This is a genomic window from Pseudomonas sp. LBUM1679 (assembly GCF_059695565.1).
On the sequence record NZ_CP166774.1, the window covers coordinates 57,436 to 111,905 of the forward strand.

At 59.4% G+C, this 54,470-nt stretch carries 58 protein-coding genes (2 of these 58 only partly in view); 21 read left to right on the forward strand and 37 right to left on the reverse strand.

Annotated elements, in window-relative coordinates; all coding sequences use genetic code 11:
- From ACA062_RS00260 to ACA062_RS00280, 5 genes are all read right to left on the reverse strand, one after another.
- On the reverse strand, positions 1-1,798 hold the 5' portion of the coding sequence (locus ACA062_RS00260) for a GGDEF domain-containing protein (RefSeq protein ID WP_497454724.1). The gene continues 248 nt to the left of window position 1, outside the view; the window shows 1,798 of its 2,046 coding nt (coding positions 1-1,798); its start codon is at positions 1,796-1,798; the stop codon falls past the left edge of the window.
- Positions 1,795-2,673: an endonuclease/exonuclease/phosphatase family protein gene (locus ACA062_RS00265; protein WP_497454725.1), complete on the reverse strand. Its 879-nt coding sequence runs from the start codon at positions 2,671-2,673 to the stop codon at positions 1,795-1,797. Before ACA062_RS00265 ends, ACA062_RS00260 begins: the two co-directional genes overlap by 4 nt.
- 14 nt (positions 2,674-2,687) lie before the next feature.
- Positions 2,688-3,329, reverse strand: coding sequence for a thiol:disulfide interchange protein DsbA/DsbL (locus tag ACA062_RS00270; protein WP_497454726.1), 642 nt, complete (start codon positions 3,327-3,329; stop codon positions 2,688-2,690).
- A 199-nt stretch (positions 3,330-3,528) separates the two neighbouring features.
- Positions 3,529-4,140, reverse strand: coding sequence for a c-type cytochrome (locus ACA062_RS00275; RefSeq protein ID WP_128874649.1), 612 nt, complete (start codon positions 4,138-4,140; stop codon positions 3,529-3,531).
- A 46-nt stretch (positions 4,141-4,186) separates the two neighbouring features.
- Positions 4,187-4,477, reverse strand: a complete 291-nt coding sequence (locus ACA062_RS00280; protein WP_128874650.1) for a c-type cytochrome — start codon at positions 4,475-4,477, stop codon at positions 4,187-4,189.
- 191 nt (positions 4,478-4,668) lie between these two features.
- On the opposite strand from ACA062_RS00280, the gene yihA reads away from it, so the two are divergent.
- Entirely contained in the window at positions 4,669-5,310 is a 642-nt protein-coding gene (gene yihA, locus ACA062_RS00285) for a ribosome biogenesis GTP-binding protein YihA/YsxC (protein WP_128874651.1), read from the forward strand.
- A 414-nt stretch (positions 5,311-5,724) separates the two neighbouring features.
- On the opposite strand, the gene polA is transcribed toward yihA, so the two are convergent.
- A complete protein-coding gene (gene polA, locus ACA062_RS00290; protein ID WP_497454727.1) occupies positions 5,725-8,493 on the reverse strand; it encodes a DNA polymerase I in 2,769 nt (922 codons plus the stop codon).
- A gap of 74 nt (positions 8,494-8,567) precedes the next feature.
- Between polA and ACA062_RS00295 the strand changes: the two genes are divergently transcribed.
- Both ACA062_RS00295 and ACA062_RS00300 read left to right on the forward strand, forming a co-directional pair.
- On the forward strand, positions 8,568-8,858 hold the full coding sequence (locus tag ACA062_RS00295; RefSeq protein ID WP_497454728.1) for a DUF2782 domain-containing protein: 291 nt from the start codon (positions 8,568-8,570) through the stop codon (positions 8,856-8,858).
- Between the two features lie 59 nt (positions 8,859-8,917).
- Entirely contained in the window at positions 8,918-9,868 is a 951-nt protein-coding gene (locus ACA062_RS00300; RefSeq protein ID WP_497454729.1) for a homoserine kinase, read from the forward strand.
- Positions 9,869-9,985: 117 nt separating this feature from the next.
- Here ACA062_RS00300 and znuA read toward each other — a convergent pair whose 3' ends face one another.
- Positions 9,986-10,906 carry a zinc ABC transporter substrate-binding protein ZnuA gene (znuA, locus tag ACA062_RS00305; RefSeq protein ID WP_497454730.1) on the reverse strand — a complete coding sequence of 307 codons (921 nt, stop codon included), beginning with the start codon at positions 10,904-10,906 and terminating at the stop codon, positions 9,986-9,988.
- Between the two features lie 66 nt (positions 10,907-10,972).
- On the opposite strand from znuA, the gene zur reads away from it, so the two are divergent.
- From zur to ACA062_RS00325, 4 genes are read left to right on the forward strand one after another with little or no spacing between them, the layout of a single operon-like run.
- Positions 10,973-11,455 (forward strand): zinc uptake transcriptional repressor Zur, encoded by a 483-nt coding sequence (gene zur / locus ACA062_RS00310; RefSeq protein WP_497454731.1) that lies wholly within the window; start codon positions 10,973-10,975, stop codon positions 11,453-11,455.
- A complete protein-coding gene (znuC, locus tag ACA062_RS00315) occupies positions 11,455-12,240 on the forward strand; it encodes a zinc ABC transporter ATP-binding protein ZnuC (RefSeq protein WP_497454732.1) in 786 nt (261 codons plus the stop codon). Before zur ends, znuC begins: the two co-directional genes overlap by 1 nt.
- Positions 12,233-13,021: a zinc ABC transporter permease subunit ZnuB gene (gene znuB / locus ACA062_RS00320; protein ID WP_497454733.1), complete on the forward strand. Its 789-nt coding sequence runs from the start codon at positions 12,233-12,235 to the stop codon at positions 13,019-13,021. The genes znuC and znuB overlap by 8 nt, the downstream gene beginning before the upstream one ends.
- A 37-nt stretch (positions 13,022-13,058) precedes the next feature.
- Positions 13,059-13,775, forward strand: a complete 717-nt coding sequence (locus ACA062_RS00325) for a PA5502 family lipoprotein (RefSeq protein WP_497454734.1) — start codon at positions 13,059-13,061, stop codon at positions 13,773-13,775.
- 132 nt (positions 13,776-13,907) lie between these two features.
- Here ACA062_RS00325 and katE read toward each other — a convergent pair whose 3' ends face one another.
- The gene (gene katE / locus ACA062_RS00330; RefSeq protein ID WP_497454735.1) at positions 13,908-16,049 is read right to left on the reverse strand and encodes a catalase HPII; all 2,142 of its coding nucleotides are present in this window, start codon (positions 16,047-16,049) and stop codon (positions 13,908-13,910) included.
- Positions 16,050-16,320: 271 nt separating this feature from the next.
- Here katE and ACA062_RS00335 point away from each other — a divergent pair, with 271 nt between their 5' ends.
- The 3 genes from ACA062_RS00335 (at position 16,321) to ACA062_RS00345 (ending at position 18,847) form a co-directional block, all read left to right on the forward strand.
- Entirely contained in the window at positions 16,321-17,328 is a 1,008-nt protein-coding gene (locus ACA062_RS00335; protein ID WP_497454736.1) for a methionine ABC transporter ATP-binding protein, read from the forward strand.
- Complete coding sequence (locus tag ACA062_RS00340; RefSeq protein ID WP_307334238.1) at positions 17,328-18,002, forward strand: methionine ABC transporter permease; 675 nt, start codon at positions 17,328-17,330, stop codon at positions 18,000-18,002. Before ACA062_RS00335 ends, ACA062_RS00340 begins: the two co-directional genes overlap by 1 nt.
- Before the next feature lie 71 nt (positions 18,003-18,073).
- Positions 18,074-18,847 carry a MetQ/NlpA family ABC transporter substrate-binding protein gene (locus ACA062_RS00345; protein WP_497454737.1) on the forward strand — a complete coding sequence of 258 codons (774 nt, stop codon included), beginning with the start codon at positions 18,074-18,076 and terminating at the stop codon, positions 18,845-18,847.
- 173 nt (positions 18,848-19,020) lie between these two features.
- Here ACA062_RS00345 and ACA062_RS00350 read toward each other — a convergent pair whose 3' ends face one another.
- The 5 genes from ACA062_RS00350 to ACA062_RS00370 are packed head-to-tail and all read right to left on the reverse strand — an operon-like array spanning position 19,021 to position 22,929.
- On the reverse strand, positions 19,021-19,656 hold the full coding sequence (locus tag ACA062_RS00350) for an SCO family protein (protein ID WP_497454738.1): 636 nt from the start codon (positions 19,654-19,656) through the stop codon (positions 19,021-19,023).
- The gene (cyoE, locus tag ACA062_RS00355) at positions 19,653-20,552 is read right to left on the reverse strand and encodes a heme o synthase (RefSeq protein ID WP_497454739.1); all 900 of its coding nucleotides are present in this window, start codon (positions 20,550-20,552) and stop codon (positions 19,653-19,655) included. Before cyoE ends, ACA062_RS00350 begins: the two co-directional genes overlap by 4 nt.
- A complete protein-coding gene (locus tag ACA062_RS00360) occupies positions 20,540-21,619 on the reverse strand; it encodes a COX15/CtaA family protein (RefSeq protein WP_497454740.1) in 1,080 nt (359 codons plus the stop codon). The genes cyoE and ACA062_RS00360 overlap by 13 nt, the downstream gene beginning before the upstream one ends.
- A gap of 10 nt (positions 21,620-21,629) precedes the next feature.
- Positions 21,630-22,223 (reverse strand): PA_0111/PP_0108 family redox-active disulfide protein, encoded by a 594-nt coding sequence (locus ACA062_RS00365; protein ID WP_497454741.1) that lies wholly within the window; start codon positions 22,221-22,223, stop codon positions 21,630-21,632.
- On the reverse strand, positions 22,189-22,929 hold the full coding sequence (locus tag ACA062_RS00370; RefSeq protein WP_497454742.1) for an SURF1 family protein: 741 nt from the start codon (positions 22,927-22,929) through the stop codon (positions 22,189-22,191). The genes ACA062_RS00365 and ACA062_RS00370 overlap by 35 nt, the downstream gene beginning before the upstream one ends.
- Positions 22,930-22,999: 70 nt before the next feature.
- Here ACA062_RS00370 and ACA062_RS00375 point away from each other — a divergent pair, with 70 nt between their 5' ends.
- Positions 23,000-23,203, forward strand: coding sequence for a twin transmembrane helix small protein (locus tag ACA062_RS00375; RefSeq protein ID WP_497454743.1), 204 nt, complete (start codon positions 23,000-23,002; stop codon positions 23,201-23,203).
- Positions 23,204-23,274: 71 nt separating this feature from the next.
- On the opposite strand, the gene ACA062_RS00380 is transcribed toward ACA062_RS00375, so the two are convergent.
- The 4 genes from ACA062_RS00380 to coxB all read right to left on the reverse strand — a co-directional run bounded on the left by ACA062_RS00380 (position 23,275) and on the right by coxB (position 27,656).
- Positions 23,275-24,162: a cytochrome c oxidase subunit 3 gene (locus ACA062_RS00380; RefSeq protein WP_497454744.1), complete on the reverse strand. Its 888-nt coding sequence runs from the start codon at positions 24,160-24,162 to the stop codon at positions 23,275-23,277.
- A gap of 25 nt (positions 24,163-24,187) precedes the next feature.
- Positions 24,188-24,739 (reverse strand): cytochrome c oxidase assembly protein, encoded by a 552-nt coding sequence (locus ACA062_RS00385; RefSeq protein ID WP_497454745.1) that lies wholly within the window; start codon positions 24,737-24,739, stop codon positions 24,188-24,190.
- Between the two features lie 117 nt (positions 24,740-24,856).
- Positions 24,857-26,446: a cytochrome c oxidase subunit I gene (gene ctaD / locus ACA062_RS00390; RefSeq protein WP_497454746.1), complete on the reverse strand. Its 1,590-nt coding sequence runs from the start codon at positions 26,444-26,446 to the stop codon at positions 24,857-24,859.
- An 82-nt stretch (positions 26,447-26,528) separates the two neighbouring features.
- Positions 26,529-27,656, reverse strand: coding sequence for a cytochrome c oxidase subunit II (coxB, locus tag ACA062_RS00395; protein WP_497454747.1), 1,128 nt, complete (start codon positions 27,654-27,656; stop codon positions 26,529-26,531).
- Positions 27,657-28,027: 371 nt separating this feature from the next.
- Here coxB and ACA062_RS00400 point away from each other — a divergent pair, with 371 nt between their 5' ends.
- Complete coding sequence (locus ACA062_RS00400) at positions 28,028-28,678, forward strand: hypothetical protein (protein ID WP_497454748.1); 651 nt, start codon at positions 28,028-28,030, stop codon at positions 28,676-28,678.
- Positions 28,679-28,800: 122 nt separating this feature from the next.
- On the opposite strand, the gene ACA062_RS00405 is transcribed toward ACA062_RS00400, so the two are convergent.
- The 3 genes from ACA062_RS00405 to ACA062_RS00415 all read right to left on the reverse strand — a co-directional run bounded on the left by ACA062_RS00405 (position 28,801) and on the right by ACA062_RS00415 (position 32,449).
- Positions 28,801-30,327, reverse strand: a complete 1,527-nt coding sequence (locus ACA062_RS00405) for a SulP family inorganic anion transporter (protein ID WP_497454749.1) — start codon at positions 30,325-30,327, stop codon at positions 28,801-28,803.
- A gap of 84 nt (positions 30,328-30,411) precedes the next feature.
- Positions 30,412-31,143, reverse strand: coding sequence for a carbonic anhydrase (locus tag ACA062_RS00410; protein ID WP_497454750.1), 732 nt, complete (start codon positions 31,141-31,143; stop codon positions 30,412-30,414).
- Between the two features lie 247 nt (positions 31,144-31,390).
- The gene (locus ACA062_RS00415; RefSeq protein ID WP_497454751.1) at positions 31,391-32,449 is read right to left on the reverse strand and encodes a PA0069 family radical SAM protein; all 1,059 of its coding nucleotides are present in this window, start codon (positions 32,447-32,449) and stop codon (positions 31,391-31,393) included.
- Positions 32,450-32,687: 238 nt separating this feature from the next.
- Here ACA062_RS00415 and ACA062_RS00420 point away from each other — a divergent pair, with 238 nt between their 5' ends.
- Positions 32,688-32,993 (forward strand): hypothetical protein, encoded by a 306-nt coding sequence (locus ACA062_RS00420; protein ID WP_497454752.1) that lies wholly within the window; start codon positions 32,688-32,690, stop codon positions 32,991-32,993.
- A 58-nt stretch (positions 32,994-33,051) separates the two neighbouring features.
- Here the strand turns inward: ACA062_RS00420 and ACA062_RS00425 are convergent, their stop codons facing one another.
- The 5 genes from ACA062_RS00425 to prlC all read right to left on the reverse strand — a co-directional run bounded on the left by ACA062_RS00425 (position 33,052) and on the right by prlC (position 39,467).
- Entirely contained in the window at positions 33,052-34,353 is a 1,302-nt protein-coding gene (locus ACA062_RS00425; protein ID WP_497454753.1) for a c-type cytochrome, read from the reverse strand.
- A gap of 12 nt (positions 34,354-34,365) precedes the next feature.
- The gene (locus ACA062_RS00430) at positions 34,366-36,150 is read right to left on the reverse strand and encodes a GMC family oxidoreductase (protein ID WP_497454754.1); all 1,785 of its coding nucleotides are present in this window, start codon (positions 36,148-36,150) and stop codon (positions 34,366-34,368) included.
- 2 nt (positions 36,151-36,152) lie between these two features.
- A complete protein-coding gene (locus ACA062_RS00435; protein WP_497454755.1) occupies positions 36,153-36,893 on the reverse strand; it encodes a gluconate 2-dehydrogenase subunit 3 family protein in 741 nt (246 codons plus the stop codon).
- Between the two features lie 238 nt (positions 36,894-37,131).
- The gene (locus ACA062_RS00440; protein WP_497454756.1) at positions 37,132-37,419 is read right to left on the reverse strand and encodes a YheV family putative zinc ribbon protein; all 288 of its coding nucleotides are present in this window, start codon (positions 37,417-37,419) and stop codon (positions 37,132-37,134) included.
- Positions 37,416-39,467, reverse strand: a complete 2,052-nt coding sequence (prlC, locus tag ACA062_RS00445; protein WP_497454757.1) for an oligopeptidase A — start codon at positions 39,465-39,467, stop codon at positions 37,416-37,418. Before prlC ends, ACA062_RS00440 begins: the two co-directional genes overlap by 4 nt.
- Positions 39,468-39,569: 102 nt before the next feature.
- On the opposite strand from prlC, the gene ACA062_RS00450 reads away from it, so the two are divergent.
- Both ACA062_RS00450 and ACA062_RS00455 read left to right on the forward strand, forming a co-directional pair.
- On the forward strand, positions 39,570-40,115 hold the full coding sequence (locus ACA062_RS00450) for a gamma carbonic anhydrase family protein (protein WP_497454758.1): 546 nt from the start codon (positions 39,570-39,572) through the stop codon (positions 40,113-40,115).
- A gap of 44 nt (positions 40,116-40,159) precedes the next feature.
- Positions 40,160-40,810, forward strand: a complete 651-nt coding sequence (locus tag ACA062_RS00455; RefSeq protein WP_497454759.1) for an HAD family hydrolase — start codon at positions 40,160-40,162, stop codon at positions 40,808-40,810.
- Between the two features lie 135 nt (positions 40,811-40,945).
- Here the strand turns inward: ACA062_RS00455 and ACA062_RS00460 are convergent, their stop codons facing one another.
- Complete coding sequence (locus ACA062_RS00460; RefSeq protein ID WP_497454760.1) at positions 40,946-42,022, reverse strand: aminopeptidase; 1,077 nt, start codon at positions 42,020-42,022, stop codon at positions 40,946-40,948.
- A gap of 59 nt (positions 42,023-42,081) precedes the next feature.
- On the opposite strand from ACA062_RS00460, the gene ACA062_RS00465 reads away from it, so the two are divergent.
- Positions 42,082-42,504 carry a PA0061/PA0062 family lipoprotein gene (locus ACA062_RS00465; protein ID WP_497454761.1) on the forward strand — a complete coding sequence of 141 codons (423 nt, stop codon included), beginning with the start codon at positions 42,082-42,084 and terminating at the stop codon, positions 42,502-42,504.
- A 40-nt stretch (positions 42,505-42,544) separates the two neighbouring features.
- Positions 42,545-42,970: a PA0061/PA0062 family lipoprotein gene (locus tag ACA062_RS00470; RefSeq protein ID WP_497454762.1), complete on the forward strand. Its 426-nt coding sequence runs from the start codon at positions 42,545-42,547 to the stop codon at positions 42,968-42,970.
- A 6-nt stretch (positions 42,971-42,976) separates the two neighbouring features.
- Here ACA062_RS00470 and ACA062_RS00475 read toward each other — a convergent pair whose 3' ends face one another.
- Both ACA062_RS00475 and ACA062_RS00480 read right to left on the reverse strand, forming a co-directional pair.
- The gene (locus ACA062_RS00475) at positions 42,977-43,210 is read right to left on the reverse strand and encodes a DUF1161 domain-containing protein (protein WP_497454763.1); all 234 of its coding nucleotides are present in this window, start codon (positions 43,208-43,210) and stop codon (positions 42,977-42,979) included.
- A gap of 188 nt (positions 43,211-43,398) precedes the next feature.
- On the reverse strand, positions 43,399-43,830 hold the full coding sequence (locus tag ACA062_RS00480; RefSeq protein ID WP_497454764.1) for an OsmC family protein: 432 nt from the start codon (positions 43,828-43,830) through the stop codon (positions 43,399-43,401).
- Between the two features lie 241 nt (positions 43,831-44,071).
- On the opposite strand from ACA062_RS00480, the gene ACA062_RS00485 reads away from it, so the two are divergent.
- Complete coding sequence (locus ACA062_RS00485) at positions 44,072-45,073, forward strand: LLM class flavin-dependent oxidoreductase (protein ID WP_497454765.1); 1,002 nt, start codon at positions 44,072-44,074, stop codon at positions 45,071-45,073.
- Between the two features lie 68 nt (positions 45,074-45,141).
- Here the strand turns inward: ACA062_RS00485 and ACA062_RS00490 are convergent, their stop codons facing one another.
- Together ACA062_RS00490 and ACA062_RS00495 are read right to left on the reverse strand one after the other, a co-directional pair.
- Positions 45,142-45,363, reverse strand: coding sequence for a DUF1161 domain-containing protein (locus tag ACA062_RS00490; protein WP_497454766.1), 222 nt, complete (start codon positions 45,361-45,363; stop codon positions 45,142-45,144).
- 123 nt (positions 45,364-45,486) lie between these two features.
- Positions 45,487-45,702 (reverse strand): dodecin, encoded by a 216-nt coding sequence (locus ACA062_RS00495; protein WP_064675281.1) that lies wholly within the window; start codon positions 45,700-45,702, stop codon positions 45,487-45,489.
- A 154-nt stretch (positions 45,703-45,856) separates the two neighbouring features.
- Here ACA062_RS00495 and ACA062_RS00500 point away from each other — a divergent pair, with 154 nt between their 5' ends.
- Complete coding sequence (locus ACA062_RS00500; protein ID WP_497454767.1) at positions 45,857-46,183, forward strand: ElaB/YgaM/YqjD family protein; 327 nt, start codon at positions 45,857-45,859, stop codon at positions 46,181-46,183.
- Here the strand turns inward: ACA062_RS00500 and ACA062_RS00505 are convergent.
- Positions 46,156-47,073, reverse strand: a complete 918-nt coding sequence (locus tag ACA062_RS00505; protein ID WP_497454768.1) for a LysR family transcriptional regulator — start codon at positions 47,071-47,073, stop codon at positions 46,156-46,158. The two genes, ACA062_RS00500 and ACA062_RS00505, sit on opposite strands and share 28 nt — an antisense overlap.
- 112 nt (positions 47,074-47,185) lie before the next feature.
- Between ACA062_RS00505 and trpB the strand changes: the two genes are divergently transcribed.
- Positions 47,186-48,421, forward strand: coding sequence for a tryptophan synthase subunit beta (trpB, locus tag ACA062_RS00510; RefSeq protein WP_497454769.1), 1,236 nt, complete (start codon positions 47,186-47,188; stop codon positions 48,419-48,421).
- Entirely contained in the window at positions 48,421-49,233 is an 813-nt protein-coding gene (gene trpA, locus ACA062_RS00515; protein WP_497454770.1) for a tryptophan synthase subunit alpha, read from the forward strand. The genes trpB and trpA overlap by 1 nt, the downstream gene beginning before the upstream one ends.
- Positions 49,234-49,465: 232 nt before the next feature.
- On the opposite strand, the gene ACA062_RS00520 is transcribed toward trpA, so the two are convergent.
- The 6 genes from ACA062_RS00520 to scpC all read right to left on the reverse strand — a co-directional run.
- Positions 49,466-51,424, reverse strand: coding sequence for a DUF7844 domain-containing protein (locus ACA062_RS00520; RefSeq protein ID WP_497454771.1), 1,959 nt, complete (start codon positions 51,422-51,424; stop codon positions 49,466-49,468).
- On the reverse strand, positions 51,424-51,744 hold the full coding sequence (locus tag ACA062_RS00525; protein ID WP_138963591.1) for a DUF2388 domain-containing protein: 321 nt from the start codon (positions 51,742-51,744) through the stop codon (positions 51,424-51,426). Before ACA062_RS00525 ends, ACA062_RS00520 begins: the two co-directional genes overlap by 1 nt.
- 25 nt (positions 51,745-51,769) lie before the next feature.
- Positions 51,770-52,087, reverse strand: coding sequence for a DUF2388 domain-containing protein (locus tag ACA062_RS00530; RefSeq protein WP_497454772.1), 318 nt, complete (start codon positions 52,085-52,087; stop codon positions 51,770-51,772).
- Positions 52,088-52,194: 107 nt separating this feature from the next.
- Complete coding sequence (locus ACA062_RS00535) at positions 52,195-52,512, reverse strand: DUF2388 domain-containing protein (RefSeq protein ID WP_064675289.1); 318 nt, start codon at positions 52,510-52,512, stop codon at positions 52,195-52,197.
- Positions 52,513-52,925: 413 nt separating this feature from the next.
- Positions 52,926-53,141, reverse strand: coding sequence for a DUF1127 domain-containing protein (locus tag ACA062_RS00540; protein WP_064675290.1), 216 nt, complete (start codon positions 53,139-53,141; stop codon positions 52,926-52,928).
- Between the two features lie 320 nt (positions 53,142-53,461).
- Positions 53,462-54,470, reverse strand: the 3' portion of a protein-coding gene (scpC, locus tag ACA062_RS00545; RefSeq protein WP_497454773.1) for a succinyl-CoA:acetate CoA-transferase ScpC. 485 nt of this gene lie beyond the right edge of the window; 1,009 of the gene's 1,494 nt are visible here — the last part of the coding sequence; its start codon lies beyond the right edge, outside the window — the gene reads right to left on this strand; the stop codon is at positions 53,462-53,464.

Consider the following 54,470-nt stretch of genomic DNA (forward strand, 5'->3'; position numbering starts at 1 on the left):
CGAACCGCGCAATGAAATCTGTCCCGCGAAGGCGTTTGCGCAGTACGCCGGCGATGATTTTCAACACTTTGTCCCCCGCCAGATGGCCATAGTTATCGTTGATGTGTTTGAAATGGTCGAGGTCAAGCATGGCCAGCGACAAAGTATTGCCCTGTTGCTGCCACAGGCTGATTTCATGGTCGAGCCGTTCGCTCCAGGCCGCACGATTGGGCAGGCCGGTCAGCGGGTCGATCAAGGCTTTCTGGCGTTGCTCTTCGAGGTGTTCGCGAAAGCCCAGGGCTTCCTGCTCCATGTGGGCAACCCGTTCGGCCAGGCTGTGCAGGCGGCCCGCCATCTCTTGCTCACGCTCGTCGCGCTGCTTGCGGTGCTGTTCCATGGTATCGAGCAGGCCTTCGAGATGGTTTTCCAGGACGTGCTTGAGGTCGCCCAGGTCGGCCGCTTCGTGCATGCTGCTCTGCAAGCCGTCGACCTGTTCGCGGATCTGCGTATCCATTGCCTGCGCGGCAAAACGGCTGTCGGCATGCCCGGCGCTGGCGGCTTGCAGATTGCTCTGGAACGACTCCAGGCGCTCGTTCAGGCGCTGCAAGTACGTTTCGAATTCGTGTTGGCCGCTGTCGGAAATCGCCAACATCAAGGTTGCCAGATCGTCGAGGATCGGTAGCAGTTCGTACCAGTTCAGCCCGTTTTGCAGACGCTCACGCATCGATTCGGCTTGCGGGCGGTGACGCTCGGGCAATGTCAGATCGTCGAGCAACCCCAGCAGCGTGTCTTCGATATGCCTGGCCACCGAGCTGTAGGACGGCTCGGGGGAGTCCGGCAGCGCGTAGAGCATGTCGTGCTCGCAGAAGTGCGGATCGACCACGGCCAGGGCTGAAGGCGGTGGCGGGGTATCGGGAAGTTCCGCGGTAGTCGGCTCGCGGGGATCGCAGGCCGGTTCAGCCTCAATTGCGGGGGCGACCAGGGGTGTTGCCGGCACTTCGGGTTGTTCGATACACCCTTGAGTGTGCGCCTCGGCTTCTTGCTGCGGCTCAATGATCGGCGGGGCATGGGTCTCCGGGATGGAGGGCTCTACCGTGTTGGCTGATGCCTGGATCTTTTGCGGCTCGATGACGGCCATGGGAGCGACTGGTCGCGCCACAGGCACCTCAGCGACGGCAGAGGCGAGACCGACAGTAGCTGACCGTGTCGCGGCAATCGGCGCCGAGACGGCTTTGGCAGGCTGCATGATGGATGCTTGCGCTGTGAGAGCGACGACGGGCGCTGCGTCATCGGCCTCACGGTGACCGAACAGCCGCTGCAACAGGCCGGGGCGACCGGGTTCTGCCGGGCTTTCAAGCTGACTCAGGGCTTTGGCTTGCAGGCTGCTCAGTTCGCTGAGCAGCAACGGAATCTCACGCGCCTGACTGACGCGTGCGTCCAAGCGTTTGGCGAAATCCTTGAGGGGGCGACTGACTTCCCGGGGCAGCGGCAATGTTTGCAGCTGCGCTACCAGTGCGGTCAGTGCGGCACTGGTCTGATTGACCCGGGTTTCGCGGCGTTGTTCAGAGTCGAGCACGGCTTTCTCCAGCCGCGGAAGCAGGGCAGCCAGGCCGGCGTCCATGTCCTTGGTGCGTATGACTTCGCGCATTTCCTTCATGCACTCGTCAACCGAGCGGTCGGTGCCCTCGGCCGCCAACGTGCTGCGCACCAGTCCACGACACAACAAGTCGAGCCGGGCATCCCATCGGCGCTCGAGCTTTTCCTGTTGTTCGATGCTTTTCAGGTACTTTTCTTTCCAGCGCTGTGTTTCTTCGCTCATTCATGGGGTCCGCGATGGGCAGAACTCAGCGCGGGCAATGCATCGGCCATAAGCGAACCCGGCAGACGAATCTCTACCGCGACCGGCAGGTGATCGGAAATGGGTTGTGCCAGCACCTCGAACTTTTCCAGGGTCAGGGTCGGGCTGAGCAGAATATGGTCCAGGCAGCGTTGCGGGCGCCAACTGGGGAAGGTCGCTTCCAGCTGTGGTGCGAGCAGGCCGAGGTCGCGTAACGGCGAGTTTTGCAGCAAGTCACTGGCATGGGTATTCATGTCGCCCATCAGCACCTGGTGTTTATAGCCCCCGATCAATTCGCGAATGTAGGCCAGTTGCATGCTGCGGGCGCGGGCACCCAGTGCCAGGTGCATCATGACCACCACCAGCGCTTCCGGACCTTCGCCGAAACGTACCAGAATCGCTCCGCGCCCCTTGGGTCCCGGCAACGGATGGTCTTCAATCGCCCATGGGCGCAGGCGGCTGAGCACGCCATTGCTGTGCTGGCCGAGGCGGCCGAGGTTGCGATTGAGTTGTTGATACCAGTAAGGGAACGCACCGAGCTGAGCCAGGTGCTCGACCTGATTGACGTAGCCGGATCGCAGGCTGCCGCCATCGACTTCCTGCAGGGCGACCAGATCGAAGTCGCCCAGCAGATTGCCGATTTTTTGCAGATTGTCGGCACGCCCGGTGTGCGGCAACAGATGTTGCCAGCCTCGGGTCAGATAGTGCCGATACCGCTCGGTACTGATGCCGACCTGGATATTGAAACTGAGCAAGCGCAGGCGGCTGTCTGCGGGCAGCCCCGTCGATTCCAGGTGGTGCTCGTTGACCCGCGGATCATGCAGGCCAACGACGCGTTCAGTACCCCAGCGGCGCATGGCAGGCCCCGCGCTTAGTTGGCGGCAGCCTTGTTAGCCGCTCGCTCTTTGTCGATCAGTTTGTCGGCCAGCTGCAAGGCCTGCTCGGCACCGCCGGCAGAGCCTACGTCGAAGCGATACTTGCCGTTGACGATCATGGTCGGAACACCGGTGATTTCATACTTTTTGGCCAGGTCAGTGGCCTTGACGATCTGGCCCTTGATCGCGAACGAGTCGAAGGTGGCCAGGAACTTGTCCTTGTCTACGCCCTGGGTGACCAGGAAGTCTGCCATTTCATTCTTGTCGACCAGCTTCTTGTGTTCTTTCTGAATGGCGTTGAACACCGCAGCGTGAACCTTGTCTTCGACGCCCATGGCTTCAAGGGTCAGGAACAGCTGGCCGTGTGCGTTCCACGGGCCACCGAACATGGCTGGAATGCGCACGAAGTTCACGTCGGAAGGCAATTTCTCAACCCAAGGGTTGATCACCGGTTCGAAAGCATAGCAATGCGGGCAGCCGTACCAGAACAGCTCCACCACTTCGATCTTGCCAGGAACGGCGACTGGAACCGGATTAGTCAGTTCGACATAAGGGGCGGCGGGTGCTTCAGCGGCTTGGGCAGTCATGCCGAACAGGCTGGCAGCGACGAATGCGGCGCTGATGATCAGATTACGCATGCTTTACTCCTGGACAAATGGGGTCGCCTCGCGCGACCTGTTTTCAGACAGATCATGGCGGGCTTGAGTTCTGTAGTGTAACGGCAGCAGCCACAAAAAAGGGCGGCCAAGGCCACCCTTTTTATGCTTGCATCGACAGATTAATCGAGCGTTAACATTGCAAGAGATGTGCACCCCGTGCAACGTTCGCTCGGCGGTCTCAGTGCAAGCCTTGAATATAGCTGGAGACTGCAGCGATATCTTCGTCGCTCAACTTTTTGGCAATACTTTGCATCGGTTTGGTATCGCCATCGTTGGCCCGACCGCCTTCTTCCTTGCGGAAATCGGTCAGTTGCTTGGCAATGTATTGCGCATGTTGACCGCCCAGATGAGGGAAGCCGGCCGCTGCGTTGCCCTTGCCGTCTGGCGAGTGGCAGCCGGTGCAGGATGGCAGGCCCTTGGCCAGGTCACCACCACGGAACAAGGCTTCACCGCGAGACACGACTTTCGGGTCGGCGGCGCCAACGCTGCCTTTCTGGCTGGCGAAGTAGGCGGAGATATCGGCCAGGTCCTGATCGCTCAGGTTGGTCAGCAGGCCGGTCATTTCCAGTACCGTGCGTTTGCCGGACTTGATGTCGTGCAACTGCTTGTTCAGATAACGTTCGCCCTGGCCCGCCAGTTTCGGAAAGTTAGGCGCCATGCTGTTGCCATCCGGGCCATGACAGGCGCCACATACTGCGGCTTTCGCCTGACCAGCAGTTGCATCACCTGCAGCATGGGCTACGCCGGAGATCCCCACGGTCAACAGCAGACTCACGATCAATTTGTTCATCAGCTAATCCAACTACGGCTAAGGGTTAAAGAGTTATGGACCGGAATCACTCGCTCATCCACTGGATGATGGCTCGGTAATCCTCGGCACTGCAGTCCATGCACAAACCACGCGGCGGCATCGCCTTGAAACCCTGGGTCACGTGTTGCACCAGCGTCTCCATACCTTTCGCCAACCTCGGCGTCCAAGCTTCCTGATCGCCCTTCTTGGGCGCCATGGGTAGTTGGCCGGAATGACAGGCACCACAAACACGGTTGTACACAGCTTCCGGATCCTGTGTAGCCTGAGCGCTGTAAAGCGGCATCAAGACACCGGCAGCTAGCAGCCATTTCGTCATAAAACGACCTTTTCAGGGTTGAGAGCGTTCTGCGTTCTAATGCGCAATCAAGGTCAATCGCTCTCGTGAACTTCATCCTACGCTGGGACAAAGCGCACACAAAATCTGCGGCATTATATACTGGCGTCACTGAAACGGAAACGACACCGCTTGCCGCGTCCATTCCCGGCGCCGCCCACATCGGAAATCTCATGCAATTCAAGAACCCCATCCTCGGCCTGTGCCAACAGTCCACCTTCATGCTCAGCGCCGCCAAAGTCGATCAATGTCCCGACGATGAAGGCTTTGAAGTAGCCTTCGCCGGGCGTTCCAACGCCGGCAAATCCAGCGCGCTGAACACCCTGACGCACGCCAGCCTGGCGCGAACCTCGAAAACTCCGGGGCGCACGCAGCTGTTGAACTTCTTCAAGCTAGACGATGAACGCCGTCTGGTCGACCTGCCGGGTTACGGTTACGCAAAAGTACCGATCCCGTTGAAGCTGCACTGGCAGCGTCACCTGGAAGCCTATCTGGGCGGCCGCGAAAGTTTGAAGGGTCTGATTCTGATGATGGATATCCGTCATCCAATGACCGATTTCGACCTGCTGATGCTCGACTGGGCCGTCGCCGCCGGCATGCCGATGCACATTCTGCTGACCAAAGCGGACAAGCTGACCTACGGCGCAGCAAAAAACACGCTGCTCAAGGTTCAGGCGGACATTCGTAAAGGTTGGGGCGATGCCGTGTCGATTCAGCTGTTTTCCGCGCCGAAACGCCTGGGCCTGGAAGACGCCTACACTGTGTTGGCAGGCTGGATGGAACTGGCGGACAAGGGCGCCGAGGTTGCCGAGTAAGGTTGCCAGATTAAATCGCGGGCAAAAAAAACCCCGGACTTCTATGGGGAGGGGGAAGTTCCGGGGTTCAAGTTCCGGACCGTTAGGGCGGGGTCCAGATATCTGCCAACACTTAACACAACATAGGAGCATCGAAGGGCTTCACCAGCCATTCAGTAACTCTGAGTGGCATTTCACGGGTTTAGTTCCTGAAACGGTAAAAAACCATTGGAAATAAACCCGCGTGTTTTCCGGACTATAGCCCCCTGTAGGAGCGAGCTTGCTCGCGATGGTCGTTAACGATAACGCGTGTTTACTGGCTAAACGCGGTGCCTTTGAATCCATCGCGAGCCAGCTCGCTCCTACAGAACGCAGCGCTCTCGGTCCATCGTCGGAACGCCGCCCGGAGCAAGCTCGCCCCTGCATTAACAGGGTCTAGTGCGCCTCATCCCAGTTATTGCCGACACCCACCTCGACCAGCAGCGGCACATCCAGTTGCGCTGCATCGCTCATGTGCACGCGAATTTCCTCTCGAACCTGGTCGATCAGGTCTTCGCGCACTTCAAGCACCAATTCATCGTGCACCTGCAGGATGACTTTGGCGTCGAGGCCTGAGGCGGTCAGCCAGTTATCCACTGCGACCATGGCTTTCTTGATGATGTCCGCCGCGGTGCCCTGCATTGGCGCGTTGATCGCCGTGCGCTCGGCACCTTTGCGCAGGGCCGGGTTTTTCGCGTTGATTTCCGGCAGGTACAGACGACGACCGAAGATGGTTTCGACGAAACCCTGCTCGGCGGCCTGGGCGCGGGTGCGCTCCATGTACGCCAGCACGCCGGGATAACGGGTGAAGTACCGGTCGATATAAGCCTGGGACTGCTTGCGATCGACGCCAATCTGCTTGGCCAGGCCAAAGGCGCTCATGCCGTAGATCAAACCGAAGTTGATTGCCTTGGCGCTACGCCGCTGGTCGGTGGTGACCGCGTCCAATTCAACGCCGAAGACTTCCGCCGCGGTGGCCTTATGCACGTCCAGGTCGTTGCGGAAGGCGTACAGCAAGCCTTCGTCCTTGGCCAGGTGAGCCATGATCCGCAGTTCGATCTGCGAATAGTCCGCGGCCAGCAGCTTGTAGCCTTTTGGCGCGACGAACGCCTGACGAATCCGCCGGCCTTCAGCGGTACGGATCGGAATATTCTGCAGGTTCGGATCGATCGACGACAAGCGTCCGGTGGCGGCGACGGCTTGCTGATAAGACGTATGGATGCGGCCGGTGCGAGCGTTGATCTGCTCTGGCAAACGGTCGGTGTAAGTGCTTTTGAGTTTGCTCAGCGAGCGGTACTGCATCAGCACCTTGGGCAACGGGTAGTCCTGTTCGGCCAGTTCGGCCAACACCGCTTCGGCCGTCGAGGCCTGGCCCTTGGCGGTTTTGCTGAGAACCGGCAAACCGAGTTTTTCGTAAAGGATCACGCCCAGTTGTTTCGGCGAGCCGAGGTTGAACTCTTCACCGGCGATGGCGAAGGCCTCGCGCTCCAGGGCGACCAGTTTCTCGCCCAACTCGACGCTCTGGATGCCCAGCAGGTTGGCGTCCACGAGCGCGCCCTGGCGTTCGATACGGGCCAGTACCGGCATCAGCGGCATTTCAATGTCGTTCAGCACTTTGCCCAGGCTTGGCGTGGCGGCCAGCTTTTCCTGCAAAGCCAGGTGCAGGCGGAAGGTGACATCGGCATCTTCGGCGGCATAGGGACCCGCCAGCTCAAGAGAGATCTGATCAAAGGTCAGCTGCTTGACGCCTTTGCCCGCGATCTCGTGAATGTCGGTCTTGCTTTGGCCCAGGTACTTGAGCGCCAGGCTGTCCATGTCGTGACGGGTGGCTGTCGAGTCGAGTACGTAAGACTCGAGCATGGTGTCGAAGGCAATACCCCGGACAATGATCCCGTTGCTCTGATCGCCACCGATGGCGCAATTGGCCAGGATGTTGGTTTCGAACTTGGCGTGCTGGCCGACTTTCAGTTTATTCGGGTTTTCCAGCAGCGGCTTCAGCGCCAGCAGTACTGTGTCGCGATCCAGCTGTTCCGGCACGCCCATGTAGGAGTGGGTCAGCGGAATGTAGGCTGCTTCGTTGGCCGCGAAGGAAAATGACAGGCCAACCAGTTGCGAGTGCTGGGCATCGTTGCCATTGGTCTCGGTGACGAAGGCGATCAGCGGTGCCTTGGCGAGTTTGTCCAGCCAGGCCTCGAAGCGTTTCTGGTCAAGGATGGTTTCGTACTTCGCCTCGACGGCGCCCGGCTGCTCGTCGACGACCTCGACAATGTCCTGACCCGAGCGCTTGGCGTCGCGTTGGTTCTCTTCGAACCAGCTCTTGAATTCCAGCAGGGTGTAGAGCTCGGCGAGCTTGTCGTGGTCCGGCTTGCCCATTTGCAAGTCGTCCAGGCCGATATCCAGCGGTACATCGATCTTGATCGTCGCCAGCCGGTAGGAGAGAAACGCCATCTCCTTGTGTTCTTCAAGCTTGGCCGGCAGAGTCTTGGCCCCGCGAATCGGCAGGGTCGGCACGATATCGAGCTGCGCGTAAAGCTCGGTCAGGCCGCCGTTCACGCCGACCAGCAGCCCGGAAGCGGTCTTCGGGCCGATGCCCGGAACGCCCGGAATGTTGTCGGACGAATCGCCCATCAATGCCAGATAATCGATGATCTGCTCGGGAGCGACGCCGAATTTCTCCTTCACGCCCTCCACGTCCAGCGCGCTACCGGTCATGGTATTGACCAAGGTAATGTGCCCGTCGACCAGTTGCGCCATGTCCTTGTCGCCGGTGGAGATCACCACCGGGCGGTCGGCGGCTGCACTGCTGCGAGCCAGGGTGCCGATCACGTCGTCCGCTTCGACGTTGTCCACGCACAGCAATGGAAAGCCCAGGGCCTTGACGCTGGCATGCAGTGGTTCGATCTGGACGCGCATGTCGTCGGGCATGCTCGGACGGTTGGCCTTGTATTCGGCGAACATTTCGTCACGGAATGTCCCGCCCTTGGCGTCGAACACCACGGCGAACGGACTGTCCGGGTATTGCTTGCGCAGACTCTTGAGCATGTTCAACACGCCTTTGACCGCACCGGTCGGCAGGCCTTTGGACGTGGTGAGCGGTGGCAGGGCGTGAAACGCGCGGTACAGGTAAGAAGAACCGTCCACCAGGACGAGGGGGGCTTGGCTCATGAGCAGGATCAACCTTTTCGGCGGGTCCGGCGCTAGAATAGCGGGACCGTTGACGACAAAGGGACAAGGTTATCATGCGCACACTAAATCGCTTGCTGTTGGCTGGCTTGTTTGCAGCCGTTCCGTTCGCCGTCATGGCGGCTGATGATGCGCCGACTCCGGAGCCTGAAGTCACGATCCGCACGGAAGGGGACAAGGTCATTCAGGAATACCGCCAAAACGGTTTCCTGTACGCGATCAAGGTCACGCCGAAGGGCGCACCACCGTATTTTCTGGTGCGCGCGGACGGTACAGATGCAAACTTCATCCGCTCGGATCAGCCCGATATGCTGATTCCGTCGTGGAAGATCTTCGAGTGGAAATAGTTTCCTAATTTCAATCGGCGCTGGCTCAAGTGGCAGCGCCCGTACTGGCAGTTTTAACCATGTCTGTGTTTACCCCGCTGGCTCGGCCCGAGCTGGAAACCTTTCTCGCCCCATACGGGCTCGGCCGCCTGCTCGATTTCCAGGGGATTGCCGCCGGTAGCGAAAACACCAATTTCTTTATCAGCCTGGAGCAGGGCGAATTTGTCCTGACCCTGGTTGAGCGCGGTCCGGTTCAGGAAATGCCGTTCTTCATCGAACTGCTCGATGTGCTGCACGACGCCAACTTGCCGGTGCCCTACGCGCTGCGCACTACTGATGGCGTGGCCTTGCGTGAGCTGGCCGGCAAACCGGCGCTGTTGCAACCGCGCCTGGCTGGCAAGCACATCAAGGAGGCCAACGCTCAGCATTGCGCTCAGGTCGGCGAGCTGCTGGCTCATCTGCACCTGGCGACTCAGGCCAACATGATCAAGCGCAAGACCGATCGCGGCCTGGACTGGATGCAGGAGGAGGGCACGCAGCTGCTTTCTCACCTGAAAGCCGGGCAGAGCGATCTGTTGCAACGGGCGCTGGAGGAAATCACCCGGCAGAAGACCAAAATTCTGGCCCTGCCGCGCGCCAACATCCACGCCGACCTGTTTCGCGACAACGCGATGTTTGAAGGCACGCACCTGACCGGTTTGATCGACTTCTACAACGCCTGCTCGGGGCCGATGCTCTACGACGTGGCGATTGCCTTGAATGACTGGTGTTCGGACGAGGACGGGAAGATCAACGGGCCGCGGGCGCGAGCATTGCTGGGCGCTTATGCTGCGTTGCGGCCGTTCACCGCTGCAGAAGCTGAGCTGTGGCCGACCCTGTTGCGGGTGGCGTGTGTGCGGTTCTGGTTGTCGCGGTTGATCGCTGCGCAGGCGTTTGCCGGGCAGGATGTGTTGATTCACGATCCGATGGAGTTTGAGCAGCGGCTGGCGCAGCGGCAGAAAGTCAGTACACCGTTGCCTTTCGCCCTCTAAAAGCTTCGCGGGCAAGCCCGCTCCCACAGATTTTGTGTCGTTCGCCAATAGTGCGAACAACACAAAAACCTGTGGGAGCGGGCTTGCCCGCGATTGGGGGCAACACAATTTTTTGAGTTACAACGACTCCAGGCACCCCGCCAAATCATTCCCCAACTTCTCCAGCACCTGCTCATACCCCTGAGCGGTCGCCGGCGTGTACCCGCCCAGCGCATCCAGCTCCGCCAGTTTCACCGGCAAGCCTGCCACCAGGGTTTCCGCCAGCCGCGGACGCAGCGGTGGTTCGCTGAACACGCAGGTCTTGCCGACTTCCTGCAATCGCGTGCGCATGGCCGCCACGTGCTGGGCGCCAGGCTGCACTTCGGCTGCGACGCTGAACACACCGGCGTGCTTGAGCCCATAGGCGTCTTCGAAGTAATCGAAGGCTTCGTGGAACACGAAGTAAGGTTTGCCTTCAATGGGGGCCAGACGTTTCTTCAAGCGCAGATCCAGTGCATCCAGACGTTCATCGAAGGCCTTGAGATTGCTCTGGTAGCGGGCCGCATTGGCCGGGTCGGCAGCACTCAGATCGGCGGCCATTTTCGCCGCAATAACGCGCGCATTGACCGGCGACAACCAAAGGTGTGCGTCCAGGCTGCCGGGGCGGTGGTCGTGGTCATGCTCGTCGGCTTCTTCGGCGTGAGAGTGGTTATCCTCGGCGAAACGGCGCAGTTTCAGGCCAGGCAAATCTTGTACGGCGACGCTGGGCAGCGTGCGACCGTTCAGCACGCGAGGCAGGAAACCTTCCATGTCCGGACCGATCCAGTACAGCAGATCCACCGATTGCACCTTCCGTACGTCGGATGGGCGCAAGGCATAGTTATGCGGCGAGGCACCGGGGGGCAACAGGACTTCGGGAATGGCCACGCCATCCTGCACGGCCGCGGCGATCAGCTGCAGGGGCTTGATGCTGGTAAGGACTTTGACGTCGGCTTGCGCCGATCCGATCAGCAGGAAAGTTGCGATAAATGCGACAAAGATAGAAAAAAGTCGGGACACGATGACCACTCGAAGAGGCGAGAACGGGTAACATAATAACGTCTCTCACAAAACTCGTCGCCGCTCATGCCTATAACACCGATTGCCAGCCGTCCCCACGACCACTCTCACTGCGTTCAAAGCGCACTGTCTGAGGCCGATGCCCTGTGCGCACGTCAGGGGCTGCGCCTGACCGCCTTGCGTCGGCGGGTGCTGGAACTGGTGTGGCAAAGCCACAAGCCATTGGGCGCCTACGACATACTCGCGGTGCTCAGCGAGCAGGATGGCCGCCGCGCCGCGCCGCCGACGGTGTACCGCGCACTGGATTTCCTGCTGGAAAACGGCCTCGTCCACCGCATTTCCTCGTTGAACTCTTTCGTCGGCTGCAACCACCCGGAACATGCTCACCAGGGTCAGTTCCTGATCTGTCGCGCATGCCACGCCGCCATCGAGCTTGAACAAAAATCCATCAGTGACGCGATCATCGGCAGCGCCAAAGAGGTCGGGTTCGTCGTCGAAGGCCAGACCGTGGAAGTGGTCGGTCTCTGCTCGGGTTGCCAGGGGGCTTGATGAGCAACGCGCTGATCCGCCTCGAACAGGTTGCCGTCACCTTCGCCGGGCAAAACGTGCTGGATAACATCGAGCTGAGCGTCGAGCCGGGGCAGATCGTGACCCTGATCGGTCCCAATGGCGCTGGCAAGACCACCTTGGTGCGAGCTGTGCTTGGCCTGCTGAAGCCGGACAGCGGCAGCGTCTGGCGCAAGCCGAAACTGCGGGTCGGCTACATGCCGCAAAAACTGCATGTCGATCCGACGCTGCCGCTTTCCGTGCTGCGCTTCTTGCGTCTGGTGCCGGGTGTGGATCGTGCCCGAGCCTTGGCCGCGCTCAAGGAAGTCGGCGCCGAGCAGGTCATCGATAACCCGGTGCAAAGTGTTTCCGGCGGTGAAATGCAGCGCGTGCTGCTGGCCCGGGCATTGCTGCGCGAGCCGGAACTGCTGGTACTCGATGAACCGGTACAAGGCGTGGACGTGGCCGGTCAGGCCGAGCTTTACAGCCTGATCACAAGATTGCGCGACCGTCACGGTTGCGGGGTGTTGATGGTGTCCCATGATTTGCATCTGGTGATGAGCACCACCGACCAGGTGGTCTGCCTCAATCGTCACGTCTGCTGTTCCGGGCATCCCGAACAGGTCAGCGGCGACCCGGCTTTCGTCGAGCTGTTCGGCAAGAACGCGCAAAGCCTGGCGATTTATCACCACCATCACGACCACGCCCATGACCTGCATGGTTCGGTGGTCAGCGCGGCCCCGGCGGCCCATACCCACGTTCACGGAGATAGCTGCAAGCATGGCTGATTTTCTGCTCTACGCCCTGCTTGCAGGTCTGGCCCTGGCCCTGGTCGCAGGCCCATTGGGTTCGTTCGTGGTCTGGCGGCGCATGGCCTATTTCGGCGACACCCTGTCCCATGCCGCACTGCTCGGCGTGGCGCTGGGCTTTTTGCTGGATGTCAGCCCGACTGTTGCAGTCACCGTGGGCTGTCTACTGTTGGCCGTGTTGCTGGTGACCTTGCAACAGCGCCAGCCGCTCGCGTCCGACACGCTGTTGGGAATTCTCGCCCCCAGCACCCTTTCTCTGGGCCTGGTGGTACTAAGCTTCATGCATGAAGTGCGGATCGACCTGATGGCCTATCTGTTCGGCGACCTGCTGGCGATCAGTCCAACCGACCTGGCCTGGATACTCGGCGGCAGTGCGGGGGTGCTGGCTTTGCTGGTGACATTGTGGCGGCCAATGCTGGCGATTACGGTCCATGAAGAGCTGGCCAAGGTGGAAGGTTTGCCGGTCGCGGCGTTGCGCCTGACCCTGATGCTGTTGATCGCGGTAGTCATTGCGGTGGCGATGAAGATCGTCGGTGTATTGCTGATTACTTCGCTGCTGATCATCCCGGCGGCTGCGGCACAGCGTCACGCCCGGTCACCGGAGCAGATGGCGCTGGGCGCGAGCCTGCTGGGCATGCTCGCGGTCTGTGGCGGGCTGGCGCTGTCATGGTTCAAGGACACGCCGGCGGGCCCGTCGATTGTGGTGGCTGCCGCCGCACTGTTTCTGCTGAGTTTTGTCCTGCCCCGTCGAGGGGTGTAGACTTGCTCGTTTTTTGCGCAAATAGAGAGTCGCAGGAATGAAGCCGTTCGCCTCCCGTTATCTGCTCCTTGTCGCATTTTCTCTGCTGCTGGGCGCTTGCCAAAGCACGCCACCGGCGGCCACCGAGCCTGCCGATGCACGGGCAACGGCCATTGCACAGCTGGAACAAAGCCTCGCCAGCAGCGAATTGGCGACCGCGGAAGGTCAACTGGCCACCTTGCAGGCCGAGTCGCCCAACGATCAATCCCTTGAGCAATACCAGCGGCAACTGGCCGAAGCTTATCTGCGTCGTAGCCAGATCGTGCTGCAAAAAGGTGATGTGAACGCGGCTGCCACTGCGCTCAGCCGCGCCCGGGCGTTGATGCCCAAGGCTCCGGCGCTGACCGGCGGGGTCAACAATGCGATCGTCAATGCGCGCAAAGCCGAGCTGGACAGGGCTGAAGCGGCGCTCATGGCGGCCGAAGCCAAGCCGCAAGCCAAAGTCATCGACCCGACGGCCGAAAGCACCACGGTGGCGCTGAACCTCACGGATATGGCCAAGCTGCGCCAGCAACTGGATGCCATTGCTGCCGATGTGGTGAATTATCAGTGCGACGTCAGCATTCAGGCGCCGCGCACCCAGGATTATCCTTGGTTGGCCACCTTGTTGACCAAGCGAGTGAAGAAGCTGGATTCGGGGTTTGATCTGAATCTGGAAAAACAGATTTTGCGTAACATTCCGGCGCAGATCGTTCTAAGTCCGCGTAAGCCTTAGAAGCATCGTCGGATCGCCGCCCGGACCAAGCCCGCTCCCACAGGTTATGAGGCTGACCACGGATATGTGGTCCACTCAATCATTGTGGGAGCGGGCTTGCCCGCGATGGCATCCGGTCTGTCGATACAACCCTTAAGCCGGAATCCCCTTGGCCTTAGGCTCCCGATCCCACACCCGATGCTGCCCGATCGCGGTAAAAAACGGCTTGGTCAACTTGGCGGCATCCGCCCCCACGATCAACCCCGCATCAACCTCCAGCTTCAACACATCCAGCAACTGCTTCGCCTCACCGTGCAGCGCGATTGCCTTCAAGTGTTTGTAAGCCTCAAGCAAGTAATGCAGCGCCACGCCATCGGTGCTCAACGCCTTGATCGACGCCGCGCCACCAGGCACGAATACCGCGTCGAACGCGATGGATGGCAGGCCTTCCATCGACGCGTCCACGGGCAGCGCCTTGCCATCGGCGGTTGTCACGGGCGCCGAGGTCGGGCCGAGCAATTTGGCGTGAGCACCTTCGGCCTTCAGCGCTTTCTTCATCGCATCGATCGCGGCACCGTCGACACCGTTGGCCGCCAGAATCGCGACTTTACGCGTCTTGATATCGCCCGGTAGCAAGTTGGCCTGGCTCAAGGCCGGTGAACGCTCCAGGGATATTTTCGGCACATCGACCGTGCCGGCTTTCGGCGCTGGCAGGCCGAGGTTCTGCGCGACGCGCCCGGCCAGTTCCAGGTCGATGTTGGCGAGGATCTCATTCACCTCGCGCGCGCGGATGAACTCGCGCTCGACCTTGCCCAGCTCAAAGCTGTAAGCGGCAATGATGTGCTCCTGTTCGTGCTTGCTCATGCTGTGATAGAACAGCCGCGCCTGGGAGAAGTGGTCGCCGAAGGACTCGCTGCGTTGGCGAATCTTGTTGGCATCGATGCGCTCCGGATGGGTCTCGAAACCACCATTTTGTGCTGAGGGCGGGGTTTCTTTCGGCCAGCCGCCATCAATGGAGTTCGGCTCGTAGGAAGCACGACCCTTGTCGATGGTGGTGCGGTGTTGCGCGTCCCGCTGACCATTGTGGAACGGCGCGACCGGACGGTTGATTGGAATCTCGTGAAAATTCGGTCCGCCGAGTCGGCTGATTTGCGTATCGGTATAGGAAAACAGTCGCCCTTGCAGCAGTGGATCGTTGGAGAAGTCGATCCCCGGCACGATATGCCCAGGGCAAAACGCGACCTGCTCGGTCTCGGCAAAGAAGTTGTCCGGGTTGCGGTTGAGTACCATCTTGCCCAGCGGTGTAATCGGCACGATTTCCTCGGGAATGATTTTGGTCGGGTCAAGCAGGTCGAAATCGAAGGTGTGCTCGTTTTCCTCCTCGACCACCTGGACGCCCAGTTCCCATTCCGGGTAGTCCCCCATCTCGATTGACTCCCACAGATCGCGACGGTGGAAGTCGGTGTCTTTACCGGCGAGTTTCTGCGCTTCATCCCAGACCAGCGAGCAAGTCCCGGCAGTAGGGCGCCAGTGGAATTTGACGAAGCGCGATTTACCTTCGGCGTTGATCAGGCGGAATGTATGAACGCCGAAGCCCTGCATGCTGCGCAGGCTTTTCGGGATCGCCCGGTCGGACATGGCCCAGATCACCATGTGCGCCGATTCCGGCACCAGGGAGACGAAGTCCCAGAAAGTGTCGTGAGCCGAACCGCCGGTTGGAATCTCGTTGTGGGGCTCGGGTTTCACCGCGTGCACGAAATCAGGAAACTTGATGGCATCCTGAATGAAGAACACCGGCATGTTGTTGCCCACCAGGTCGAAGTTGCCTTCGTCGGTGAAGAACTTCACGGCGAAACCTCGTACGTCGCGCACGGTATCGCCCGACCCACGAGGGCCCTGCACCGTGGAAAAGCGCACGAACACCGGGGTTTGTTTGGCCGGGTCTTGCAGGAAGCCGGCCTTGGTCAGCACGGAATGGTTTTCGTACGACTGAAAGTAGCCATGGGCACCGGTCCCGCGGGCATGCACGATGCGTTCGGGAATACGCTCATGGTCAAAATGCGTGATCTTTTCACGCATGATGAAGTCTTCCAGCAACGACGGGCCGCGGTCGCCGACCTTCAACGTGTTCTGGTTGTCCGAGACTTTCACGCCCTGATTGGTGCGCAGGGCCTGTTCAGTGGCGTCGGAGCGAAATTTTTCCAGGCTGTCGAGCTTGGCATTGGTGTTGCTGCGGTCCAGGGTATCGGTCCCGGCCAGTGCGCTTTTGGGGGCGGCAGGCTTTTTGGTACTCATCAGTCGTAAACTCCTCGTTTCAATTCCCGTCCGTCGTAGCCAGGACTCTTGGGCGATATCCCCAGGCACTGCTACCGGGGGCGTTTTCGAGTTGCTTAATTAATGACTGATGACATTTTTAGCCGTTCCTTTTTTCTGACCTTTGATCGCGTTATTGCCAAATGACAGGTTGAATACGAAATAAATGCTAAGAACCTCTATACGGACAGGCTAAAATGCGCGCCTGGCTATCCGCTGATCCTTTTCTAACGCGCCCCACAAGGTTCGCTACGTGATCGAGTTTCAAAACGTCCACAAAACCTACCGCGTCGCCGGTAAGGATATCCCCGCCCTGCACCCGACCAGTCTGTCGATTGAGAACGGTCAGGTATTCGGCCTGATCGGCCACTCCGGCGCGGGAAAAAGTACCCTGCTGCGTCTGATCAATCGCCTGGAAAACGCCAGTGGCGGCAAGATCTTTGTCGACGGCGAAGAAGTCACCGCGCTTGATGCCAACAGCCTGCGCCGCTTCCGTCAGCAGGTCGGGATGATTTTCCAGCACTTCAACCTGCTGGCGTCCAAGACCGTGGCCGACAACGTCGCGCTGCCGCTGGCCCTGGCCGGTGAACTGTCGCGCAGCGACATCGACCGGCGTGTGGCCGAGTTGCTGGCGCGGGTGGGCTTGTCCGACCACGCGAAAAAGTACCCGGCGCAATTGTCTGGCGGCCAGAAGCAGCGCGTCGGCATCGCCCGCGCCCTGGCAACCAAGCCTAAAATTCTGCTGTGCGATGAAGCCACCAGCGCGCTGGACCCGCAGACCACTGCATCGGTCCTGCAATTGCTGGCCGAGATCAATCGCGAGCTGAAGCTGACCATCGTCCTGATCACGCACGAGATGGACGTGATCCGTCGGGTCTGTGACCAGGTGGCGGTGATGGACGCTGGCAAGATCGTCGAGCAAGGTTCGGTGGCCGAGGTGTTCCTGCATCCCAAGCACCCGACGACCAAACGCTTTGTGCAAGAAGACGAGCAGATTGATGAAAGCGAGCAACGCGATGACTTCGCTCACGTACCGGGTCGCATTGTGCGCCTGACCTTCCAGGGCGAAGCGACCTACGCGCCGTTGCTGGGGACCGTCGCTCGGGAAACGGGCGTGGACTACAGCATTCTGGCCGGTCGTATCGACCGCATCAAAGACGTCCCCTACGGGCAGTTGACCCTGGCCGTGACCGGTGGCGACATGGAAGCGGCGTTCGCCCAGTTCACCGCAGCCGACGTCCACATGGAGGTCCTGCGCTAATGGAAGTCCTGACAAGTTTCTTCGCCAACATCGACTGGTTCGAAATCTGGCTGGCCACCGGCGATACCTTGCTGATGCTCTTCGGTTCGCTGTTGTTCACCGTGCTGCTGGGCCTGCCGCTGGGCGTATTGCTGTTCCTCTGCAGCCCGCGTCAATTGCTGGAAGCCAAGGGCGTCTATGCGATGTTGTCGCTGGTGGTGAACATCCTGCGTTCGCTGCCGTTCATCATTCTGTTGATCGTGATGATTCCGTTCACGGTATTGATCACCGGCACTTCGTTGGGGGTCGCCGGTGCGATTCCACCCCTGGTGGTAGGCGCCACGCCGTTCTTCGCGCGACTGGTGGAAACTGCTTTGCGTGAAGTGGATCGCGGCATCATCGAGGCGACCCAGGCCATGGGCGCGACGACGCGACAGATCATCACCAATGCCTTGCTGCCGGAAGCTCGCCCGGGCATCTTCGCGGCGATTACGGTGACCGCCATTACACTGGTGTCCTACACGGCGATGGCGGGTGTGGTCGGTGCTGGCGGCCTGGGCGACCTGGCGATCCGTTTCGGCTACCAGCGTTTCCAGACCGATGTGATGGTGGTCACCGTGGTGTTGCTGCTGGTGCTGGTGCAAGTGCTGCAAACCGTTGGCGACAAATTGGTTGTCCACTTTTCTCGTAAATGAGCTTTTTAATGCATGAGCCGGCCATTCGCTGGCAGGCGCCGAAGACAGGCGCCTCACATGGAGTTAGCTGAATGAAAAAACTACTCGTCGCATTCGCTGCCGTTGCAGCCTTTTCCGCCCACGCTGCCGACACCCTGACCGTCGCGGCCACCCCGGTCCCGCACGCGGAAATCCTCGAATTCGTCAAACCGGCCCTGGCTAAAGAAGGCGTGGACCTGCGGGTCAAGGTCTTCACCGACTACATCCAGCCGAACGTGCAGGTTGCCGAGAAGCGTCTGGACGCCAACTTCTTCCAGCATCAGCCGTATCTTGATGAGTTCAACAAGGCCAAGACCACCAATCTGGTGGCCGTGACCGGCGTACACCTGGAGCCGCTGGGTGCTTACTCCAGCAAGTACAAGACGCTGGCGGAGCTGCCGGGCGGTGCCAACGTCGTGATCCCGAACGATGCCACCAACGGCGGCCGCGCGTTGTTGCTGCTGGCGAAGGCCGGCCTGATCAAGTTGAAGGATTCGAACAACATCCTGTCGACCGTGAAGGACATCACCGAAAACACCAAGGACCTGAAGTTCCGCGAACTGGAAGCCGCGACCATCCCCCGCGTGCTGACCCAGGTCGACCTGGCGCTGATCAACACCAACTACGCGCTGGAAGCCAAGCTCGATCCGGCCAAGGATGCGCTGGTGATCGAAGGCAGCGATTCGCCGTACGTGAATATCCTCGTGGCCCGTCCGGACGACAAGGACAGTGTTGCCATGCAGAAACTGGTGACTGCACTGCACAGCCCAGAAGTGAAAGCGTTCATTCTCAAGAAGTACAAAGGCGCGGTAGTGCCGGCGTTCTGATCTGACAGCAATAAAAAACGGGGACGCATTGATTGCGTCCCCGTTTTTTTATGCCTGGAATACGGACCCTGTGGGAGCGGGCTTGCCCGCGATGGCGGATTGATATTCAACAACTGTGTTGGAGCTGATGGCCCTATCGCGGGCAAGCCCGCTCCCACAGGGTTTTGTGGTGCTTACTTGCGGTTAAGCATCACCGGCAATTGCACCACCAGTTTCTGGTTGTTCAACGGCGCCCGAATAAACCCGCGTTGCGTCCCGTCCGGCCCGATCACCGCCAGGTTGCCACTGTGATCGACGGTGTAATTGGGCTTGCTGGTGTCCGCCGGAATGAACGGGATGCTCACCGCATTGGCCAGCTTCTGAATGTCTTCGACCGAAGACGCCGTCAGCCCTATGAACTGCGGATCGAAGTAGCCCAGGTATTGCTTGAGCTGCTTGGGCGTGTCGCGATTCGGGTCGACGCTGACCAGCACGATCTGCAACTTGTCCACCGCCTCGGGTGGCAGCTCGCTTTTGATCTGGCGCAGTTGGGCGAGGGTGGTCGGGCAGATGTCCGGGCAGAAGGTGTAGCCGAAGAACAGCAGCGACCATTTGTCCTTCAACTCGTTGACCGTGACCGGCTTGCCGTCCTGATCGGTCATCGTCACATCCGGCAGGTTGCGGCTCTGCGGCAGCAGGATGATCCCGGCGTCGATCAGTGCCGTCGGGTCGCCCTGGCCTTTGCCGGACAGGACTTTGTTGATGGTCAGGCCCAGGACCAGCGCGATCAGGGCAACGAGGATGAAGACGGTTTTCTGGGTTCGAGTCATAGGTTCAACAGTAAGTAGTGGTCTACGAGCAGCGCGATAAACAGCAGGAACAAGTAGTAGATAGAGTACTTGAAGGTGTTGATCGCCGCGTGCGGCCGAGTGCCACGGTACAGCACCACGGCCCATTGCAGAAACCGGGCGCCCAGGCCTAGCGCGCAAATCAGGTAGAGCAGTCCGCTCATGTGGATCACGTACGGCATCAGGCTGACGGCCAGCAGGGCGAAGGTGTAAAGCAGGATGTGGACCTTGGTGTAATGCTCACCGTGGGTGACGGGCAGCATGGGGATGTCGGCCTTGGCGTATTCCTCTTTGCGGTGAATGGCCAAGGCCCAGAAGTGTGGCGGGGTCCAGGCGAAGATGATCAGCACCAACAACAGCGGTTCAGCGCTGACATGGCCGGTAGCGGCGGTCCAGCCCAGCAGTGGCGGGGCAGCGCCTGCCAGGCCACCAATCACGATGTTCTGTGGCGTCGCGCGTTTCAGGAACCCGGTGTACACCACGGCGTAACCGAGCAACGAGGCGAGGGTCAACCAAGCGGTCAACGGATTGGTGAAGGCCAGCAGTAACGCCTGGCCGAGCAATGCCAATACCAGGGCGAAGGTGAGCGCAGCGGCTGGGGAAACCCGACCTTCAGCCAACGGCCGTTTGTGCGTACGCGCCATCACCGCATCGATACGCCGGTCCACCACATGGTTGACCGCCGCAGCGCCACCGGCACACAAGGCAATCCCCAGATTACCGAAGATCAGCACCGTCCACGGCACGCCGGCGCGGGTCGCTAGAAACATGCCGACCAGTGAGGTGATGAGCATCAGCACCACCACTTTTGGCTTGGTCAGCTCCAGATAGTCACGCCAGATCGCCTGGCTGTGACGTTCGCCGATCAGAGTCGCCATGGCATCTCTCCTTTTATTGTTATGGGCCCGGCTGAATGCTTACGCGGGCTGAATCGCCAGCGCGCGGGTGTTTGCTGCTTGACCCGAACCAGACTGGTTCGGGCGTGATAATTGACCAGCACCATCGTCAGTAAAAGTGCCGCTCCCCCAGCGTTGTGAGCGACGGCCACAGGCAGCGGCAAGTGGAAAATCACGTTGCTGATGCCGAGAGTGATTTGCGCACCGAGCGCGATCAGCACCAGCCCCGCCAGCCGCGTCATGCCAACTACCTTGAGTTGCCAGGCCAGCCCGAGCAGTACGAGGGTGACCAACAGGGCGCCGATACGATGGGTCAGGTGAATGGCGGTACGAGCATCGCTGTCCAGTTGCCCGCCCAGGTAGTTCGGGCCGATGTGCTGAGTCAGATGAAAGCCGTTGGCGAAATCTGCCGGCGGCAGCCATTGCCCATGGCAGGTCGGGAAGTCGATACAGGCTACGGCTGCGTAGTTCGAGCTGACCCAGCCACCGAGGGCGATCTGCCCAATCACCAGCAGCAATCCCGCTGTAGCCCAGTACTGCAAACGCCGTGGCACGGTGAGTGCCGGCAATACGCCGGACAGACGCAAGGTCAGCAGAAACAACAGGCTCAAGGTCGCAAAGCCGCCGAGCAAATGCCCGGTCACCACTTGCGGCCAGAGCTTGAGCGTCACCGTCCACATACCGAACGCCGCCTGGGCGATCACCACGGCCAACAGAAACAGCGGCAACTTCACCGGTTGTCCCGGATGACGACGATGGACCCAGGCACGGCCCGCCAGTACCGAGATTAACAGCCCTAGCGTGCCGGCGAAGTAGCGGTGGACCATCTCGTTCCAGCCCTTGTGGGCTTCGACGGGGGCATCGGGAAAGTGCAGTTCGGCATGGGCCAGTTGGGCTTCGCCTTTCGGCACGCTGATAAAGCCGTAACAGCCTGGCCAGTCCGGACAGCCGAGGCCCGCGTGGGTCAGGCGGGTGTAGGCGCCGAGCAACACCACAATCAGTGCAAGCAAGGTGGCAAACAGCGCGAGGCGAAATCCAGGTTTGGCCATGACGATGCCCTTATCCGATGTTCGACAGTTTCAGCAGATGGCGCAGGTCGTTGAGCAGGTCCTTGCCTTTGACCGTCGGGTCGTAGCGCAGCACCAGATTGCCGTGGGGGTCGATGATCCACAGCTGCGGCACGGTTGCGTCCCCGGTCGTCTCGCTGAAAGTCGTCAGGTCCATGGGGTAACGTTGCAGTTGTGGGTACTCGCGCGTCAGCTTGGCGTCGTAATCGCTGCTCAGCGGTTGCGCCGCGGCCAGGGCGTGACTGGCGCGCCCGGCATCACGACCAAGACCGATCTGGACTTGTCGCGCCAGGTACACCAGTTGCTGGCAGTCGACCGAGCACTCCTTGGGGGCGGTGACCAGCAACTGCCAGCGGTCCTCCTGCGCTTGCACACCGATGTCCGCGCGGGTCTGGCCGTTGCCGATCAACTCGCCGTGATAACTGCGGCCCTCCGGTACCCAGAACTGCAATTTGTACATGCCGGTGGCAAGGATCATCGGGCCGATCACCCCCAGCAGAATCAGCAATAACTGCATGCGACCTTTGCGCCGACTCGCCGGGGTTTTCGCCTCAGACATGTTGGGTGGATTCATGGCCGCTCCCATGGTGTTTCTCCTTTGCGTTGTGCCAGCCGAGATAGAGATAAAGGCCGAACAGGGCGATCGACATGGCGAACCACTGCACGGCATAAGCCAGGTGTTTTTCCGGCCCCATGGCCACCACCGGCCAATCGGCCTGGTAAGTCGCGGGGCCGATTTCTGCGCGTAATTCGTAGGCAAAGCCATCACGGCCCAGCGCGGTCCAGAGCCTGGCCGGTTCGACTGCGGTCACCAGTTGGGGCCAGGTCGTGGTGTTCGGGTCGGCGTGCAGTTGAAAGGTGGCGCCGGGGGAGACGTAGACCCAGGCGTCGAGACTCAATGCCGCTTCGGGCGTGGTGAATTGCGGCGGGGTGCGCCGGTCCGGCCACGGCAGCCAGCCGCGATTGACCAGCAGCCAAAGCCCGGTCGCCTGATCCTGGAACGGTTGCAGCAGTTCGACGCCGACCTTGCCGTCGCGCTGGCGGTTGTCCAGCAGCAGGCTGTGAGCGGCATCGAATTGGCCGTGCAAGCGAACGCGGCGGAACGCCGGATCTTCGGTGTGTTGCAATTCGGTACTGGGCATCGGTTCGGCGACCCGGCGTTCGGCATAGCTTTGCAGTAGCGCGCTTTTCTCCGCGCCCCGGCTCAACTGCCAGAACCCGAGTGAAACCAGCAGGGGCAGCAACAGCGCGACCACCAGGGTCGGCACGACGCCCGGCCGGAAGCGCTTCATGGCATCGCCAGAAAGGTGCTGGTCGCGATAGCTATACTCAAGTGCATCGCCTTTCCCCCGGAGTCTCACCATGCTCAAAGCAGCTATCGTCCTGATGCTGATTGCCACGGTTGTCAGCCTGTTCGGCGGCCTGTTTTTTCTGGTCAAGGACGACAGCAGCTCGAACCGCCTCGTCATTGCCTTGAGTGTTCGTGTCGCTCTGGCCGCGATCACCGTCGGCTTGATTGCCTGGGGTTTCTTCAGCGGCCAGCTGGTGTCCCACGTTCCGTGGTAGCCACAAGCCATAAGCTGCAAGCTTCAAGCGTTCCAGACTTGAGGCTTGCAGCTTGAAGCTTGCCACTGCTTTCAGAGCACATAGACGAAGACGAACAGCCCGATCCACACCACGTCCACGAAGTGCCAATACCAACTCGCTGCTTCAAACCCGAACTGGTGCTCGTTATCGAAGTGCCCACGCATGATCCGCATCAGCATCACAAACAGGATGATGGTGCCGATGGTCACGTGGGCGCCGTGGAAACCGGTGAGCATGAAGAAGGTCGCGCCATAGATGCCCGAACCCAGGGTCAGGCCCAATTCGTGGTAGGCGTGGATGTATTCTTCGGCCTGGAAACCAAGAAATGCACAACCGAGCAATACAGTTAACGCCAGCCAGATTTTCAGCGCGCCGCGATGGCCCTTTTTCAAAGCGTGGTGGGCGATGGTCACGGTGACACTGGAGCTCACCAGCAGCACGGTATTGAGCAGCGGCAGGCCCCAGGGGCTGATCACATCCTTGGGTGCCGGGAAGAGTTTCGGGTCAGGGTTATTCAGCAACGGCCAGGTGAATTCGAACGCCGGCCACAGCATGTGGGCGATGCCTTTGGCGCCTTCGCCACCCAGCGCCGGGCCAGTGATGTTGCGCACATAAAATAATGCCCCGAAGAAGGCGATGAAGAACATCACCTCCGAGAAGATGAACCAGCTCATGCCCCAGCGGAACGAGCGATCCATTTGTGCGCTGTACAACCCTTGGCGACTTTCCTTGATCACCGTGCCGAACCAGCCGAACAGCATGTAGGCCAGCAGCAGGCCGCCGACGAAAAAGATCAGCGGGCCGTGGGATTCCGGCCGCGCTGCCTTCAGGTCGTTGAACCAGGTGGCCAGGCCGAACACAGTGACGAACATGCCAACGGTGGCAATGATCGGCCACTTGCTCTGGGCCGGAACGTAATAATGCTCATGAGTTGCCATTTATTGTTCTCCTTATCGGGCACGCTCAGCCGCCAGTATTTACAGTCACCGGTGGATGTCGGGCGGTGATATCGAACAGCGTGTAGGACAGCGTCAGGTGCTTCACATCCTTGGGCATGTCACGGTCAACGATGAAACGTACCGGCATCTCGATCCGTTGACCGGGCTGCAGCACTTGCTGGGTAAAGCAGAAACATTCGGTCTTGTGGAAGTACGCCGCTGCTGCACTGGGCGCGATGCTCGGCACCGCCTGGGCACTCATCGGGCGATCGGTCGGGTTGTGGGCGATGAAAATCATCTCGTTCACCGCCCCAGGGTTGGCCGTCAATTCATCGCTCTTGGGATAGAAATCCCAGGACATGTCGGCGGAGTTGGTCGACAGAAACTGCACGCGCACTTGCCGCGAGGTATCGACCGTTTGTTCACCTTCATACTGCCCGGCGGTCTTGCCGTTGATGCCGAACGCCTGGCACATCACGTCGTAGATCGGCACCAGGGCAAAGCCGAAGACAAACATCGCCACCACCACGATCAGCAGGCGAGTGACCAGTTTTTTCAACGAGATCGAGTCAGCCATGGTCTCTGTCCTCGGCACAGAACCCTGTGGGAGCGAGCTTGCTCGCGATAGCGGTATACCTGGCACACCGCGTCGCCTTCATCGCGAGCAAGCTCGCTCCCACAAAGGTCAAGGCGTTCATTTCACTTCCGGCGGCGTGGTGAAGGTGTGATACGGCGCCGGTGACGGAATACTCCATTCCAGGCCTTCGGCCCCATCCCATGGTTTGGCCGGTGCCGGCACGCCGCCGCGAATAGTCTTGATCACAATGAACAGGAAGAAAATCTGCGTGGCACCGAACATGAACGCGCCGATCGACGACACCATGTTGAAGTCGGCGAATTGCAGGTTGTAGTCCGGAATCCGCCGCGGCATGCCTGCCAGTCCCACGAAGTGCATCGGGAAGAAGGCCATGTTCATGCCGATGAACGATAGCCAGAAGTGCAGCTTGCCGAGGGTTTCGTCGTACATGTGGCCGGTCCATTTCGGCATCCAGTAGTAGGCCGAGGCGAAGATCCCGAAGATCGCCCCCGGCACCAGCACGTAGTGGAAGTGCGCGACCACGAAGTAGGTGTCCTGGTACTGGAAGTCCGCCGGTGCGATGGCCAGCATCAGGCCGGAGAAGCCGCCGATGGAGAACAGGATCACAAACGCTACCGCGAACAGCATCGGCGTCTCGAAGGTCAGCGAGCCTTGCCACATGGTGCTCGCCCAGTTGAACACCTTGACCCCTGTCGGCACCGCGATCAGCAGCGTGGCGTACATGAAGAACAGCTCGCCCACCAGCGGAATGCCGACCACGAACATGTGGTGCGCCCAGACGATGAACGACAGGAACGCAATACTGGCGGTGGCGTAGACCATCGAGGTGTAGCCGAACAGCGGCTTGCGCGAGAAGGCCGGAATGATCGAGCTGACGGCACCGAAGGCCGGCAGGATCATGATGTACACCTCGGGGTGACCGAAGAACCAGAACACATGCTGGAACAGCACCGGATCACCACCACCGGCGGCACTGAAGAAGCTGGTGCCGAAATGGATGTCCATCAGCATCATGGTCACGCACCCGGCCAGCACCGGCATCACCGCAATCAGCAGGAAGGCGGTGATCAGCCAGGTCCAGACGAACAGCGGCATTTTCATCAACGTCATGCCGGGGGCGCGCAGGTTGAGGATGGTCGCGATCACGTTGATCGCACCCATGATCGAACTGATCCCCATCAAGTGGATGGCGAAGATGAAAAAGGTCACGCTTTCCGGCGCATAGGTTGTCGATAGCGGCGCATAGAACGTCCAGCCAAAGTTCGGTCCGCCGCCGGGAGTGAACAGGGTCGATACCAGCAGGATGAACGCCGCCGGCAGCAGCCAGAAGCTGAAGTTGTTCATCCGCGGCAGCGCCATGTCCGGCGCGCCGATCATCAACGGGATCATCCAGTTGGCGAGGCCGACGAACGCCGGCATCACCGCACCGAACACCATCACCAGTCCATGCATGGTGGTCATCTGGTTGAAGAATTCCGGCTGGACGATTTGCAGCCCCGGCTGAAACAGTTCGGCGCGGATTACCATCGCGAACGAACCGCCGAGCAAGAACATGGAGAACGCAAACCACAGGTACAGCGTGCCGATATCCTTGTGGTTGGTGGTCAGCACCCAGCGCATCAGGCCTTTGGCGGGGCCGTGGGCATGGTCGGTGGCATGACCGTGGTCATCGATAACGGCGCTCATGGCCTGTCTCCTGCAAACAGATGGGCTGGGCAGGCCGGGGCGCGATGCCCCGACCGGTTCCTTGGATGCGCAATAGACCGGGTCATTTGCTTTCCGCCTGTTTCAGCTCCAGCACTTCTTTCGGCGTGACCATGTCGCCCTTGTTGTTGCCCCAGGCGTTACGTTCATAGGTCACGACCGCCGCGATATCGACTTCCGAGAGCTGCTTGCCGAACGCCGCCATGGCGGTGCCGGGCTTGCCGTGGAAGACAATGCTCAGGTGATCCTTGATCGGCCCGGTAGCGATTTTCGAGCCCTTGAGTGCCGGGAACATGGGTGGCAGACCCTGGCCTTCGGCCTGGTGGCAGGCCACGCAAGTGGTGTGGTAGACCTTGTCGCCGCGCTCCTTGAGTTCGTCGAGGGTCCAATCCTTGCTGGTCAGCTCTTTGAGTTGCGCGGCTTCTGCCTTGCGTTCGCCCAGCCACTTTTCGTAATCGGCCTTTTCCTTGACCTCGACCACGATCGGCATGAACCCGTGGTCCTTGCCGCACAGCTCGGCGCACTGGCCGCGGTAGAGACCGGGTTTTTCGATTCGGGTCCAGGCTTCGTTGACGAACCCCGGGATCGCATCGCGCTTGACCGCGAAGGCCGGCACCCACCAGGAGTGAATGACGTCGGCAGACGTCACCAGGAAGCGCACCTTGGCGCCGATTGGCAGCACCAGTGGCTTGTCGACCTCAAGCAGGTAGTGCTCGCCCTTGGCTTCCTTGTTGTGGATCTGCTCGGCGGGCGTGGCCAGGTTGCTGAAGAACTCGACGTCCTGGCCCAAGTACTTGTAATGCCACTTCCACTGATAGCCCGTGACCTGGATATCGATATCCGGCTCGGTGGCGTCGTACATCTTGATCAGGGTTGCAGTCGCCGGAATCGCCATCGCCACCAATATCAGGAAGGGCACGATGGTCCAGAGGATTTCGACGGTGGTGCTTTCATGAAATTTTGCGGCCACCTGCCCGGTCGAGCGGCGGTGGAGAATCATCGACCAGAACATGGCGCCGAAGACGATGATGCCGATCACTACACAAATCCAGAAAATGGTCATGTGCAGGTCAAATACTGCGTGACTGATTTCAGTCGCTCCAGGCGCCATATTTACAGTCCATGCGGCGTGTGCCGGACTGAAAATCGACCACAACAGGAGGCCCATCCAGACGTGTGGATGTCGCATCATTGCGGGTTCCCCTTATCGTTCTTTTTATCCCGCCGGCTTTCACCTGCGGCAAGGGAGCGGCTTTTTCAGACTACGAACTTGAATCGCCAGGCCTTGCTGCGTGTGCAGTCGGGCGTCATCAGCTAACTCCATTCCCACCCGAGTATAGACAGCGACTGGCACCTCGCAACGTGGCGGCGTAAATCGGGTGAAACAGCTGGGACTTGCGTTCCAAGGCACGAATGGAGAAGGATGCAGACCAGTGGTCACAATTCGATATAACGGAGACGTCTCAAGGATGAAACATTTATGAAGAATGCGTCTTAGCATTGTTCATAAGGCAGCTAAGTTATGTCTTCCCTATTTCATTGCCTTTGTTTCCTGGAGTTTTCATGAACACCGCCGCATTGCGCGAGCAGATCCAAAAAGCCCAACAACACGAAGCCGAAACCGGCCTGCTGACTCGTCAGCTGGAAACCCAACTGCCACACCTTCACTCCGCCATCCAATTGCCGGAGGTCGACGCCAACGGCGTGATGACGCGTTTTGTGGCCGCGTATATCGAGCAAGTACCGGACCTGCTGGATGCAGCCAATGAAGTCGCCAGGGAAGCGGGCATCGAATCACAGATCCAGCCGGTGCTGAAAATCGCCGAGCAGTTCTTCCTCCAGCCCCCGGCGATCATGGCCGGTCACGTCGGTCTGGATAGCCTGCTGGACGAAGCCTATCTGGCGCACCGCCTGGTCGAAGAGGTCAATGACCTGTACATCAAGCATTTTGGCCAGCCACTGATCCCATTGGACATGACTGTGGCCAACCTGATTGCTCATCATCTGATCGGTGAGGCATTCGCCAACCAACTGGATGAGGCGGTACATCACGCCGTCGACGAGATGCTCAACGAAGAGAGTTTCGCGCTGGAATCGGTGGAAGCCTACCGCGAGAAACTCAACAGCCCGGACACCGGTGCTGCGTGGAAACGCTGGCCATGCCTGTCGCGCCAGCTGGGTGTAGGGTTGGAGCTGGATCAACCGGCTGCCTGACGGAATATCCCCCTGTAGGAGCGAGCTTGCTCGCGATGGTCGTTAACGATAACGCGTGTTTACTGGCTAAACGCGGCGTTCTCGAATCCATCGCGAGCAAGCTCGCTCCTACAGAGGGCGATCTACGCGGCTGAACCCACTCCGGACGTGGTTCTCAACCGCCCTTCCAGCCTGCGCTTCAACCCCCGCGCCTCAATCAGCAGTTTCGAGCCCTTGGCCGCGTTGGCCCGTCCCCATTCCTCAAGCAACTCCAGACACGAGTGATCGATGTAGCTCAGGTTATTGAGCGGCACATGCACCGTTGCACCCGCAGGAATGGTCCCCAGCACTTGTGTCAGCGCCGGCACCTTGAGAAAGGTTGCTGCACCTGTCAATCGCAATTCCATTTCGCCGTCCCTGGGCAGGTCGATCAGGCTGATTTTCAGGCGTGATGCCTTCCAGGCAAGCTTGGCCAGGGTCAGGCCGAAGCCGATCAGCACGCCGGTCAGCAAGTCAGTGAAGATGATTGCCAAGGCAGTCGCCGCATAAGTGAACATCGGCATCCGGCCATAACGGCCCAGACCGCGGAAAGCCTTGAGGTCGACCAGTTTGAAGCCGGTATAAACCAGAACCCCCGCCAGACTCGCCACCGGAATGCTTTGCAGCACGCTCGATAGCAGCAACACGAAGGCCAGCAACCATAGGCCATGGAACACCGCCGACAGTCGTGTGGTGGCGCCAGCCTGGACGTTGGCCGAGCTGCGCACGATCACCCCGGTCATCGGCAGCGCACCGAGCAGTCCACAGAGCATGTTGCCTACGCCTTGGGCGGACAATTCCCGGTCGAAGTCCGAGCGCTGGCCACTGTGCATGCGATCCACCGCAGCGGCCGACAGCAGGGTTTCAGCACTGGCGATGAAAGCGACGGCAAATGCGGCGATCAGCAGCGTGGGGTCTGCCAGGTTGAGCAGGTCCGCAGGTTTGAGCCAATCGATGGCTTCTGCCAGGTTGGCCGGCACTTCTACGCGTTTGACCTGCAACGCCAGAGCAAGGCTGGCAACCGTGGCCAGCCCGACCCCGAGTAATGCTCCCGGAATGAAGCGCAGGGAATGGGGACGCAATTTTTCCCACAGCCACATCACGGCAATGGTCGACAGCCCGAGCAGGCCCGCCTGCCAGCCCAAGGATGGCAACGCTTGCATCACTGCGGCCGGGAAGGCTGCCAGGTTATCCAGGCCTGAAGGCTTGGGTACGGCGTCGAGCATCACATGCACCTGTGAAAGCACGATCAATACGCCAATCCCGGCGAGCATGCCGTAGACCACCGCTGGCGCCGTCACCCGAAACCAGCAACCCAGTTTCAACCGCCCGGCCACCAGTTGCAGAAAGCCTGCCAGCAGCAGAATCGGCCCGAGCATGGCGATGCCATGCTGGCGCACCAGTTCGAACACCAGAACGGCCAACCCTGCCGCCGGACCGCTGACTTGCAATGGAGAGCCGGCGAGCCAGCCCACCACCAGCCCACCGATGATGCCGGTGATCAAACCTTTGGCGGGCGGTAGCCCCGAAGCAATGGCGATACCCATGCACAAGGGTAAAGCGACAAGAAACACGACCACCGAAGCCAACAGCTCCCGTGGCAGAACAGTTTTTAGTTGCGCAGCACGCATGGTGATTCTCCTGAAGTTTTTTTCAGGCATGGCAAAGCCAGGCTGCTCGATCGGCAGCCTCGGCTAAACCACACTTAGGAGGATTTAGAAGCGCGCTTTGGGCGTCGCCACGGGAATTGGATGACTGCCGTCTAGCGGCAGGAAACAACCCTGATCGGCGTCGTAAGCCTTGATTTCGCTGGTTTCGATGCTGTAGACCCAGCCATGGATAAACAGCTGACCGTTGGCCATGCGCGAGGCCACGGACGGATGAGTGCGCAAATGCTGCAACTGAGCGATCACATTCTCCTCGGTGAGGATGTGCATGCTTTCGTTTTCGTCAGCGCAATGACAGTTTTCCTGGACCATGGTTTTCGCCACTTCGGCGTGGCGCAGCCAGGCTTTGACCGTCGGCATTTTTTCCAGGCTTTGCGGATTGAGTACCGCACGCATGGCGCCGCAGTCGGAGTGTCCGCAAATGATGATGTGCTGCACGCCGAGGGCCAGTACCGCGTATTCGATCGCCGTGGAAACACCGCCGTTCATTTGCCCGTACGGTGGAACCACATTGCCGACATTACGGGTCACGAACAGATCGCCAGGGGCACTTTGGGTGATCAGCTCAGGAACGATACGCGAATCGGCGCAGGCGATGAACATCGCCCTGGGGCTCTGGGCCGTGGCGAGTTTCTTGAAAAGTTCTTCCTGCTGCGGAAAAATTTCGTGATGAAAATGCAAAAAGCCGTCAACGATATGCTGCAGGGCTGCATCGGCGGTTTCCGCCTCCAGTGGGGCTGAAGCCGACGCAGCCAACGGCTGTTTATCCTTGTCACTCATGATTCATCCTCTTTGGCGGAGTCAGTCAGGGAATCTTCCCGTGTTATCCGATGTGAAGCCAGTGGCTGTTTAAAAAACATCCAGGTCGAAGCACCCGACCCGTCAGTCACTCGATGAACAAGGTAGCCGCCGAAACTTAATTGAAACTGAATGAAACGCTCTAGCACGTGTGTTCCAGGTCACAAAAAACGTGACCAGAGTAGATATGATGCCTGTTTCGTTCTACTCAACCATAGATCAATTGCCCTCAAATCAATGACATCTGGCGCCCTGGCGGACAGAAGGCTGTGCAATCCAGATTGAAACCTTCCCGACGATTGAGCCCCAAGCGTTTGATGGTTTTGGCAAAGCGTTGCGCCAGCAGGTCGGCAAATGGACCTTCGCCGCGCATACGGCTGCCAAACCGGCTGTCGTAGAGCTCACCGCCACGACTCTGGCGGATCAGGCTCAATACATGGGCAGCCCGCTGAGGATAATGGGCCGCCAGCCATTCTTCGAACAGCGGTGCTACTTCCAGGGGCAAGCGCAGCATCATGTAGGCCGCACTTTGTGCGCCAGCGCCATGGGCTTCGGTGAGCAGGCTTTCGAGTTCGCAGTCGTTGATCATTGGAATCATCGGCGAGCACAGGACCCCCACCGGAATTCCCGCTTCACGCATCACCCTGATGGCTCGCAGTCGAGCCTTGGGCGCAGCGGCGCGGGGTTCGAGGATGCGTTTGAGCTCGTCGTCCAGGGTGGTCAGGCTGATCATTACGGCCACCAGTCTTTGCTGAGCGAGCTCGGCCAGCAGGTCCAGATCGCGCAGGATCAGCGAACCTTTGGTAATGATGGTCACGGGATGGCGATAGCGCAGCAGCACTTCGAGGGTTTTGCGGGTGATTTTGTGTTCGCGCTCGATCGGCTGATAGGGGTCTGTGTTGGAGCCCAGATTGATCGGTGCGCATTGATAGCCGCGCTTGGACAGTTGTTCTTCCAGCACATCGGCAGCGTTGGTCTTGGCGATCAGCTTCGTTTCGAAATCCAGCCCCGGCGACATGTCCCAATAGGCATGGCTGGGCCGTGCGTAACAATAAATGCAACCGTGCTCGCACCCGCGATAGGGATTGATCGAGCGATCGAAGGGCAAATCCGGCGAGTTGTTGCGGGTGATGATGGTTTTAGCCTTCTCGATCCGCACCTCCGTGCCTTGGGTCATCGGCGCTTCCTGATACCAGCCGTCATCCTCGGCCACCGAACGGTTCGGGGCGAAGCGGTTGTGCGGATTGCTGGCGGTGCCGCGACCGCGAGGTGGCAGAGGCATGGTCATCGATGTGCTTCCGTTAGCTGTATGCACATACAGTATCCGGGCAGCCGGTCATAGGCCAGTGCCGTTCGGCAGCTTTATGGCTACTTTTTGAGTGGATGTATTAAAGAACGTAGCAGTGATCGAATCTACGTCTAGTCATCCCAGGAAATATATAGCACGTAGAGTTTTTATAGGGCTGGTTAATACTATCCATGCCACACGAAGCTCTATAATTTCTATAATTAAAAGGATTTAATAAATGTCAGTCTTCAATCAGCGCGGTATATTTTTGCAACTATTGGCTCCGAGCATTACCAACCCGCGGGAAGCGCAGGTTTCGCTGCAACTTGCGCGAAAAGAGTCGACTTGGGACCCGGTCAATCAGGAAGAAACCGATCGACTGGTCGACTCGGTCTACGTAACGGCTTTCTCCAGCGATGGAGGTCGCTCCTTCAGCATCGGCAGAGTCCACAGTGATGTAGATGGCGATGGTGCTGTTGACGGGGAAGACAAGGCCAGATTACTGGCCTTGGCCACGGCTTATTCGAACATCGTAAACCCGTAAGAACGGCTAATTAAACCTGCATGGACATCATGCAGGTTTAAGTTCGACGTCTGCATTGTCAATGCTTGGTCAGTTGTCCAAGGTCGTCGCTTGAGGTTGTTGTCATGTCGTTTTTGCGCAACTTGGCAACTTCTTCGGAATTTACCGAGACCCCTTTATTTCCCCAACTCGTGGTAATGAAGTTAACCACGTCCGCCACTTCCTGGTCCGACAAGCGCCAGGCGAACCCGGGCATTGTGAAGGTCGAGGGTGCGCTATGGGTTGCAGGTAAAGTGCCGCCCTTGAGCACAATGTGAATCAGCGACGTTGCATCGTCCGACTGCAATACCGGGTTTCCCGCCAAAGCCGGAAACACTCGGGTGTAGCCATGGCCATCGGTACGATGGCAGGCCGCGCAGTTGTCGATGTACACCGCCGCGCCAGGCTGGCTGTCGTCACCGTTCCACAGCGCCTGGGCGACCTGTTTGTCGTATTGATGCGGCTGATCGTCAGGGTCGTTCGCCGGCAGGGACTTGAGATAGCGGGCAATCGCGGTCAGATCGTTATCGGTCATGTACTGCATGCTGTGCGTCACCACATCACTCATGCCACCAAACACCGCGCTGCGATCGCTGCGACCGGTCTTGAGGAACTGCACCAGTTGCTCTTCGCTCCAACTGCCGAGACCGTCTTTGTGATCGCCCCGCAGACTTTTCGCGATCCAGCCTTCAAGGGGCGCACTGCCTGAAAGAAACGCGCTGCCTTGCCCGGCATCCAGGGCTTTTTCTTGCATGGTCAGGGCACGCGGCGTATGGCACGCGCCGCAATGTCCGAGGCCTTCCACCAGATACGCCCCGCGACTGACCACGGCATCTGCGCCAGGTGTGGCGTTATGCTCCTCGACGGTCGGGGCAAACATCCAGCGCCAGCCCGCCAGTGGCCAGCGCATGCTCAAGGGCCAGGGGATGTCGCTGTCCTTGTTTTCCTGAGCCACGGGCGCCACGCCCTTCATGAAGTAGGCATACAACGCCTGCATGTCGGTTTCGCTGACGCGTGCGTAGGACGGATACGGCATGGCCGGGTACAGCGTACTGCCGTTTTTGACGACACCATGCCGGACTGCTTTGTCGAAGTCCTCGAAGCTATAGTCACCCAGTCCCGTTTTATCCGGGGTTATGTTGGTGGAGTAGATCGTCCCGATCGGTGTTTCCATCGGCAGGCCGCCGGCGAAGGGCTTGCCGTCCTTGGCGGTGTGGCACGCCACGCAGTCGCCGGCACGGGCAAGGTACTCGCCCTGCTTGATCAGGTTTTGATCAGCGTCTGCAGCGTTGATCGAGCCACAACCGAGCAGCGCCAGAGTAGCGATAACTAATGATTTCATGGTCATCGCTCCTTAAGCCTGAACCAGCGGGCCGGGGTTTTTCAGGTACTGCTCGCGGATCGCCCGGGCCGACCAGTAGGTCAATGCAGCCACCAGGCCAGTAGGGTTGTAGCCCAGACCTTGTGGAAAAGCTGAGGCGCCAGGCACGAATACGTTGTGCACGTCCCAACTCTGCAAGTAACGGTTCAGGGCGCTGGTTTTCGGGTCGGTGCCCATGATCGCGCCACCGTTGAGGTGGGTGGTCTGGTAAGACGCGGTGTTGAAATGATCGCCGACTTTTTTACCGATCACGGCAATGGCCTTGGGACCCATCGCTTCGGCGATCTTGCCCATTTTCTCGACCATGAAGCGGTTCATCTTGATGTCGTTTTCCTGCCAGTCGAAGGTCATCCGTAGCAGCGGCAAGCCGTAGGCATCGCGGTACACAGGGTCCAGATCGAGGTAGTTGCCGCGGTAGGACTGGTGCGCACCGTGGGCGTCCATCGACACTTGATGGGTGTAGTAATCGGCGGTGGCGCGTTTCCAGGCACTGCCCCAGGCCGGGGTGCCCGGCGGATTGGAGGTCCCGGCGATCGGTCGGCTGCCTGCCTGGTTGACCCACATCGGTGAGCCGCCGACGAAGCCGTGAGGCCCGTGATCGAAGTTGTCGGCGTTGAAATCGTCCACCGCCACACCATTGCCACCGGCGCCGATAAAGTTATTGGTGTGGGTGTCCTTGTCGAAGAACGCCTTGATCGTGGCCATGTTCTGGTAGGCGAAGTTCTTGCCAATGACCCCTTCGCCGCTGATGGGGTCGTAGGGCTTGCCGATGCCGGAAAGCAGCATCAGCCGCACGTTATGGAACTGGAAGGCGCCGAGGATCACCAGATCCGCCGGCTGCTCGATCTCCCGGCCCTGACCGTCGACATAGGTCACGCCGGTGGCTTTGGTCTTGGTGCTGTCGAGGTTGACCCGCAACACGTGGGAATTGGGCCGCAACTCGAAATTCGGCAACGGTTTGAGGGCCGGCAAAATGTTCACATTCGGCGATGCCTTGGAGTACATGTAGCAAACGTAACCGCTGCAAAAACCGCAGAAGTTGCACGGCCCCATTTGCGCGCCGTAAGGGTTGGTGTAGGGGCCTGAAGTATTCGCCGACGGCAGGTTGTAGGGTTTGTAACCCACTGCGGTGGCCGCTTTCTGGAACAGTTGTGCGGAAACAGTGTTCTTCTGCGATTCCAGCGGGAAATGATTAGAGCGATCCGGGGCATACGGATTACCCCCCTTGCCTTCACCGACCCGTTGACCGTTCACCGTCCAGGCCTGACCCGAGGTGCCGAAGACTTTCTCGGCGTAATCGAAAAATGGCTCCAGCTCTTCATAGCTGACGCCGAAGTCCTGGATGGTCATGTCCTTGGGAATGAAGTGTTTGCCGTAGCGTTCTTCATAGTGGCTGCGCATACGCAACTCGATCGGGTCGACCCGAAAGTGCACGCCGGACCAGTGCAGACCGGCACCGCCCACACCGTTACCGGGCAGGAAGGCGCCCAGTTGGCGGTTCGGCAGCGCGATGTCGTTCACGCTATGGCGAATGGTGACGGTTTCCTTGGAAATGTCCTGGAAGAGTTTTTTACGCACGCTGTAGGTAAGTTCGTCGATCACCTGTGGATAGTTACCGTCGGGATAGGTGTCCTGCATGTGGCCGCGCTCCAGCGCGAGCACATTGAGGCCGGCTTCCGTCAGCTCCTTGGCCATGATCGCGCCCGTCCAGCCAAAACCGACGATCACTGCGTCGACCTTCTTCATTACCGTTGCCATGCTCACGCCCTCTCGCCGCGAATTGAAACTGCCGGGAAGGGGTATTGCTCGTTGCGTTCCACCCAATCCATGAAATCGGCGCGGGCACCGGGGAAGCCGATCATGGTCCAGCCGACCATGCCTTTATTGCCGCCATGGATCGGGTCGCAGAAGAACCCTTCCTTGGTGTTTTGCAGCAGCAGGTTGAAAAAAATCTTTGCCGGGACACTGTCGAACTGAGGTTTGCCTGCCTCCAATTGTTTAAGCAAATCCTCTCGGGTAGCGCTGTCTTGCTCAGCAAATACTTTACCGTTGAGCGCTTTCGACCAGGCATCCGTCGCGGCGATGCCCAAGCGATAGATGTCTTTGGGCACCAGTTTGCTCTGCCAGCCCATTTCCGGAGCGGCGTCGGCGTTGAACGGCCCTTGCATGAACCACAACGCGCCTGCGGCGTAGGGCGTGTTCATCTGGCGGTCGATGTATTCAGGCACACCGGCTTCCAACGCACCGGGGCCTTGGGCATCGTTCGGGATCAAGTGAGCGACGGCAGACTTGATGAATGCCCATTCCTCAACGGTGAAGTAGCTGGGTTCATACGCAGTGGTGCGGGCGGGCAACTTGGCGGGGCTGGCGGGAGCCGCTTCAGGCGCAGCCATCAGGACTGTGCTGCCCAGACCGGTGCTGGCGACGGTGACCACCGGGATCAAGGTCAGGGATTTGCGTAAAAATTCACGCCGCGGGTTGTCTCGATCTTGATCAGACATGGGGGCCACCTCATCAGGCAATAATGGTTGTCAGCCGTTTCGTTGAACGACTATCGTTTTGGCAGCAATGCGGGTCGTGGAAGACCGGGGATAGGCAACTGCAAAATCTGGAAACAAATGATAGCAGCCTAAGTATCAAGTTGAATCGATTCAGCTAAAAACTTGGGCGTGCAGCGCGGGAGAGGGTGATCGTTGGATGTCACCCTCCACCCCGTAAAAGGGTGGAAGGTGTTTTGTCTCAGTGTTGCTCGTCAGGCTTTTTCTTCAGCTTGGGATTGGGAAAAAACTGCACGGCCTGAACCTTGGCGTCCGGCACCTTCAGCGCCGAGGTGTTGACCCTTGTGCCCAATTCCTTGGGCACTGACAGACCCTGTTCATTCAGCGTGTCCGAATAACCGCAGGCCACGCACTCGCGATGCGGGACTTGGTCTTCGTTCCACATCATCAACTTGTCCGGCTCGCTGCAAGCCGGGCAGACCGCCCCGGCGATAAAGCGTCTTTTGGTAATCACAGGTCCCTCACTCATGCGGCCGCGACCTCACTCAGGCCGCTATGGCGCAAGAGTGCGTCAATCGACGGTGGCCGTCCCCGGAAGTCGACGAACAGCACCATCGGTTCCTGGGAACCGCCGCGCGCCAGGATCGCCTCGCGGAACGCGCGACCGGTGGCGGCATTGAGCACGCCGTCTTCTTCGAATTTGGAGAAAGCATCCGCCGACAGCACTTCCGCCCATTTGTAGCTGTAGTAGCCCGCCGCGTAACCGCCGGCGAAGATATGCGCAAAGCTGTTGGGGAAACGGTTGTAGGCCGGCGGCCGCATGACCGAGACCTCGTTGCGCACGCCTTCGAGCACTTGCAGCACGCTGCGGCCGTCGCCGTGGGTGGCATGCAGTTCGAAGTCGAACAGCGAGAATTCCAGCTGGCGAACCATCATCAGGCCCGACTGGAAGTTTTTCGCCGCGAGCATTTTTTCCAGCAGGTCCTGAGGCAGCGGCTCGCCGGTTTCGTACTGACCGGAGATCAGCGCCAGGCCTTCCGGCTCCCAGCACCAGTTCTCCATGAACTGGCTTGGCAACTCGACCGCATCCCAGGCTACGCCGTTGATGCCGGATACGCCGGCATGCTCGACGCGGGTCAGCAGGTGATGCAAGCCGTGACCGAATTCGTGGAACAGCGTCGTCACTTCATCGTGGGTCAGCAGCGCTGGCTTGCCGCTGTCGGCCGGGGTGAAGTTGCACACCAGATTGGCCACCGGGCTCTGGAGGATGCCTTGGGCGGTGCGGCGACGATCACGGGCGCCGTCCATCCAGGCACCGCCGCGCTTGTTGGCGCGGGCGTAGAGGTCAAAGAAGAAGCGACCGACGTGCTGGCCGTTTTCCTTGATTTCGAACAGGCGAACATCCGGGTGCCAGGTGTCGAAGCCTTTCTGCTCGGCGATTTCAATGCCATACAGACGCTGGACGATGGCGAACAGACCGCCCAGCACCTTGTCGATCGGGAAGTAGGCGCGAAGGGCTTCCTGGGCAACGCTGTAGCGCTGCTCGCGGAGCTTTTCGCCGTAGAAACCGCTGTCCCAGCTTTGCAGGTCCGGGCAGCCTTGTTCAGCGGCATAGGCTTTGAGCTGTTCCAGATCCTGGGTGGCGAACGGCTTGCTGCGCTTGGCCAGATCGCGCAGGAAACTGATGACCTGGTCGCTGGATTCGGCCATTTTGGTGGCCAGGCTCAGTTCCGAGAAGCTGGCGAAACCCAGGAGTCTGGCCAGTTCCTGGCGCAGGTCGAGGATTTCTTCCATGACCGGGCCGTTATCGTTCTGACCGGCATTCGGGCCTTGGTCCGACGCACGGGTGCAGTAGGCCGCGTAGACTTCTTCGCGCAGGCTACGGTCCTGGGCGTAGGTCATTACCGCGTAGTAGCTCGGGAATTCCAGGGTGATCAGCCAGCCATCCAGCTCTTTGGCCTGGGCCGCGGCGGCCATTTGGGCCTTGGCCGAATCGGTCAGGCCGGCAAGGGCGGCTTCATCGGTGACGTGCTTGGTCCAGGCTTGAGTCGCGTCGAGCAACTGGTTGGAGAAGCGGCTGCCCAGCTCCGACAATTTGCTCTGCACTTCGGCGTAGCGCTTTTGTTCGGCTTCCGGCAAGTCGATACCCGACAGGCGGAAGTCACGCAGAGAGTGTTCCAGAATGGTTTTCTGCGCCACATCGAAACCGGCTGCTTGCGGGCTGTTGGCGAGCGCTTCGAAGGCCTCGAACAGCTCGCGATTCTGGCCCAGTTCGGTGGAGTAGGCGCTCAAGGCGGGCAGGCAGGACTCGTAGGCTTCACGCAGTTCGGCGCTGTTGCACACCGCATTCAGGTGGCTGACCGGGCTCCAGGCCGCGCCGAGGCGATCGTTGAGTTCGTCCATTGCCAGCACCAGGCCGGCCCAGGTCGGTTGTTTACCCTCGGTTTTGAGGATCTCGATAATGGCGGCGCGGTTGTCAGCCAGGATCTGTTCAATGGCCGGTTGCACGTGCTCGGCACGGATCGCCGAGAACGGCGGCAGGTCGTAGGACTGCAAAAGAGGGTTGTTCACGCTCACGGTTGGCACCTTGGCTGGAAGAAACTGCTGGAAGAAACATTGGGCCATCTTAATTACAATCGACGTCGACCGCAGCTATCAGCAATAGAGAGAGAGCCTATCGTGACCCTTCGCAAGTATCAGAACCACACGCCGCTGCTCGGTAAAGGCACTTTTGTCGACTGCTCGGCGGTGGTGATCGGCGACGTTGAAATCGGCGACGACAGCTCGGTCTGGCCGCTGACGGTGATCCGTGGGGACATGCATCGCATCCGTGTGGGTGCGCGCACCAGCGTCCAGGATGGCTGCGTGCTGCACATCACCCACGCCGGCCCGTTCAATCCCGATGGCTTCCCGTTGCTGATCGGCGATGACGTGACCATCGCGCATAAAGTCATGCTTCACGGTTGCACCGTGGGCAGCCGGGTCCTGATTGGCATGGGCAGCATCGTGATGGATGGCGCGGTGGTGGAAGATGACGTGATCATCGGCGCCGGCAGCCTGGTACCGCCCGGCAAGCGCCTGGAAAGCGGTTTTCTCTACGTGGGCAGCCCGGTCAAACAGATCCGTACGCTGACCGACAAGGAAAAAGCCTTTTTCACCTACAGCGCGGCGAATTACGTAAAGCTCAAGGACCTGCATCTGGCCGAAGGCTACGACCAGATCTAAGCTCCTGTTAACGGAAAGCGTCCCGCTATTGCTCAGGAATTTTCATGCATTACCAAACCGTTTTGTTCGACCTCGATGGCACCCTGACCGATCCGCGCGAGGGCATTACCCGTTCGATCCAGTTTGCCCTGAGCAAATTGGGGGTCGATGAACCCGATCTGACCAAGCTCGAACACTTTATCGGCCCGCCGTTGTTGCAGGCGTTCATGCAGTTCTACGACTTCGACGAGCCCAAGGCCTGGGAAGCGGTCAACTTCTACCGCGAACGCTTCAAGGTCACCGGCCTTTACGAGAACCGCGTCTTCGACGGCGTCACGCCATTGCTGGAAACCCTCGGCGGCCAAGGGCGACAGCTGTACATCGCGACCTCCAAACCCTGGATCTTCGCCCGGGAAATCGCCAGGCACTTCGACTTTGCGAAACACTTCAAGGTGATCTACGGCAGCGAACTGGACGGGACCCGTACCAATAAAGTCGAGCTGATCGCCCATCTGATGGCCGAAGAAGGCCTGGACCCGAGCACCACCTTGATGATCGGCGATCGTAAACACGACCTGATCGGCGCTCGGAGCAATGGGCTGGACGCCGCGGCAGTGGGCTACGGTTTTGGTAGCCGTGAAGAGCTGAGCGCAGAAGCGCCGGCCTATCACTTTGAAACGCTGGATGAGTTGCACCAGGCGTTTTTGCAGCGCTAGTTAGATTGCCTTCGTCGGAACGCCGCCCGGACCAAGCCCGCTCCCACAGGTCCGAGTCGTCTACAAATTATGTAAACGACTCTGACCTGTGGGAGCGGGCTTGCCCGCGATGAGGACCGCTCAGTCACTGACGCTTTATGATTTAGCCAAAACCTCCAACGCCGCCTTACGCTTTTCAACCGGCAGAGCACCCAGCTTCTCGACGGCCGCATAAAACTTCACCCAATCCCCACCCACCTGCCGGAACAACACCGCAAACGCCGGCACCCGTTGCTCATACAACCCAAACGGTAGCAGCCGGGCATTGTTCATCGGCGCATTGACCCAGGTGTCGTAGCGATTGTCCCCAGCCCATTGGCTGTCACGCAGCAGTCGATAATCCTTGCGCAAGCGCTCGAATGTTGCCGCCTTGCGTTGACGCATCTGGTCGACGGGCAGCGGCAGGCTGTACAGCCATTCGAGCCGCGAACGGGTGTCCAGAAGCAATTGAGTGAATTGCTCGCGTCGCTTCGCCTGCACGCCGTCGTCCGGCGCCAGGCCGCGCAATGCACGCCATTGGCGAGTGCCTTCCTGCTCGACGAACGTGGCGAAAGACTCGCTGAACTCGGTGTCGTCCTTCACATAAACGCGCTGATGCGCCAGTTCGTGAAAGATCAATGTCGCCAGCCGCTCGTCGCCCCAACCCATCATCGAACTGATGATCGGATCGTTGAACCAGCCGAGCGTCGAATAGGCCTCGACACCGCCGATCGACACGTCCATACCTTGCAATCGTTGCAAGGCCGCTTCACTGCGGGCTGCGCCCTGGCTGTAGTAACCGCGATAGGCGACGCAACCGGCAATGGGGAAACAATGGTTCTGCGGCGTCAGGGAAAACTCCGGCGTGGCAAACACATTCCAGACGACGAATGGCCGGCCAATGTCGGCGTATAGGCGATAGCTCTGATTGTCCGGCAGGTGCAGATGTTGGCTGGCGAACGTCCGGGCCTTTTGTGATTGAGTCAGGTGCGCACGCAATTGCTGATCGCGACCGGGATCGGCAATCACGCTGGAAACCGGCTCCCGTGCCCGCAGCAATTGCAGCTGACCACTGGCCAATTGGCCGTAATAGCTGACGCTCGCGCAACCATTGAGCAACAAAAACAACACGCCTGGAAACAAAATGCGTAAAACGCGATCAAGTAACCCAAGGCTTGGAAGCGGCCTGATCAAAATGAATCATCCCTGGAAAGTCTGCCCGCAAGACTATCCCGCCTGACTGGAGCTCCGCTATGCGCACGTTGATGCTGACAGGAAGCCTGTTGTTGCTGACAGGTTGTGCCGGATTCGGATTACCTCGCCATGATCCGTCCCAAGCGTGGATCGACCTGGATTCGCAGCAAGAAGATACAGCGCTGCAAGCGCTGGAAGTCGATGACAAGGTCGCCACCGACAAGCGCTACTTCGAGGTTCACCCCGGTAGCCATGAGCTGACGGTGCGTTATCAGTTCGCTGTCGCGCCCACCAATATCGGTCCCGATGCCGAGCCGCTATGGCGTGATTGTCAATTGAACGTGAAATTCAAGGATTTCAACGCTGGCGAGCGGTATCAGCTGCAAGCCGGGAATATCGGTTTCCGGCCGTGGGCAAAGCTCTATGATCAACAGCGAAAAGTGATTGGCCAAGGGACACCGGCTGGCTGCCAACGCACCTGATCGGCGTTATCCTAAAGGCCCCCATCCTTGGGAATTCATCATGCGCAGGTCAATGCTATTACTGGCTGCAAGTGTCGTTGTCGGTTGCCAGAGCCCATTGCCGGCGGTTAATCCGCAGATGGCCTGGGTGGAGTTTTCTACACCCTTCCCCAACGACAAATTGTTGATGGCCGAACGATTGGACAAGCAGCGATTGCGCGACGGGCGTTTTTTCCAGGTCACCCCCGGTAGCCATGAGCTGATCGTTCGATTCGACTTCGAAGTGCCCGGCGGGGGCGGTGGCATGAGCATGATGAACGGTCCCACGGAACGATTGTGTTACCTGACCATCCACTATGATCATTTCGAAGCCGGCCAGCGTTATGTGCTGGAAGGCCGTTCGATCGCTTTCACTCCTGGCGCTCGCCTGTACAACGCCAAGCGTGAAATCGTCGCTGAAGACCGCGAGTCCTATTGCCTCATGTGAGGTGAATCAGCGGTCGTTCTTCTGGTAAATGATTTTCCTGGTGCCGCCGTCACACGTACCAACGACCATGTTCTGGTCATGCACTTCATCGTTGGTGACAATTTCCAGGGTGTAGGAAGAGACGTTGTTGGCCTGGATCTTGGCTTCGATTTCGGCCTTGAGTTCTTCACAAGATTTCGGTGCCGCCAGGGCCGATGTGGCCAGCGCGCAACAGATAATCGCCAAGGCAAAACGTTTCATGGTTGAAGCTCCTTTGAGGGCAGCGCGCACGTGGATGCGTTTTTGCTGCTGTCATTTATTCGACCACATTTTCGCCAATCAGGTTTGTTTCAGCACAAAAAAGATCGCAGCCTTCGGCAGCTCCTGCAGGTTCACTCAACCCATGTAGGAGCTGCCGAAGGCTGCGATCTTTTCGCGTCAACCTCGATTTAGCCGACCAGCGTCGCATCCAGGCTGATCTTCGCATTCAGCACCTTGGACACCGGGCAGCCTTCTTTGGCCTTGTTGCTCAATTCCTCGAACTGCGCCTGGCTCGCCCCGGGGATTTTAGCCTTGAGGATCAATTTCACCGCCGTGATCGCAAAGCCACCCTCCACCTGGTCCAGAGTGACCTCGGCTTGGGTATCGATGCTGTCAGCCTTGAGACCGGCATCGCCGAGAATCATTGAAAACGCCATGGAAAAGCAGCCCGCGTGTGCCGCACCGATCAGCTCTTCCGGATTGGTGCCCTTGCCGCCTTCGAAACGCGCCTTGAAGCCGTAGGGTGCTTCTTTGAGTACACCGGTTTCCGTGGAAATCGAGCCGATGCCGGTTTTCAGGTCACCTTCCCAATGAGCCGATGCTTTCTTCGTGATAGCCATGTCTGCCTCCTCAAGATCCGGCGCGAATCGTCGCGCCTTCGTGGTTTTCGGTTGCTAGGGTTCTGAGGATAGACGGTGGTGCAAAGTTCACCGCATTCTAATTGATGCCTCATTTTGCAGGAATTTCGTCTGCGCTATTGAAACTCGGGTATATGCCCTCATTGCATGAAGCACGCTTATGAATTCGGCAGGTTTTCGTTTGTAAGAAAAAACCTGCGCCCTCAATTGGAGAAGCAGGCTTATGAAACGACTGTCCGATATCAAGTTCTCGACCCTCGATCTGGTGCCCGTGCGAGAGAACGGCAGTGCAGCCCAGTCGCTGCGCAACTCCCTGGACCTGGCGCAGCACGTCGAGCAGTTCGGCTACAACCGCTTCTGGGTCGCCGAGCACCACAATATGGATGGCATTGCCAGTTCGGCGACCTCGGTGCTGCTGGGTTATCTGGCTGGCGGCACGTCGACCATTCGCGTCGGCTCGGGGGGTGTGATGTTGCCCAACCACGCGCCTCTGGTGATCGCCGAGCAGTTTGGCACGCTGGAAAGCCTGTACCCGGGCCGGATCGATCTGGGCCTGGGCCGCGCTCCCGGTTCCGATCAAATGACTGCTCGCGCGTTGCGCCGTGAGCGCTCCGGAAGCGCCGACGAGTTTCCCGAAGACGTGACCGAACTGATGCGCTACCTCGGTCCACGCACCCCGGACCAGCGGATTATTGCTATGCCTGGCACCGGCACCAACGTCCCGGTCTGGTTGCTGGGTTCGAGCCTGTTCAGTGCCCAACTGGCCGGTGAGCGCGGTTTGCCCTACGCCTTCGCCTCCCATTTCGCACCGCGCTTCATGCATGAGGCGATTCGCGTCTACCGCAACCACTTCAAGCCTTCTGCAGTATTGGATAAGCCCTACGTGATGCTCGGCGTACCTTTGGTAGCCGCCGACACCGACGAGCAGGCCGACTATCTGGCGACCTCGGTCTATCAGCGGATTCTCGCGTTGATGCGTGGCCAGAGCCTGGTGCAACGGCCGCCAGTGAAAACCATGGACGGCCTGTGGCTGCCTCATGAGAAGGAAGCGGTCGGAGATTTCCTCGGTCTGGCCATGGTCGGCAGCCCGCAGAAGATCCGCGCCAAACTGGAAGTGCTGATCGAGCAGACCCAGGCCGATGAGCTGATTTTTACCTGTGACCTCTACGAACATGCCGATCGGGTGCATTCCTATAAACTGTTGGCGCAGGTCATGAAGGGCTGACGCTCGAGCCGCGCCCACAAAAAGCCGACGTCATTGCGTCGGCTTTTTTATTTTTCGCGGGCATCAGCCTATCTCTTATAGACGATTACTTTGGAGCCCTTTTCACAGGTGCCGACGACTTTTCCCGCGGCAGCATCGTCTTTATCGACGATTTCCAGCGAATAACCAGCAACACCCTTGGCATCAAGTTTTGCGGCGATCTCGGCTTTCAGCTCTTCGCACGACTTGACGTCGGCAAAGGCCGTACTCGCAAGGCTCAGCAAGCCCACCGCTAAAATAAACTTCTTCATCGATTGCATTCTCTGGTCGGATCAATAGGGGGCATACGGCTATCAGCCGGATGTTCTTGTGTAGCGCATTGCCAATCCCTATGGCACTCGGCCAGCGAGCCAGTTCAGAAGACTAGCTCAAACTCAGCTGCTCGCAATCCGGAACCCGACCTTGAGCGTCACCTGAAAATGGGCGGCCTTGCCGTCCTTGATGTGCCCGCGGGTTTCTGTCACCTCGAACCATTCCATGTACTTGAGGCTTTTATTGGCTTCGGCCAAGGCGTTGTTGATGGCGTCTTCGATGCTGCTGGCGGATGAGCCGACCAGCTCGACTTTCTTGTAGGTGTGATGATCTGTCATGGCGTTCTCCTCAGGGTTTGATTACAGCCTAGCAGTGATTTTTCGTATTACTTCTGTCGGCTAATCCGACATTGAAGTTCAGATTTACTGCACTTTCTCGAACCCCCGAAGTCCCAACCAACACACGCAACTCAACCAATGCAGGAGAGCCACCATGGCCACCACTTCTTTACGTAAAGCCTCATTGCAAAGCATGGAAGCCGAGATCGAGAGTTTGCTCAAGTCTCTGGAAAGCCTTAAGGACGACGCCTCGGACGAGTCGCGTAAAACCCTTAAAGTGTTGAAAGCAAACGCCGAAAACGCGTTGAAGCATTCGCGCCATCTGCTCAGCGATGCGTACGAAGAAGTCAAAGTCAAAACCCGCGAAACCGGGATTGCCACACGGGACTACGCCCAGGAACACCCTTGGACTACAGCGGGTGTCGCTGTTGGTGCGCTGGGTTTGCTCGCTGCTTATCTGTTGTTCAAGCGCGGTGAATGATCTGTTTGGCGCAGTTCGTTCTTGAGCCACTGCGCCAATTGCCGGGCGCGCCCGTCCGCGGCGCGCTTGGGTAGCCACAACGCCAGTTGCGCCGGGGTTTCACTGAAGCCCCAGGGCGCGACCAGGCGGCCGGCCTTCAAGTCCTCGGCCACCAGCGGTTCAGGGGCAATTGCCACGCCCAGGCCCGCCACTGCCGCTTCCAGCAAGTAATACAAATGCTCGAACCCCTGACCTAATTTCAACGCTTTGGCGTCGATTCCACTTTGTTGCGCCCAACTGGGCCAGGCTTGTGGGCGAGAGGTGGTGTGCAGCAATGGCTCCCCCAGCAGCGCGGTGGCAGGTGCTTCCTGCAATCGTTCATAGCCGGCAAATCGCGGGCTCATGACAGGGCCAATCCGCTCGCTGGCCAATTCGTAGACCTGCATGTCCGCCGGCCAAGGTGGCTCGGCAAACACCAGCAGGGCATCCAGCCCCGGCCGACGAGGATCGAGATCGCCTTCACCGGCCGAGAGATGCAAGCGCAAGTCCGGCAGGTCTGAATTCAGCCTTCCCAGGCGCGGAATAAACCAGCGTGCCAGCAAGCTGCCTGAGCAGCCGAGTACAAACGGCGCGTCGGCGGTGCTTTGGGTCAGCTCTGCGCACACCGTACGCAAACGCTCGAACGCTTCAGCGCTGGCATCTCGCAATCGAACCCCGGCATCTGTGAGTTTAAGGCCGCGTCCATCCTTGATGAAAAGACTCACCCCAAGGTGTTCTTCGAGCACCTTGAGTTGACGGCTGACTGCGCCATGGGTGACGTGCAATTGTTCGGCGGCCTGACTAACGCTGTTCAGGCGGGCGGTCGCTTCAAAGGCACGCAATGCGTTCAGCGGGGGAAGGTCATGGCTCATGGGATCTGTGAGTTTTCCTGACAGGTTATGGCAATCTTATCGGTTTTCAGCTTCAGGCGTGAAGGGTAGAGTTAAGCCCATTGTCATCTCACGCATTCAACTGGAGCGACCCATGACCCAGACTAATCTGCGCAACGGCCCCGACGCCAACGGCCTGTTTGGCGCGTTCGGCGGCCGCTACGTCGCCGAAACCCTGATGCCGTTGATTCTCGATCTGGCCCGCGAATACGAAGCGGCCAAGGAAGATCCGGCATTCAAAGAGGAATTGGCCTACTTTCAGCGCGATTACGTCGGACGTCCCAGCCCGCTCTACTTCGCTGAGCGTCTGACAGAATTCTGCGGCGGCGCGAAGATTTACCTGAAGCGCGAAGAGCTGAACCACACCGGCGCGCACAAGATCAACAACTGCATCGGCCAGATCCTGTTGGCGCGGCGCATGGGCAAAAAACGCATCATCGCCGAAACCGGCGCCGGCATGCACGGCGTGGCGACGGCCACCGTGGCCGCGCGTTTCGGCCTCGATTGCGTGATCTACATGGGCACCACCGACATCGAACGCCAGCAGGCCAACGTGTTCCGCATGAAGCTGCTGGGCGCCGAAGTGATCCCGGTGGTGGCCGGGACCGGCACCCTGAAGGATGCGATGAACGAAGCGCTACGGGACTGGGTCACCAACGTCGACAGCACTTTTTACCTGATCGGTACCGTAGCCGGTCCGCATCCTTACCCGGCCATGGTTCGCGACTTCCAGGCCGTCATCGGCAAGGAAACCCGCGACCAGCTGCAAGCCCAGGAAGGTCGCCTGCCGGACAGCCTGGTGGCGTGCATCGGCGGTGGGTCCAATGCCATGGGCTTGTTCCACCCGTTCCTCGACGACAAAAGCGTCGATATCATCGGCGTTGAAGCCGCCGGTCACGGAATCGACACCGGCAAGCACGCCGCCAGCCTGAACGGCGGCGTACCGGGCGTGCTGCACGGTAACCGGACGTTCCTGCTGCAGGACGACGATGGCCAGATCATCGACGCCCACTCGATTTCCGCCGGCCTCGACTATCCAGGCATCGGCCCGGAACACGCCTGGTTGCATGACATCGGCCGTGTCCAGTACACCTCGGTAACCGACGACGAAGCCCTCGACGCGTTCCACAAATGCTGCCGCCTGGAAGGGATTATTCCTGCGCTGGAAAGCGCCCATGCCCTGGCCGAAGTGTTCAAACGCGCACCGACCCTGCCGAAAGATCACCTGATGGTGGTCAACCTGTCCGGTCGTGGCGACAAAGACATGCAAACCGTGATGCACCACATGGAACTCTCCCAACAAGAGCACTCCCAGCAGGAGAAACACTGATGAGCCGCCTGCAAACGCGTTTTGCCGAACTCAAGGAACAGAACCGTGCCGCGCTGGTGACTTTTGTTACCGCTGGCGACCCGAGCTACGACACGTCCCTGGCGATCCTCAAGGGCTTGCCCGGTGCTGGCGCCGACGTGATCGAGTTGGGCATGCCTTTCACCGATCCGATGGCTGATGGCCCGGCGATCCAGCTGGCCAACATCCGGGCCCTGGGTGCCAAGCAAAACCTGACGAAAACCCTGCAAATGGTGCGCGAGTTCCGCGAAGGCAATACCGACACGCCGCTGGTGTTGATGGGCTATTTCAACCCGATTCACATGTATGGCGTGCCACGTTTCATTGCCGACGCCAAGGAGGCCGGCGTGGATGGTCTGATCGTGGTCGACCTGCCTCCCGAGCATAACGGTGAACTGTGCGACCCGGCCCAGGCTGCCGGTCTGGACTTCATTCGCCTGACCACGCCGACCACCGATGACGTGCGCTTGCCAACTGTTCTGAACGGTAGTTCCGGTTTCGTTTACTACGTGTCTGTTGCCGGTGTGACCGGTGCGGGCGCGGCAACGCTGGAACACGTTGAAGAAGCGGTTGCCCGTCTGCGTCGCCATACTGATCTGCCGATCAGCATCGGCTTCGGCATCCGTACACCGGAGCAAGCCGCGTCCATCGCGCGTCTGGCGGACGGTGTGGTGGTGGGGTCGGCGTTGATCGATCACATCGCCAACGCGTCGACACCGGATCAGGCGATTGATGGCGTGTTGAGTCTTTGCGCGGCGCTGGCGGACGGCGTGCGTCAAGCCCGCGTCAGCTAGAGATAATGTTGCAGGTTTTCGGAACAGATGATTGTGGCGAGGGAGAGGGAGCTTGCTCCCGCTGGGGCGCGAAGCGGCCCTGATATCGACCGGGGGGCGCGGACGACGGCTTCGCCGCCGAACGGGACGGTGCGGCGATCCGACAAGCTCCCTCGCCACAGAAGAGCCTGCACAGCCCTGCACAGAGGAACACTCCACAGGTGCGCTTCCTCTCGCATGGATAACCCCTATCTCAAGGCAACTCCAACCCGCCCGACGCTTTGTGCAACTTGCGCAAATGCTCGCCAACCTGCTTCAGGTTGGCTTCATTAGCGGCCATCTCGGCCGCCCGGCTCGGTTCGAGCAGCGCCCTCACTTCCTTGTCCAGATCGCCGGTCAACGCTTGAAGCTGTTTCTGCCGCAGGCTGCTTTCCGATTCCAGGCGTTGCCATTCACTCGGCTGCGGCAAGCCATAACCGCCCGTACCGAGCAACTCCGCCGGACGGCTGAGGAAGCCGCTGTTGGCGAGAATCTGCTGCAAGGTTGCGTTGGCTTTGTCCATGCCGCCGTTCTTCAATTCCCGAGCGCCCAGGTAGCGCTGTTTTACTTCGTCCTGGGCCAGTACCAACTGTTGGCGGAAGGCGGCCTGCTCCAATAACAGCAATGCCGCGCTGGTGCGCAAGTCGGCCTGATAAATCCATTGCCGACGTTCTTCAGCCTTCAATGCCAGCCAGTCTTCGACCTTTTCCTGCTTGATCGGCAGGTGCTTCTTCAGCACGTCGAACATCGCTTGATAACGATCGCGGAAGGAGTCGAAGCGATAGCCCAGGCGCAGCGCTTCGCGAGGATCGTCCAGCACGCTGGTATCCGCCAGCCCGCGACCCTTGAGCACTTCCAACAAACCATTGGGCATGATGCTGTCCAGCCCGACCAGCTGCGAATTGTTAGTGCCGCTGCGCAACAGTTTCAATCCTTCTACCGCGCAGTTATTGGACAGGAAGAAATAATTGCCGTCGTAGCTCCAGTGCATCTCGGCGGCATGTTCCACCACGTTTTCGATTTCGTTGCGCGACAGGTTCAGCGGCACCGAGGCCAGGCTGCGCAGTTCGGTCTTGGTGTATTCGTCGATCACCTGAGCCAGCGGCAGGACAAACAGGCGCGACGGGTATTTACCCACCAGGCCGTCCCAGCTCGACAGCTGTACATCACCGACGAAGGCGCGGTAGGACAGCACCAGATGCTGATCCAGATCCAGCCGGCAATCGGGCCCGCGTGGCCGACCGGGTGCACAGATCACCAGGCGCAACATACTGTGGCCCCAGCGGCTGACCCAATTCTGATTGGCTTCGGCCAGCAGATAGTCGACGGCGTACACCCGTTCCGGGTCGACCTGGCCCAGGGGTTGTTTGGCGAAATCGTTGCCGGCATTGAGAAACGCAAAGGATTTGCCGCAGGTGTCTTTGGCCGCGGGCGCCCAGCCGAAATGTTCCTGGTAGTAGCGGTACAGCGCAGGACGGCGACAGGCGTAGCTCGGGTCGAGCAGGAAATACTCCATGTTGACCGCGACGAACTCCTTGGGGCTGCTCGTCTCGTAGATGTCCGGGCTGCGGGCGATTTGTCGATTGTACTGTTCGCGCTCGCCACGGCGGCCGACGTACTGTGGCCAACCGGCGAGGTCGAGCAGGCGTGGGTCGTCGCTGAGGGTAAAGCGTCGCCCGGACTGGCCGCGACATTGATCGGGCATGCCGATCAGTCCCGAACTGCTGTTACGCCGGGTGCAGCGCTGAATCAGCGTGCGCTCCGCGTCGGGCCACAGGCGCGAGCGGTCATAGATGTGAGTGAGTTCGTGCAGCACCGTGGCCAGCATTTCCCTGCGCACAGTGCCGTGGGGGCGATACGTTTTGCTGGTCGCAGCGCTGCCGTCGGTGAGGCTGGCGAGCAGGTTGCGGTTCAAGTCGAGTTCGGACACCAGCGACGCCTGCCCGTAGGCATCGCCTGGCATCTTATCGGTCCAGCCGACGTCGATTCTGCGGTCGAGTTGCTCGATGAAGCGCGGCGGCAATGCCTGCATGGCCTCATCGAGCAGCGCCTGACTGGCCTGCTGCTGAGCGGGGCTCAGCCCTTGGGTCTTGAGCTGTAATTGCAGGCCAGCCTGGGCCGTGTTGCCAAGCAGCAACAGGACCCCGGCCAACAGCCAGGCGACAGGCGACATCACAGTGCGAGGATGGCTTCGGCGAGAACCTGATCACTGGCGTCCCGGGCTTCCGGCACGCGGGTGCGCAATGTGTCGAAAGCAGCTTCCAGCTGTGCGCCGCGAATTTCACCTTCGCTGGCAACGAAGCTGGCAGCATCGTCGTGGGCTTCGCGGATGATTTTCGAATCGCGAATGGATGTGGTGGTGTCGGATGTGAAATCAATGGTGCGCCGGGAGGCATCGATGATGATGTTACTGGTGGCGACCAGGGTGTGCGCCTGGGTCGCATCGGCCAACAACAACAGGCCAAGGGCAGCAGCAATCAGGGGGCTACGCATGGAACGACTCCGCAGATAAGGATAACTATTGGACGAGAATTGCCTGCGCCAGTTCAAGGTCGCTTGCATGAAGTTTTGGTCGGGCGTCGCGCAGGTAGACCAGGGCAGCCTCCAGTTGCGCGCCTCGCAGTTCGCCGTCACTGGCGATGAACGCCGCAGCGTCATCCTGTGCAGCGAGTAGCAGCTTACGGTCAAAGGGGGCGGCGGACACCATGGTGGTGGCGTAGCCGGTGGCGACGATGCCTTGTGTCGACAGGTTGAAGGCGTCGTAGGCATGGGCCGAACCCACCCAGCAGGCTGTTGCGAAAAACGGAGTGATCAACAGATTTGAAAGAAAACGCATGAGACTCGATAGCTGGAAGCGAGTCTCAAGGCTAGCGCAACGCCCGGTCTAGAGCCAGCGTTGAAACATTGGGACACTACGCGCGTGTCCCAGGTGATCGGTGTCGCTTAGATCGTCAGGATGGCCTGGGCCAGTTGCGCATCCGTGGCGCTCAACTGAGGAGCCTGTTGACGGATGTGGTCAAGGGCGCTTTCCAGTTTCACGCCACGGATGGCGCCTTCGCTGGCGACGAAGCTGGCGGCGTCGTCGCGGGCAGCGCGCACGATCTTGTCATCGCGGAAGGAAGAAGTGACGTCGGAGGTCGCATCGGAGGTGGCCTTGAGTGCGCCGACGACGGCATCGGTGGTCACGATGAAGCTGGTGGCGTGGGCATTGGCTGCCACGGCAAGCAGGGCTGCAGCGCTGAGCAGACGAAGACGGGACATGATGTAACTCCTTTGGTGAACCGATTGGGGGTGGCGCAGTGTCTGGAGATCAGACGCCTGTGATACCGCGTTCGCCACGTTCTGGTTAGATATTAGGCTGGCAGTGATGGATTCGAACAGCCATTTGGAGAAACGATTTATGTAGGAGCTGCCGAAGGCTGCGATCTTTTGATCTTAAATCTACCAACATCCAACATCCAACATCCAACATCCAAGACCAAGATCAAAAGATCGCAGCCTTCGGCAGCTCCTACGAAGTGTACCGGTTAAAAATAGTGTTTTAGTAACTGTGCTGGTTTGGCTTTTTTGAGCCCTGAAACGACAAAACCCGTCGCGGTTTCCCACGACGGGTTTTGTTTATTCAATTCGGGTTGCTGGCGGTGGACCCTACAGGTCAGAGCCAGCGACGCTACTTAGCGCCAGAACGGCTTGCTCAGCTCTTCGTAGCGTTGTGCTTCGCTAATCCCGGCGTCAGCCAGCAGACGCGAATCCAGACGAGCCAGTTGATGGCGGCTGGAGATGCGGCGCTGCCACAACATCAGGTTGGCGAGAACGCGCAGAGGCATGGAAGCCTGGGTTTTTGCAGCGGTGTCTTCGAAGAACAGCTCGGAACTGAGTGTACGTTCCATGGTTAGCATCCTTCCGCTTGTGGCGGGATTAGGTAGTGGTTTAACTGATGCCAATGATCCTCTTGTTTGGCCAGTCCCTGTAGATACAGTTCACCTGTATTGTGAGGGACCAGTTAACTGTTAATAGGCGGTGTACTGGTCGAAATTGAGGCAACTGTACCTGTCCGCACTTAAATGGTGCGTATTTGATACATTTGCTCGGAAAGGTAGGTAAATCCTGTAGGAAACGACCGGTACAGCAGTACAGTTTTAAACACATTTCAGCTTGGCAATAGCCGACTGACGAAAATGTGTTCGCGTCAGCCGCTATCTGTATCTCATCACACGGCGAGCATGCGCCCGGTTTCTTCGAGGTTTATGTGCCAGCTCAGTGCATCGCGAAGGATATGCGGGGTATGTCCGCCAATTGCGCATGCGGCTGTGAAGTAATCATCCAGCGCCTGGCGATAGTCCGGGTGCACGCAATTGTCGATGACAACGCGAGCCCGCTCCCGCGGCGCCAGGCCGCGCAGGTCCGCCAGGCCGATCTCGGTGACGAGGATGTCGACGTCATGCTCGGTGTGGTCGACGTGACTGACCATGGGCACGACGCTGGAGATCGCGCCGCCCTTGGCGATCGACTTGGTGACAAAGATCGCCAGGTGCGCATTGCGCGCGAAGTCGCCCGAACCGCCGATCCCGTTCATCATCCGCGTGCCACAGACATGGGTGGAGTTGACGTTGCCGTACAGGTCGAATTCCAGTGCGGTGTTAATGCCGATGATGCCCAGTCGGCGCACCACTTCCGGGTGGTTGGAGATCTCCTGCGGACGCAGGACCAGTTTGTCCTTGTAGCGCTCCAGGTTGCCGAAAACGTCGGTATTGCGACGAGCCGACAAGGTGATCGAACTGCCCGATGCAAAACTCAGCTTGCCGGCATCGATCAGGTCGAAAGTCGAGTCCTGCAGCACTTCGGAGTACATGGTGAGGTCTTCGAAGGGTGAATCGATCAGACCGCACATCACCGAGTTGGCGATGGTGCCAATCCCGGCTTGCAGCGGGCCAAGCTTGTTGGTCATGCGTCCGGCCGCCACTTCCTGCTTGAAGAAGTCGATCAGATGGTCGGCGATGGCCTGGGTGTCCACGTCCGGTGGCAGTACTGTAGAAGGCGAGTCGGACTGATTGGTGATGACGATGGCGACGATCTTTTCCGCCGGGATCGGGATGGCGGTACTGCCAATGCGATCATCGACCTTCACCAGCGGGATCGGCGTGCGAGTCGGACGATAAGTCGGGATGTAGATGTCGTGCAGACCTTCCAGATTTGGGTTGTGCGCCAGGTTGATCTCA

Excerpts from the sequence above, each read along its gene's own strand:
- ACA062_RS00265 (WP_497454725.1), bottom strand. The coding sequence starts at position 2,673 with ATGCGCCGCTGGGGTACTGAACGCGTCGTTGGCCTGCATGATCCGCGG.
- ACA062_RS00270 (WP_497454726.1), bottom strand. The coding sequence starts at position 3,329 with ATGCGTAATCTGATCATCAGCGCCGCATTCGTCGCTGCCAGCCTGTTC.
- ACA062_RS00275 (WP_128874649.1), bottom strand. The coding sequence starts at position 4,140 with ATGAACAAATTGATCGTGAGTCTGCTGTTGACCGTGGGGATCTCCGGC.
- ACA062_RS00280 (WP_128874650.1), bottom strand. The coding sequence starts at position 4,477 with ATGACGAAATGGCTGCTAGCTGCCGGTGTCTTGATGCCGCTTTACAGC.
- yihA (WP_128874651.1), top strand. The coding sequence starts at position 4,669 with ATGCAATTCAAGAACCCCATCCTCGGCCTGTGCCAACAGTCCACCTTC.
- polA (WP_497454727.1), bottom strand. The coding sequence starts at position 8,493 with ATGAGCCAAGCCCCCCTCGTCCTGGTGGACGGTTCTTCTTACCTGTAC.
- ACA062_RS00295 (WP_497454728.1), top strand. The coding sequence starts at position 8,568 with ATGCGCACACTAAATCGCTTGCTGTTGGCTGGCTTGTTTGCAGCCGTT.
- ACA062_RS00300 (WP_497454729.1), top strand. The coding sequence starts at position 8,918 with ATGTCTGTGTTTACCCCGCTGGCTCGGCCCGAGCTGGAAACCTTTCTC.
- zur (WP_497454731.1), top strand. The coding sequence starts at position 10,973 with ATGCCTATAACACCGATTGCCAGCCGTCCCCACGACCACTCTCACTGC.
- znuC (WP_497454732.1), top strand. The coding sequence starts at position 11,455 with ATGAGCAACGCGCTGATCCGCCTCGAACAGGTTGCCGTCACCTTCGCC.
- znuB (WP_497454733.1), top strand. The coding sequence starts at position 12,233 with ATGGCTGATTTTCTGCTCTACGCCCTGCTTGCAGGTCTGGCCCTGGCC.
- ACA062_RS00325 (WP_497454734.1), top strand. The coding sequence starts at position 13,059 with ATGAAGCCGTTCGCCTCCCGTTATCTGCTCCTTGTCGCATTTTCTCTG.
- katE (WP_497454735.1), bottom strand. The coding sequence starts at position 16,049 with ATGAGTACCAAAAAGCCTGCCGCCCCCAAAAGCGCACTGGCCGGGACC.
- ACA062_RS00340 (WP_307334238.1), top strand. The coding sequence starts at position 17,328 with ATGGAAGTCCTGACAAGTTTCTTCGCCAACATCGACTGGTTCGAAATC.
- ACA062_RS00345 (WP_497454737.1), top strand. The coding sequence starts at position 18,074 with ATGAAAAAACTACTCGTCGCATTCGCTGCCGTTGCAGCCTTTTCCGCC.
- ACA062_RS00350 (WP_497454738.1), bottom strand. The coding sequence starts at position 19,656 with ATGACTCGAACCCAGAAAACCGTCTTCATCCTCGTTGCCCTGATCGCG.
- cyoE (WP_497454739.1), bottom strand. The coding sequence starts at position 20,552 with ATGGCGACTCTGATCGGCGAACGTCACAGCCAGGCGATCTGGCGTGAC.
- ACA062_RS00360 (WP_497454740.1), bottom strand. The coding sequence starts at position 21,619 with ATGGCCAAACCTGGATTTCGCCTCGCGCTGTTTGCCACCTTGCTTGCA.
- ACA062_RS00365 (WP_497454741.1), bottom strand. The coding sequence starts at position 22,223 with ATGGGAGCGGCCATGAATCCACCCAACATGTCTGAGGCGAAAACCCCG.
- ACA062_RS00370 (WP_497454742.1), bottom strand. The coding sequence starts at position 22,929 with ATGAAGCGCTTCCGGCCGGGCGTCGTGCCGACCCTGGTGGTCGCGCTG.
- ACA062_RS00375 (WP_497454743.1), top strand. The coding sequence starts at position 23,000 with ATGCTCAAAGCAGCTATCGTCCTGATGCTGATTGCCACGGTTGTCAGC.
- ACA062_RS00380 (WP_497454744.1), bottom strand. The coding sequence starts at position 24,162 with ATGGCAACTCATGAGCATTATTACGTTCCGGCCCAGAGCAAGTGGCCG.
- ACA062_RS00385 (WP_497454745.1), bottom strand. The coding sequence starts at position 24,739 with ATGGCTGACTCGATCTCGTTGAAAAAACTGGTCACTCGCCTGCTGATC.
- ctaD (WP_497454746.1), bottom strand. The coding sequence starts at position 26,446 with ATGAGCGCCGTTATCGATGACCACGGTCATGCCACCGACCATGCCCAC.
- coxB (WP_497454747.1), bottom strand. The coding sequence starts at position 27,656 with ATGATGCGACATCCACACGTCTGGATGGGCCTCCTGTTGTGGTCGATT.
- ACA062_RS00400 (WP_497454748.1), top strand. The coding sequence starts at position 28,028 with ATGAACACCGCCGCATTGCGCGAGCAGATCCAAAAAGCCCAACAACAC.
- ACA062_RS00405 (WP_497454749.1), bottom strand. The coding sequence starts at position 30,327 with ATGCGTGCTGCGCAACTAAAAACTGTTCTGCCACGGGAGCTGTTGGCT.
- ACA062_RS00410 (WP_497454750.1), bottom strand. The coding sequence starts at position 31,143 with ATGAGTGACAAGGATAAACAGCCGTTGGCTGCGTCGGCTTCAGCCCCA.
- ACA062_RS00415 (WP_497454751.1), bottom strand. The coding sequence starts at position 32,449 with ATGACCATGCCTCTGCCACCTCGCGGTCGCGGCACCGCCAGCAATCCG.
- ACA062_RS00420 (WP_497454752.1), top strand. The coding sequence starts at position 32,688 with ATGTCAGTCTTCAATCAGCGCGGTATATTTTTGCAACTATTGGCTCCG.
- ACA062_RS00425 (WP_497454753.1), bottom strand. The coding sequence starts at position 34,353 with ATGAAATCATTAGTTATCGCTACTCTGGCGCTGCTCGGTTGTGGCTCG.
- ACA062_RS00430 (WP_497454754.1), bottom strand. The coding sequence starts at position 36,150 with ATGGCAACGGTAATGAAGAAGGTCGACGCAGTGATCGTCGGTTTTGGC.
- ACA062_RS00435 (WP_497454755.1), bottom strand. The coding sequence starts at position 36,893 with ATGTCTGATCAAGATCGAGACAACCCGCGGCGTGAATTTTTACGCAAA.
- ACA062_RS00440 (WP_497454756.1), bottom strand. The coding sequence starts at position 37,419 with ATGAGTGAGGGACCTGTGATTACCAAAAGACGCTTTATCGCCGGGGCG.
- ACA062_RS00455 (WP_497454759.1), top strand. The coding sequence starts at position 40,160 with ATGCATTACCAAACCGTTTTGTTCGACCTCGATGGCACCCTGACCGAT.
- ACA062_RS00465 (WP_497454761.1), top strand. The coding sequence starts at position 42,082 with ATGCGCACGTTGATGCTGACAGGAAGCCTGTTGTTGCTGACAGGTTGT.
- ACA062_RS00470 (WP_497454762.1), top strand. The coding sequence starts at position 42,545 with ATGCGCAGGTCAATGCTATTACTGGCTGCAAGTGTCGTTGTCGGTTGC.
- ACA062_RS00475 (WP_497454763.1), bottom strand. The coding sequence starts at position 43,210 with ATGAAACGTTTTGCCTTGGCGATTATCTGTTGCGCGCTGGCCACATCG.
- ACA062_RS00480 (WP_497454764.1), bottom strand. The coding sequence starts at position 43,830 with ATGGCTATCACGAAGAAAGCATCGGCTCATTGGGAAGGTGACCTGAAA.
- ACA062_RS00485 (WP_497454765.1), top strand. The coding sequence starts at position 44,072 with ATGAAACGACTGTCCGATATCAAGTTCTCGACCCTCGATCTGGTGCCC.
- ACA062_RS00490 (WP_497454766.1), bottom strand. The coding sequence starts at position 45,363 with ATGAAGAAGTTTATTTTAGCGGTGGGCTTGCTGAGCCTTGCGAGTACG.
- ACA062_RS00495 (WP_064675281.1), bottom strand. The coding sequence starts at position 45,702 with ATGACAGATCATCACACCTACAAGAAAGTCGAGCTGGTCGGCTCATCC.
- ACA062_RS00500 (WP_497454767.1), top strand. The coding sequence starts at position 45,857 with ATGGCCACCACTTCTTTACGTAAAGCCTCATTGCAAAGCATGGAAGCC.
- ACA062_RS00505 (WP_497454768.1), bottom strand. The coding sequence starts at position 47,073 with ATGAGCCATGACCTTCCCCCGCTGAACGCATTGCGTGCCTTTGAAGCG.
- trpB (WP_497454769.1), top strand. The coding sequence starts at position 47,186 with ATGACCCAGACTAATCTGCGCAACGGCCCCGACGCCAACGGCCTGTTT.
- trpA (WP_497454770.1), top strand. The coding sequence starts at position 48,421 with ATGAGCCGCCTGCAAACGCGTTTTGCCGAACTCAAGGAACAGAACCGT.
- ACA062_RS00520 (WP_497454771.1), bottom strand. The coding sequence starts at position 51,424 with ATGTCGCCTGTCGCCTGGCTGTTGGCCGGGGTCCTGTTGCTGCTTGGC.
- ACA062_RS00525 (WP_138963591.1), bottom strand. The coding sequence starts at position 51,744 with ATGCGTAGCCCCCTGATTGCTGCTGCCCTTGGCCTGTTGTTGTTGGCC.
- ACA062_RS00530 (WP_497454772.1), bottom strand. The coding sequence starts at position 52,087 with ATGCGTTTTCTTTCAAATCTGTTGATCACTCCGTTTTTCGCAACAGCC.
- ACA062_RS00535 (WP_064675289.1), bottom strand. The coding sequence starts at position 52,512 with ATGTCCCGTCTTCGTCTGCTCAGCGCTGCAGCCCTGCTTGCCGTGGCA.
- ACA062_RS00540 (WP_064675290.1), bottom strand. The coding sequence starts at position 53,141 with ATGGAACGTACACTCAGTTCCGAGCTGTTCTTCGAAGACACCGCTGCA.